This is a genomic window from Paenarthrobacter sp. TE4293 (assembly GCF_050435325.1).
GTDB lineage: Bacteria > Actinomycetota > Actinomycetes > Actinomycetales > Micrococcaceae > Arthrobacter > Arthrobacter nitroguajacolicus_C.
In genome coordinates this window covers 111,431-169,101 of record NZ_JBNJRY010000011.1, presented here as the reverse complement: position 1 = coordinate 169,101, position 57,671 = coordinate 111,431, and the positions used below count along the sequence as shown (strand labels likewise).

Genomic DNA, 57,671 nt, shown 5'->3' with positions numbered 1-57,671 from the left:
CGTCGACCAACATGCCCATACTGCGTCGATCAGAGCCCATACTCGCCGTAGCGCATGCTCGAGAGAGAGGTTGGGGCTGAAAGTGGACGGGTGGCCCCCTAGCTTTAGCATCTGTTCTTGAACCCGCCATCCTATGCATCCACGTCCATGGCCATGGGGGCGCCCTAACATATATAGGCCGGGCCCTTAGCCTTGGCTCACACCGCGGAACAGCTCATAGCGCGCTTCGACCCTAAGGCCCTATGAGCAACGAGCCAAAGGCACCGGCGAGGCCGCTGTGGCGGACAGCGGCCCGTTCCCAGTTGCTCACTGCCAGTTGCTCACTGCCCGTTGCCCGCTGACCGCTGCCCGTTGCCGAAAGGGATTCTATCTCGACCCGGACTGAAGTCATAGAGATCGGACCCTGGGGATGTATCCCTGAGTTACTAAGGGGCTGCTCCACCCACAGTATGCTGCGGAGAGCAACTACGGTCAGCCTCGCGGGTTGATTACAGAATAGAGAATCGTCGAAAGTCAGCTGTCCGGCACCCACCCCTACAGCGGCTTGAACCCACAAATACGGCCGCCTGGTCTGCACAGGCGCGTACTGATGGTGTTTCACGTGAAACCAGAACAGCGGGACAATTTGATGTTCGCATCGTAGCCTCCTCGCGGCTTTTGGACTTGCGGGCCAGACACAATTGGGCAGGCGCAAGGATGGGGGACCAACGCCCATTCCCCCGTGGCAAAGCCCATCCAGGCGATGACCAAGGTGTAATACACCTCGCTGCGCTCTAAGACGCCTTCGCTCCCCACATTGGAAGCGGAGCCTGCCGTGGCAGACATCGGATGACTCAGGCGGCTTCTTGTCTCGTCCCAAAAGTTTGAGACTGCGTCCTACTAGGTGCGTGGAGATATGATCCACTCGCGGCTTAGGAACCCATATCCAGGCCCAAGAGCTTCAGCAAAAACCAGTGTTGCCCTTGAGCGGGAAGCATGCGAACGTCACTTGCACGTACCTCAGGTCGCGCCGCGGATAGGCTGTGGAACAGGTGGGAGAGTGTGTTTTCCACCGAAGGACCATCAAATCACCAAGGCTTTATACACACAGTTATCCACAGGCTTTTCCACGACTGATCTTGGGCTCTGCCGCTTGTCATTCCACAACCCGTAGGTCTGCGAAGACCGCTCTGACGCTGGTGCCTGCCGTATCTCCCAGGATGTACCGACAACTGAGCCCGGTTCCGGACTATACGTGCGGAAATCAATGCTATAGGGCATTAAACACAGCACTTTCTGTGCAGTTCGTCCGACCACTTGCCAAATAGGCACCAGATTTTGGCACGGTTCCAAGCGACCTGTTCTGTATGCTTGGCCAGCCATTACCAAGCGGCAAAACTGGACGCACAACAGCCCGCCTCGCCGCAGAGTTATCCCCATAATTATCCACAGGGATATCCACCGCGTTATGCACACCCTTGGCGAAGACAGCTGGATCAACGACGTGCTTCAACCGAGCGCGCAGTTTCACGTGAAACGCTACGCTGCCGCCATTCGACCGTGCGCCCATGCCACTCACCACTTCAGCTCTCTGCGTCGAATGCCGAGCGCCACATTGAAGGGCCCAATTCAACAGCCAGTGCCTCGCGGAGAAATGCAAGCGACATCCGACCATTATGGTCGATCTACTCAGCAGCATTCCAACGTTCGGCGGCGCAGATGTGAAGTACATCGGCGCATCCAATGCGACGCCTACCCTCTAGCCGACACACTGATCCGTGCCGACATGCGACGCGGATCTTTGTGTTGGGGACTCTAGTAGCGCTAGCGCCCACCCAGGTAAAGGGGAGCAAGGTCGAACGCACAAACATACAGCACCTCACGAGTTGAGTCCCTGGCAGGATCCGGTGTGAGGAACGGATTCATGTCCGCTGTGTAGTTCTTGGCGACGCCTTTAGTGACAACGCTGGTGCCCGAAGTATCGTCAGTCTAGAGGCCGCCCACACGGCTAACGCCAGTAGGTGACAAGGCTTCCGCACGCATCGAAGGAAAGCATGACCTCACGGAATCGCAACACCGCCGTCCACTAGTGGATGACGACAACTGCGAATCGACTAGTGTCCGAAGGCTTTCAATTCTCACAAACCACTGGTCAACCCATGCTCATCGACGTCCAGATCGCTGGTTACTTTTCCGGTCCCTGGCCCGTTCAGGATCCCATGCTGATTGGATCGTTCCCTGTCAGCCGCAGACATGCCTGAGTACCCCCGTCGACACGCTTGCCCGTTGGCTAGGCCGCCTGTGGATACATTCCAGCGCCGACAACCGGGGGAGCCGGCGATCGACCCTCCTCACCACGCACGGTCGAGTGCTGCGCGTATGACGGCCCCTTCAGAGCTTGAGCTCCCTCGCAGGAGCCGGACCTACCAACCACCGCTTGCAGAGCTCCGCTCGCTCGGATGTTGACACCCTCGGGCGGTCACAGACTTTCGTAGCCGCTCTCCGGGGACCATCTACTAGGCGAGTCGCCGCCTAAGAGGCGAGTGCATTCTCGTAGCCTCATCCGTGAGGTCGAGAGAATCTGGACCAGTCCCATGAACGGGATGCAGCAGCTTCTACAAATGATGCGGTGATCAATTCTCGGCGCCCAACCGCAGAACACCAGAGTGCTTTCCTAGCCAAAAAAAGCCTCGCAGTAGCGAAACGTCTCGCGTGAGGATGGCAGGGCTGAAGTCTTTGCTCCGAGTCAGCTTGTGGTTGGCTCGTCCAAACTGGGGAGTAGGCAGATCTTCTACTGTCCTGAAGGCAAACCAAACCGCGATTTTTCTCCAAGATTGTGGGACAGAGCGGCTCATCGAACATTTACATGAAACCCGATTGGAGTTCTTAGCCGATTGCTCAGGCGTGTTCTTTCGTTTCACGTGAAACATCCGAACGGCGTCGGAGGTGGATTCATGCTACAGAGACCGGTAGTCGACCGCCTGAGCAGCGGAGGATTCGGGCAGTATCCCAGCTAGGGTTCGTGTAATGCCCGAGCCGCCTCCTCCGAAGGCTGTCTCCGCAAAAGCTTCTCAACGCCGGCGAATAGCTAGTGCCGGGGATGGAATGGTAACGATCATTGGCCAGGTCGGCGCTCTGTTTCACGTGAAACATGGCCATGGGACGTTGCAACCCAGCTTCGAGACGGGCAAGGTCGGGTGGACCAGTCCGAGCTTATGGATGCCTTATGCTGAAACCCCCAGGAAACAGCCGTTCGTATCCTGTGGGACTCACGCTTCCCAGAATGTGGCTGATGACCGGTCGAGGCGATATGGGACGTGGCAACCTTCCTGCGCCCACGGAAGGAAGTACCTCCTGCTCCTCCTTGTCCCTTATGGGTCTGCCAATCCACAACTCCGACGATCAAGGTGTAGTTTCACGTGAAACACTGCTCCGATTGGGCCCGTTAAGCCAAAGAGTACCAGTACATGACGCGACTACCTCATGCGGCAGTCCCATATGCGTCAATTCGCCGCCTTGGAACCCAGAAGTCTGTTCAAGGATTTTCCACTCACCCTGATGATCTCAGCCGACCCGCACCACCATGCGGTGCTTTTTCCTGCAGAGACTACGCCTGGGAGATGGAGGGTGAGTCGGTCCCACAAAACAAGCCATGGAATCCTGTGTGCCAAATCTTCATGTCGGACATGACCGTGGAATCTCCGTCTCAAGCGCTAAAACACGGCACGCGGCTGTACATTGCCCCGGCGGGATCAAAAAATCACGACCGCAAGTAGCAACTAACAAGTACGCCGCTACAGCGGACCGAGAACCCGCGGGGTGACGGAATGCAGGCAAACCCACGAACGATGCCCCTGGGCCTGCATAGATAAGTAAGCGCCAGCCAGAGCTCTGCATTGTTTCACGTGAAACAGAGAAACGTTAGGGCTAGAGGGGTGGTCTCGAGCAGCTTGTATCAGCAGTCAGGTCGAATAAGCCTCGAGTACACACGAAAATGGGGCCTACCCACAGAGTAAGCCCCATTCAATCGACAGTTAGGAATTAGTCTTCCGCACCCGGACCAAGGACATCCATGATGCGGTTGAGGTCCTCAACACTGGCAAACTCAATGCTGACGCGGCCTTTACGTGCACCCAAGGTGATCTTCACGTTGGTGTCCAAGCGATCCGAGAGCGACGATGCCAGGTAGTCCAAACGTTCATGCCGGGCGTTAGGCTTGGGAATGCTGCTCTTGGCGGGGGTAGCTGGATCTTGATAGAGAGCCACTGCCTCCTCTGTCGCCCGGACGGACATGCCCTCTGCGACAATCTTCTGTGCCAAGCGTTCCATCGCAGCTGCGTCCGGGAGGGCGAGCAGAGCGCGTGCATGCCCGGCGGACAGAACACTGGCGGCCACGCGACGCTGAACCAAGGGCGGAAGCTTCAACAGGCGGAGCGTATTGGACACCTGGGGCCGCGAACGTCCGATACGGTCAGCCAACTGTTCGTGAGTGGTTCCGAAGTCTTCCAGAAGCTGCTGGTACGCCGCCGCTTCTTCCAAGGGGTTCAGCTGGCTGCGGTGCAGGTTCTCCAGCAGGGCATCACGAAGAAGGTCGTCGTCGGTGGTGTCACGAACGATCGCAGGGATGGTTTCGAGTCCCGCAGCCTGTACTGCCCGCCAGCGACGCTCACCCATCACCAGCTCATACGGTTCTCCACCCTTTTCGGTTGAAGTACGTACAACAATTGGCTGGAGGACGCCGATTTCCCGGACGGAATGGACCAGCTCAGCCATGTCGTCCTCATCGAAGACGGAACGAGGCTGTTTACGGTTCGGGTGGATGTCACCTACAGGGATCTCGGCAAACCGGGCACCGGGGACCTCTACCAGCTCAACCTCCGGAGCGGAGCGGACGGACGACGTCGTCGTCGAGTTCGCTGGGGACTCCGAAACATCTGCCGACTCAACCTGAGTGGAAGCTCCTTTGGCCGCAGGCTTCGCTGGCGTCGACTTGGCAGGCTTTGCCGGCGCCGACTTGGTCTGGGGCTTGGCCGGCGTCTTGGCGGCTGCGGTCTTGGTCTTAGGCGCTGCAGTTCTACCAGTGTTTGGCGTTGCATCAGTCGGCTCTGCCTTTGACGCAGCTGCCGGCTCCTGAACCTGAGCATCTACTGCCGGTTCCTCGGTCTTCCTGGCTTCCGGGAAGAACAGATCCACCGGGCGGGATGGTGCTCCGCCGTTTCCTTGGGCCGCGGCCGAGCTAGGAATGAGAGCCCCAAGACCCCTGCCGAGGCCCCTTCGCTTTTCGCTCATTGATTCATCCCTTCGATGAAATGGCCGAGCACGGAACTGCTCAGGCTGTTGCAGTGTTTCAAGAATTCTAGCGTTCAGCGATTTCGGCGGCGGCTTCCATGTAGGACAGCGCGCCGCTGGATGAGGGATCGTACGTCATGACCGTCTGTTGGTAGCTGGGTGCCTCAGAGATGCGGACGGATCGCGGCACCACCGCGCCGAGCACCTGTTCGGGGAAGTGTTGGCGTACCTCGGAGGCGACCTGCGCGGCCAGGTTTGTACGGCCGTCATACATGGTCAAGAGAATCGTCGATACCACCAGGTCAGCGTTGAGGTGCTTCTGGATCATCTCGATGTTCTTGAGGAGCTGGCTCAGGCCTTCCAAGGCGTAGTACTCGCACTGGATGGGAATGAGTACTTCGCTTGCAGCACAGAACGCGTTGACCGTCAGCAGCCCAAGGCTCGGCGGGCAGTCAATGAAGATGAAGTCCAGGCGACCTTCACCATTCTTTTCCCGTTCCTTGGCGTACACGTCAATGGCGCGTCGGAGCCTCTGCTCACGGGCAACCAAGGAAACCAGCTCGATTTCTGCCCCAGCCAAGTGAATGGTTGCAGGTGCGCAGATCAAGTTGGGAATGTCGGGGCACGGGGCCACGACGTCCTTTAGGGGAAGATCGTTGATGAGAACGTCGTAAATGCTGTCCACGTCCGCATGGTGCTCAATACCAAGAGCGGTTGACGCGTTGCCCTGGGGATCGATGTCGATCACCAGCACGTTGAGGCCTGCGGAGGCCAGCGCAGCAGCGATGTTCACTGTGGTGGTGGTCTTTCCGACCCCACCCTTCTGATTGGAAACCGTGAAGATGCGGGTCTTGTCCGGCTTGGGCAGTTCCCTCCCAATCAGGCGCTCCCGGCGTCGGGTCTCATTGGCCAACTGCCGGGCGATGGGGCTTGAATCATCGATGGAATCCATCACGTTATGCACTCCATCTGAAACGGTTTCACGTGAAACGGCCGCATTATCAACTGAATTGGTGCGCACAATCGCAGACTGAAGGGATGCAGACGGTGTGGCCATTGCCCGCGCGGACCCCAAAGACATGAACGGGGGGATCCGCTGCGTGGAGGTTTCACTACTGCCCACTGGTCACACTCTCACTCTCATTCGGCGCATGCTGCCGTTCTCTAGCCTAACTGCTCAGCCGCCGACACGCGGGAAACCGAGCGGGTCTCAGGCAGTCTTTCCGGGCTTGTTGACGATAATCCTCACCACGGTGGTGGGTTCCTCCAAAAGCTCCTGTCCACAAACCACAACGGACGTTTCCACGCCGCCCAGTTTGCGAATGACCTTCTTGGCCTTCTCGATTTCTTCAGCGGCACTGCGACCCTTGATTGCTACTACCTCGCCGTGTCCATTTAAGAGCGGAATGGTCAGGCCCGCCAGGTTGCTGAGAGCTGAAACAGCCCGGGCGGTAACAACGTCCGCGTCAACCATTCCGACGGCGAGCTCAGCACGCGTCCTCATGATGGTGACGTTGTCCAAGCCGAGATCATCCACCACTTCCTGGAGCCAAATGACGCGTCGTTCCAGCGGCTCAATCAAGGTGAGTTCAAGATCCGGGCGGGCAATTGCCAGGCAAAGACCCGGCAGGCCTGCGCCGGAACCGACGTCGGCGACGTGGCTGTCCATGGCAATGGCAGATTCAATGACTGCACAGTTCAGGACGTGCCGGCTCCACAAACGCGGAATCTCGCGCGGACCAATAAGTCCACGTTCGGTTCCGGACGTTGCGAGGTGTTCAACGTAGCGCTTGGCGAGATCCAAGCGCTCCCCAAAGATCTTCTCTGCCGCTTCCAGTTCAGCTGCGGTAATTTCAACCATGAGCTGCTAGTCAGCCGAGACGACGATGTGGCGGCCAGCGCCTTCGCCTTCAGACTCGGAAACGAATCCGAGGTCAGCGACAGCATCGTGGACGATCTTGCGCTCGTAAGCACTCATCGGCTCAAGGGCGACAGTTCCGCCGTCGGCTTTAACCTTGGCCACGGCGTCTTCGGCGATCTTCTGGAGCACGCCAGCGCGCTCCTTACGGTAACCGTTGATGTCCAGCACCAGGCGTGAACGGTTCTCGGTGGCCGAAAGCACCGAGAGGCGGGCCAGCTCCTGCAGGGCTTCCAGAACCTCGCCGTCACGTCCTACGAGGCTGTCCAGTGCCGCAGACTCTTCATCGGCGCCGATGGAGATGTACGTGCGTCCATTGCGAACCTCGATGTCGATGTCGCCATCGATATCGGCAATATCAAGGAGTTCTTCGAGGTAGTCGGCGGCGATGTCGCCTTCCTCTTCCAAACGGCTGGCAGTCTTGGACTGCGTTTCTTCCTGGGTCTCGTCCTGGTCTTCAGTCACAGCGGCGATAACTTCTTCAGTGCTCTCGGCAGACATTACTTCTTCTTCCTGTTCTTACGTTGTGGCTGGACGCGCTGGGCCCGGATCTCCGCTGCTGCAGCTGCAGCAGCTTCGGCTTCAGCGGCTGCGTCCGCGGTCTTCTTGCCACTCAGCAGCGGCGGCAGGCCCTTGGCGGCGCGGCGCTCCTCCAGTGCCTTGGCGGCAGGGGAACCCGGGGTGGGCATACGGCGGATGACGAAGAACTGCTGACCCATGGTCCACAGGTTGGTGGTGGTCCAGTAGATGAGGACACCGATGGGGAAGTTGATGCCACCGATACCGAATACGAGCGGCAGGATGTAGAGCATCATCTTCTGCTGGCGCATGAACGGGCTGGCCATGGCCTCTTCGGACATGTTCTTGGCCATGATCTGCTTCTGCGTGATGAACTGCGAGGCCGTCATGGCGACGATCATCACGATGGAAAGAATCCAGACCGCGACCTCGTTGCCACCGGCTCCACCGTGAAGCAGGGAAGCGGACAGAGGAGCGCCAAAGATGCTGGACGAATCGAACTGAACGACCTGTTCGTGGCTCATGGCGCCTACGCCTTGGCCAGCCTTGGCGTTGTTGGAGATACCCGACAACACCTGGAACAGCGCGAAGAAGAACGGCATCTGGATCAGCATCGGCAAACATGCCGAGAACGGGTTGGTGCCGTGCTTCTTGTAGAGCGCCATCTGTTCCTGCGCCATTGCCTGGCGGGACAGCTGATCGGTCTTGCCCTTGTACTTGGTCTGAAGTTTCTTCAGGTCCGGCTGCAGCAGCTGCATACCGCGCTGGGCTTTGATCTGCTTGACGAAGACAGGAATCAGGGCGGCACGGATCACCAACACGAGGCCGATGATGGACAGAGTCCACGTCCAGCCGTTGGCGGCGGGCAGGCCAATGAAGCTCAGTCCCTCGTGGAAGCCAACCATGATGATTGACACCAGCCACTTGAACGGAAACATGATTGTTTCAAAGAAGTCCATACGATATCCCTATTCGTTAGGCCGCCGAGCGGCCTTCTTCATCAGCCTGAGCAGCCAGGAACTGGTCCGGATTGTTCAGTACAACAATTGTGGGCGTCCGGCCTTCGGGCCAGTGACGGTGGCCGGCGGGGACATGGTCCACTCCACCGGCGTTCCAAGGGTGGCATTTGGCGAGCCTTTTGGCTGCGAGCCAGCTGCCCTTCACGGCGCCATGCACCGTTACTGCTTCGAGCGCGTACGCCGAGCAGGAGGGAAAGAAACGGCAAACCTGGCCGTACAGGGGCGAGATGACCTTGCGGTACGTCTTCAGCAAGAGAATGAGGATGTTGCGGGGCAAATCCCAGAGGAAGGCGCCCACCGCAGCGGACAGATTCCTGGAGGGAACCTGTCCGGAGGGCGCGCTTGAGGAAGGAACGACGGCGGTGCTTATGTCATGCACGCGGTGTCCCTTCCGTTGTGGTGCCGTTGTGTTCAGTCGAAGCGTTGCGTGGAGCTGGCCCACCCAATCGCTTCGTCGTCACTGCCAGTGCGGCGTTGTAGTCAGAGAGCAGTTGCTCCCAGCTGGCAGATGCAGCTGCGGGCAATGCCCGGACCACGACCGCCAGCCCTGTTCCATGCGTGTGCAAGGACAGTGCGCCTGCTTCTCTCAGTCTCCTCTTAACGAGGTTCCTGGTCACGGCGTTCCCGACGGCTTTGGAGACAATGAAGCCGATTCGACTCGGCTCCCCGGCCCCGATAGAGGCCGTATATAACACTAAGTTCCGGCGTCCATTGCGGACGCCGGAACGTACAGTTGTTGAAAAGTCGGTAGACGTCCGCAGACGGTTAGGGGTGGCTAGCACCGTCGAACCCGCAAAAAGACCCTGACCGACAAGTCAGTTATTTACGCCGACAGTTCGACGCGGCCCTTGCCGCGACGGGCAGCCAGGATGGCGCGGCCGGCACGGGTGCGCATACGAAGGCGGAAGCCGTGCTTCTTGGCCCGACGGCGGTTATTCGGCTGAAAAGTCCGCTTGCTCACGTTAGTTACTCCAGTGGATCAAAGGTGCGCCCACCCGATCAAAAAAGGGGAAGAACTGGCCGACGCTAAGTTTTGTATGTGCCTGCCGCCGTTGCCTTCCGCACGGTGAACGTACGGGGTTACAACTGATCTCAAAAGCGGACACAAAGGACTTCACAACGTTAGGGCAAAAAGGCACCCACAGTCAAACCGGGAGCCTGCCGCGGAGCTATCCACAGCTGTGCCCAACTACCGTTCCCAGCCTGTGGATGAACTGGCTCACAGGCCGTATTGGAGAACCACAACGGTGTAATTATCCACAGGCAACTTCCCAGCTATCTTCTAGCGATTTCATCCCCTAGAGTGGCTCAGTAGCCCAATGTCCACCCGCTGTGTATAACTCTGTGGATTATCGCCCAGAACAACGCCGCCGGAGTGACTTCGGCTGCCAGCAACGCCGGCAAGCAAGTATTTAGGAACTGATTGATGACAGTAGACGAAGCCAACCACGCCAACACTGTCGGAAGTTCCTGGCGCAGGGTGCTGAGCCTCATGGAGCAGGACGACCGGGTTTCACCCCGTCAGCGTGGTTTCGTCATCCTCGCCCAGGCCCAGGGCCTCATCGGTTCCACACTGCTGGTAGCCGTTCCCAATGAGCTCACCCGCGAAGTCCTCCAGACGCAGGTCAAGGACGCTCTGGACGATGCCCTCCGCAGCGTGTTCTCGGACGACATCCGTTGCGCCATCGACGTGGACACTGATCTGGTGCCCGTGCACGCGGAGCCGGAACCCGTCGTCGAGCTTTCTGCGGTGTCCGACTTCGCCGAGCCGAAGCCGCAGCCCACCCCGCCCAGTACCTCGCATGAGTTCGGACGCCTGAACCCGAAGTACATCTTCGATACTTTCGTCATCGGTTCGTCCAACCGTTTTGCGCACGCGGCCGCCGTCGCTGTTGCCGAAGCGCCCGCCAAGGCCTACAACCCGCTGTTCATCTACGGGGACTCGGGCCTGGGCAAGACCCACCTGCTGCACGCCATCGGCCACTATGCCCGCCGGCTCTACAGCGGAATCCGTGTCCGCTACGTGAACTCCGAGGAGTTCACGAACGACTTCATCAACTCCATTCGAGACGACGAGGGCACCAGCTTCAAGACCACGTACCGCAATGTCGATGTGCTGCTGATCGATGACATCCAGTTCCTGGCGGGCAAGGACCGGACGCAGGAAGAGTTCTTCCACACGTTCAACGCCCTGCACAATGCCAACAAGCAGGTTGTCATCACCTCCGACCAGCCACCCAAGATGCTCGCCGGGTTCGAGGACCGCATGACGTCCCGCTTCGAATGGGGCCTGCTCACGGACATCCAGCCGCCGGAACTGGAAACCCGCATCGCGATCCTCCGCAAGAAGGGCCTCAGCGAAGGCCTGTCAGCACCTGACGACGCCCTCGAGTACATCGCGTCCAAGATCTCCAGTAACATCCGCGAACTTGAAGGCGCCCTGATCCGCGTCACCGCCTTCGCCAGCCTGAACCGCCAACCGGTGGATGTGGCTCTGGCTGAGATGGTGCTCAAGGACCTGATCACCGACGACGGCGCCCAAGAGATCACGGCGAAGCAGATCCTGGACCAGACCGCGGACTACTTCAAGCTCAGCATGGAAGAGCTTTGCAGCAAGTCCCGCACCCGCACGTTGGTAACCGCACGGCAGATCGCCATGTACCTGTGCCGCGAGCTGACGGATATGTCTCTGCCGAAGATCGGACAAGAGCTGGGCGGCCGCGATCACACCACCGTCATCCACGCTGATCGTAAGATCCGCGAACTGATGGCCGAGCGCCGTGTGATTTACAACCAGGTCACCGAGCTGACCAACCGCATCAAACAGCAGCAGCGCGACTCCTGAATTCCACATCGCACCCGCCACTACATACCTTATTAACAGGTGCATGTGGATAAGCCTGTGGATACTTAAGGGGACAAGCGCGGTTAATGGGCTTAAAACCCTTAAGGCATCTGTGGATCGTTAAAAATGGGCCTGGGAGTTGTCCCCATCCACACCCTGTTTAAAACCCAGTTAACGCACAGTCCGTGAACAGGGCTTAACCGCGGAACTCCGCGGTGAGATCAGGTTATCCACAGTTTCCACAGCAGTTATTAACACTACGAATCCCAAAAAATTGAAATCCCTCAAATAACAATCTCGTTCTGCGACCATCCCGCCCCGCCAGAGGCGGACCACATGCAGACCACCAGCCAGGCCAAAGCCCGGCCTGCGGCTGTCCACAGAGTTGGGGTCCGGTCCGACGGGGATGGGTTAATCCCGGATCTTCCGGCTAAGCTGTCAGCAGCGCTCCCATCCTTGGGTCTGTTTGTAGTTCGCTGAGTGCGGACCATGCAGGTTCCGGTGCCGGACTGCGAAGATTTAGCGGCTTCCAAGCAGGAAACCGCAGCTACTACATGGCAGCAGCAATGAAAGGCGGCACCCCTCCGTGAAGTTCAGAGTCGACCGCGACGTCCTGGCAGAAGCCGTTACGTGGACCGCGCGGTCGTTGTCTCCGCGGCCGCCCGTACCCGTGCTTTCCGGCCTCCTCCTCAAAGCTGAGGCAGGAACCGTCAGCCTCTCCAGCTTCGACTACGAGACCTCGGCACGCCTGGAAATCCCTGCGGATATCGCTGTTGAGGGCACCATTTTGGTGTCCGGACGCTTATTGGCAGACATCTGCCGAAGCCTCCCGTCAGCTCCTGTCGAAGTTGAGACCGATGGCAGCAAAGTCACCCTCACGTGCCGTCGAAGCAGCTTCCACCTGGCCACCATGCCCGAGTCGGAGTACCCGGCACTTCCGGCTTTGCCGGCCATCAGCGGTACGTTGCCCGGCGACGCCTTCGCCCAGGCTGTTTCCCAAGTGATCATCGCGGCCAGCAAAGACGACACCCTCCCGATCCTCACGGGTGTCCGCATGGAGATCGAGGACGACCTCATTACGCTCCTTGCCACAGACCGTTACCGCCTCGCCATGCGCGAAGTTCCGTGGAAGCCGGTTACTCCCGGCATTTCCACCAGTGCCCTGGTCAAGTCCAAAACGCTGAACGAAGTGGCCAAGACCCTTGGTGGCAGCGGTGACATCAACCTCGCCTTGGCGGACGACGACAGCCGGCTCATCGGCTTCGAAAGCGGCGGACGGACCACCACCTCCCTTCTGGTGGACGGCGATTACCCCAAGATCAGGTCCCTCTTCCCGGACTCAACCCCGATCCACGCAACAGTCCAGACCCAGGAACTGGTCGAAGCCGTTCGCCGTGTTTCACTCGTGGCCGAGCGAAACACCCCGGTACGGCTCGCCTTCACCCAGGGACTGCTGAACCTCGACGCCGGGACCGGTGAAGATGCACAGGCGTCGGAGGAACTCGAAGCCCAACTGTCCGGTGAGGACATCACCGTGGCCTTCAACCCGCATTACCTGGTTGAAGGCTTGAGTGTCATCGAAACCAAATACGTTCGTTTCTCCTTCACCACTGCTCCCAAGCCCGCCATGATCACGGCCCAGGCTGAAGCGGATGGCGAGGACCAGGACGACTACCGCTACCTCGTGATGCCGGTCCGCCTCCCCAACTAACTGGAACGTACCCACCAACTTCGCAGAAAAGAGTTCACACTGTGCACATCGGTCTGATCGGCCTCGGAAAAATGGGTTTCAACATGCGTCAGCGCATGCGAAACGGTGGCATCGAGGTCACTGGCTTCGACCGTAATCCGGACGTCACCGATGTTGCCTCCGTGGATGAACTCATTGCAGCTCTTCCCACCCCGCGGGTGGTGTGGGTTATGGTGCCGTCCGGTGCAATTACCGATTCCGTCGTGAGCGAACTTGGTGAGAAACTCAGCCCGGGTGACCTGGTCATTGACGGTGGCAACTCCCGCTTTACCGAGGACCAGAAGCACGCCGCTGCACTGGCCGAGAAGAACATCCGCTTCGCGGATTGCGGTGTCTCCGGCGGTGTTTGGGGACTCGAGAACGGCTACGGCCTGATGGCCGGCGGCGCCGATGAAGACATCGAACTCGCCATGCCGGTCTTCGATGCTCTTCGCCCCGAAGGCGAACGAGCTGACAGCTTCGTCCACGTTGGCGGTGTTGGCGCCGGCCACTACGCGAAGATGGTCCACAACGGCATCGAATATGGCTTGATGCAGGCCTATGCCGAGGGCTACGAATTGCTCGCAGCCAAGGACATCGTGAAGGACCTTCCGGGGACTTTCCGGGCTTGGCAGAAGGGCACGGTTGTCCGATCCTGGCTCCTGGACCTCATGGTCAAGGCTTTGGATGAAGATCCGGGGCTGGCCTCGATTGACGACTATGTGGAAGACTCTGGCGAAGGCCGCTGGACCGTGGAAGAAGCCATCGCCAATGCTGTGCCGGCGCCGGCCATCACGGCTGCGCTCTTTGCCCGGTTCGCTTCCCGCGAGGACAACTCACCGGCCATGAAGATGGTTTCCGCCCTGCGCCACCAGTTTGGCGGACACGCCACCCGTCCGGCCAACTAGGCCGCAGGAGTCCTGCAAACGGCGTGTACCTCGAACATCTCTCCCTGACGGATTTCCGCAGCTACGCACAGGTTGACCTGAAACTCGGCCCTGGCGTGACTGTCCTGGTTGGTTCCAACGGGATCGGCAAGACCAACCTCATGGAAGCCATCGGATACTTGGCGACTTTGAGCTCCCACCGGGTCAGTACGGATGCTCCGTTGCTGCGTTTCGGTGCTGAACGGGCCATGATCCGTGCCAAGCTCGTCCGCGGAGAACAATCGACGGTCATCGAACTGGAGATCAACGCCGGACGCGCCAACCGCGGCCGCATCAACCGCGGAAATCCGGTTCGGGCCAGGGACATCCTGGGCATCTGCCACACGGTGCTGTTCGCACCGGAAGACCTGGCGCTGGTCAAGGGTGATCCTTCGAACCGCCGGCGGTTCCTGGACGAGCTGCTGGTCAGCCTCATCCCACGGCATGCAGCCACGCGCAGCGACTACGATCGCGTGCTCAAACAGCGCAATGCGCTCCTGAAATCTGCCCGGGCGGGGAAATTCACGGCGGGCCATGAGGCGACTTTGGACGTGTGGGACCAGCACATGGCCCGGGCCGGCGCTGAACTCCTGCACGCCCGCCTCGAATTGGTGGAGCGCTTGCGGCCCCATCTGAACAGCGCTTATGCGCAGCTCACCGACGGATCCAAAGAGGCCGGTGCGGTCTACCGCTCAACCATCCAGGGCGTCCTGGACGACGACGGCGGCCCGGCCGAAGTCGGTACGGAACCTTCGGCGTCGGTTGATGACCTCCGGCTGCTGTCCGTGGATGAACTCACCGAACGCTACATCCAAGCCTTCGCAGCATCGCGGAAGAAGGAACTGGAACGTGGCATCTCCCTGGTTGGGCCCCATCGCGACGAGCTTGAACTGGTGTTGGGCCAGGCCCCCGCCAAGGGCTATGCATCCCACGGTGAAACGTGGTCGATGTGCTTGTCCCTGCGTCTGGCTTCCTATTACGTGATGCTGGACGACGCCCGCACCGGTGGTACCGCTCCGATCCTTATCCTGGACGATGTTTTCGCTGAACTCGATGTTCAGCGTCGGCGTAAACTGGCTGCAATAGTGGCTGGCGCCGAGCAGGTGCTGGTGACTGCCGCCGTCGACGCCGATATCCCCGAGGAGCTGGCCGGACGGCGCGTAACCGTTGTTCCGGGAGGCATCGATGGCGAAGGATAGCCGCGACGGACTTCAACCCGGTCGTGATCCGGATGAGATCGATGCTGCCCAGGCGGCGCTGAACCGCATGCGCGAGGCTGCTGCTGCCCGTGGCGAAGTGAGGCAGCGCGCCCCCCGCCCCGGATCGGCACCGAAACGCAAGGGCATCCGGGATACCCGTGGCTTCGCCCAGTTCCACGGCAGCGGACGGGACCCCTTGGGCCTCGGAAATGTGGTGGGCCGTTTGGTCGCCGAGCGTGGGTGGACGTCACCCGTGGCTGTTGGATCCGTCATGGCGGAGTGGGAAACCCTGGTTGGCCCGGACATCTCAGCCCATTGCACACCGGAGAGCTTCACGGACACCACCCTTCATGTCCGCTGTGATTCCACCGCCTGGGCGACGCAGCTGCGCTTGCTGAGTACGAGCCTCTTGGAAATGTTCCGGAATGAACTGGGTGAAGGCGTGGTGACCAGCATCCAGGTGCTGGGTCCTTCGGCTCCGAGCTGGCGAAAAGGCGGACGCAGCGTCAACGGCCGCGGGCCGCGCGACACTTACGGCTAAACGGCGTGCAGGGCGATTCAACGCCCCGGAGCCGTATAGGCACCCATCGGGACCACCGCAGGGCCATTGCAGATAGGGCCAGCGGCCTCCCATGGCCATATTCAGCTCTCGGCTGCCCCCGTATTTGCAAGGATTCGCGTGTTTCCACGATAGAATTGGCGTAGATCACTGAGCGCCGGTGAAACGTCGTTGGGGTCCTGGATCCACCTTGTGGCAACGGGGACCCCTTTCGTCGGAGTAATCGGCGCAATCAGTCACGTGCCCGTTGACGGCCCCGGTTCGCCGTGGACAGCACCGGGAACGGCCGACATCGAGTACAGAGGAGTCGAAAGCGCCTGTGGCTAACGACAATGCAGAGACCTTGGCAGTAGAGCCCGAAGAGGAGACTGTTCCCAAGCCTGACACGCCCGAAGAGGCGCCCAGGGAGTACGGTGCCAGCGATATTACCGTGCTTGAGGGCCTCGAAGCGGTACGCAAGCGCCCCGGCATGTACATCGGTTCCACCGGTCCCCGCGGCTTGCACCACTTGGTCTATGAGGTAGTGGATAACTCTGTTGACGAGGCATTGGCCGGCTACTGCAGCCACATTGAGGTCACGCTCCGCGCCGACGGCGGCGTCCGCGTCGTCGATGATGGCCGCGGCATTCCCGTGGACATCCACCCCACCGAAGGCAAGCCCACGGTTGAAGTGGTGATGACCATCCTGCACGCCGGCGGTAAGTTCGGCGGCGGTGGTTACGCAGTTTCCGGTGGCCTTCACGGCGTGGGTATTTCCGTGGTGAACGCCCTGTCCCGCCGGGTGGATACGGAAGTCCGCCGCCAGGGCCACGTGTGGCGGATGACCTTTGCCGACGGTGGCAAGCCCCAAGGCGAACTCGTCAAGGGCGAAGAAACGGTTGCCACGGGAACGTCGCAGACGTTCTACCCGGACGGCACCATTTTCGAGTCCACCGAGTTCGACTTCGAAACCCTCCGTGCCCGTTTCCAGCAGATGGCCTTCCTCAACAAGGGCCTGCGGATCACACTGACCGATGAGCGTCCTATCTCCCGCGACGGCGATGACGACCTGGATCTGGATGCGGTGGCCACCGAAGGCGAAGTAGCCGCCGAGCACCGCACCGTGGTGTACCAGTACCCGGACGGCCTGCTGGACTACGTCAAGCACCTCAACTCGAACAAGAAGGTCGAAATCGTCCACGAGGACGTCATCGCTTTCGAAACCGAAGACACCGAGCGGCACATCGCCGTCGAGGTTGCCATGCAGTGGACCACCGCATACTCCGAAAGCGTCCATACGTATGCGAACACCATCAACACCCACGAGGGTGGAACGCACGAAGAAGGCTTCCGCGCCGCAATGACCTCGCTCATCAACCGCTACGCGCGCGAGAAGAGCATCATCAAGGAAAAGGAAGACAACCTCACGGGCGATGACATCCGTGAAGGTCTGACGGCAGTAATTTCGGTCAAGCTGTCCGAACCGCAATTTGAAGGCCAGACCAAGACCAAGCTGGGCAACTCCGAGGTCAAGGGCTTCGTCCAGCGCGTTGTGACGGATCAGCTGGGAGACTGGCTGGAACGCAACCCGGGCCCTGCCCGCGACGTGATCCGCAAGGCTATTTCGGCCGCCCAGGCTCGCATGGCCGCGCGAAAGGCCCGCGATAACGCCCGCCGGAAGAGCCCGCTGGAATCCTTCGGCATGCCCGGTAAGCTCTCCGACTGCTCATCCAAGGATCCTTCGCGCTGCGAGGTCTACCTTGTGGAGGGTGACTCGGCAGGTGGCTCGGCCAAACGTGGTCGCAATCCGGAAACCCAGGCCATCCTGCCCCTCCGCGGCAAGATCCTGAACGTTGAACGCGCCCGCTTGGACAAGGCCCTCGGCAACGCCGAAGTCCAGTCCATGATCACGGCTTTCGGTACGGGCATTGGCGAAGACTTCGACATCGCCAAGCTCCGGTACCACAAGATCGTCCTGATGGCCGATGCCGACGTCGACGGCCAGCACATCACCACCCTGTTGATGACTCTGCTGTTCCGGTACATGCGCCCGCTCATCGAAAACGGCTACGTGTACCTCGCCCAGCCGCCGCTGTACCGGATCAAGTGGTCCAACGCAGCGCACGACTACGTCTACAGTGACCGCGAACGCGACGAGACCATCCGCAAGGGCGCTGCGATGAACAAGCGGCTCCCCAAAGACAACGGCATCCAGCGTTACAAGGGTCTCGGCGAAATGGACTACACCGAGCTGTGGGATACCACCATGGACCCGGACCGCCGGACGCTGCTGCAGGTCACCATGGATGACGCACTCGCCGCCGACCAGACCTTCTCCGTCCTGATGGGCGAGGACGTCGAATCGCGCCGCAACTTCATCCAGCAGAACGCCAAGGACGTCAGGTTCCTCGATATCTAGGGTCCCGCAAAGGGCATCTGAATATTCCAGAACTGACATATACCTGAAACGGAAACCTTAGATTATGAGTGACGAAACTCCCGAAGTCCCGGCCTCGAATGACGCCGAGGATGTTGTTCTTGAGGGTGATGTGCTGACTGACCGCGTGGAGCAGGTGGACCTGCAGACGGAGATGCAGCGGTCCTACCTGGACTACGCCATGGCTGTTATCGTCGGCCGCGCCCTTCCGGACGTCCGCGATGGCCTCAAGCCGGTACACCGCCGTGTTTTGTATGCAATGTTCGACGGCGGATACCGCCCGGACCGCTCTTTCAACAAGTGTGCCCGCGTGGTTGGCGACGTCATGGGTACGTACCACCCGCACGGTGACATGGCGATCTACGACGCCTTGGTGCGCCTGATCCAGGACTGGACCATGCGGTACCCGTTGGCACTTGGCCAGGGCAACTTTGGTTCGCCGGGCAACGACGGTGCCGCTGCACCGCGTTACACCGAAACCAAGATGGCGCAGTTGGCCATGGAAATGGTTCGGGACATCGACGAGGAAACCGTCGACTTCCAGGACAACTACGACGGCAAGAACCAGGAACCCACCATCCTGCCGGCGCGTTTTCCCAACCTGCTGGTCAACGGTTCTTCGGGCATCGCCGTCGGCATGGCCACCAACATCCCGCCGCACAATCTTCGCGAGGTTGCCGAGGGCGTGCAGTGGGCACTTGAGAACCCCACGGCCACGCGGGAAGAGCTCCTCGAGGCGCTGTTGGTGCGCATCAAGGGACCTGACTTCCCCACCGGTGCCACGATTCTGGGCCACAAGGGCATCGAAGACGCCTACCGCACCGGCCGCGGCTCCATCACCATGCGCGCCGTGGTCAATGTCGAAGAACTCCAGGGCCGTACCTGCCTGGTGGTTACTGAGCTTCCGTACCAGGCCAACCCGGACAACCTGGCCATCAAGATTGCCGAGCTGGTCAAGGACGGCAAAATTTCGGGCATTGCGGACCTCCGTGATGAAACTTCCGGCCGTACCGGCCAGCGCCTGGTGATTGTGCTCAAGCGCGATGCTGTGGCCAAGGTTGTCCTGAACAACCTCTACAAGCACACGCAGTTGCAGGACAACTTCTCGGCGAACATGCTGGCAATTGTCGACGGCGTTCCGCGCACCTTGAGCCTTGATGCCTTCATCCGCCACTGGGTCACGCACCAGATGGATGTCATTGCCCGCCGGACCCGCTACCGCCTGCGCAAGGCTGAGGAAGAGGCGCACATCCTGCGCGCACTCCTCAAGGCACTGGACATGCTGGACGAGGTCATTGCCCTCATCCGTGCGTCCAACACCACTGAAGCCGCTCGCGAAGGCCTCATGGAGCTCCTGGAGATTGATGAACTCCAGGCCCGCGCCATCCTGGACATGCAGCTGCGTCGTCTGGCCGCCCTGGAACGCCAAAAGATCCAGGACCGCCATGCCGAGCTTGAAGCGATGATCGAGGAATACAACGCGATCCTTGCTTCCGAGGAACGGCAGCGCCAGATCATCAGCGAAGAACTTGCCGAGATCGTCGCCAAGCACGGCGATGACCGCCGGACCCACATCCTGATGGGCTTCGATGGGGATATGTCCATGGAGGACCTGATCCCCGAAGAGGAAATGGTTGTCACCATTACCCGCGGCGGTTATGTGAAGCGCACCCGCAGCGACAACTACCGTTCGCAGCAGCGTGGCGGCAAGGGCATCAAGGGTGCCCAGCTGCGAGGCGACGACGTCGTGGAGCACTTCTTCGTCACCACCACGCACCACTGGTTGCTGTTCTTCACCAACCTTGGCCGGGTGTACCGGGCCAAGGCGTACGAGCTTGCTGAGGCCGGGCGTGACGCCAAGGGCCAGCACGTTGCCAACCTGCTGGCGTTCCAGCCGGATGAGCACATCGCCCAGGTTCTTGATCTGCGGGACTACCAGCAGGCGCCGTATCTGGTGCTGGCCACCAAGAACGGCCTGGTCAAGAAGACACGGTTGGAGGACTACGACACCAACCGCACAGCCGGCGTCATCGCGATCAACCTGCGCGACGAAGACGAATTGGTCTCCGCCCAGCTGGTGAGCGAGACCGATGACCTTCTCCTGGTGTCCCGCAAGGGTCAATCCATCCGGTTCACAGCCACCGATGACGCTCTGCGCCCCATGGGCCGTGCAACATCCGGTGTGACCGGTATGAAGTTCCGTGAAGATGACGAACTGCTTGCCGCAGACGTGGTCCAGGACGGCTCCTTCGTCTTCATCGTGACCGAAGGTGGCTACGCCAAGCGGACCGCCGTCGACGAATACCGGCTGCAGGGCCGTGGCGGCCTGGGCATCAAGGTAGCCAAGCTTGCAGAAGACCGCGGCGACCTTGTGGGCGCCTTGATCGTGCAGGAAGAGGACGAAGTCCTGGTGGTCATGGAAGGCGGCAAGGTGGTCCGATCGGCTGTGACCGGAGTCCCCGCCAAGGGCCGTGACACCATGGGCGTCATCTTCGCCAAGCCGGACAAGAATGACCGCATTATTGAGGTTGCACGCAACAGCGAACGCGGCTTGGAAGTCGAAGAGTCAGAGGACGGACTCGACGATGACGTAACGTTGGCTGCAAACGACGGCGCCTCCGAGGCGACCGTGACGGCCGAAACGGAAAACGACGCAGACCCGGAAACCGAATCGGGCGCGGAGCTGAACGAAGACAACACCGGAGGTAACGAGTGAGTAATTCCGACTCATATCCCAAGCCGAGCACAGGTGTCCCCGGCGGACTCCGGCAGCCCTCGGGCAGCGCACAGTCAGGAACGCCTGCACGGCCCCAACAGCGTCCCGGAACCGGGGCCACCGCAGCCGGCGCCGCTGGAGCACGCCCAGCCACCGGGGCCAACTCCTCGCAGAGGCCATCCGGCGCTCCGGGACAGCGTCCTGCCCAGGCAGGCCAGCGTCCCGCCGGCGCCCCCGGACAACGTCCCGCCCAGCCAGGACAGCGTCCGGCCTCAACAGGTCAGCGCCCCGCACAGGGCGCACCCGGCTTGGTGAAGCCTGCTCCCAAGGCAAAGGTCCGTCGCGCACGGCTCCTGATCAGCAAGGTGGACCCCTGGTCCGTCTTGAAGATGGCATTCCTGTTGTCTGTTGCGCTGGGCATTGTCACCGTGGTTGCGGCCATCGTGCTGTGGACCGTGCTGGATCTCACAGGAATTTTCAATCAGGTCGACAGCCTCCTGGGAACCCTTGCGGGCTCTGAAGGCAGCGGATTCGAACTGAAGAAGATCGCATCCCTTGGTCAGGTGGCATCCTTTGCCACCATCATTGCCGTGGTGAACGTGGTCTTGCTGACGGCACTTTCCATGCTCTCCGCCGTGCTGTATAACATTTCCGCAACGTTGGTTGGTGGCGTAGGCGTCACCTTGACCGACGACTAAGGGAAATCCGCGGAAATCCGCCGAAATTGGCGTGAAACCTTCGCGAAAATGCCTCGATTTGAGATCGGGCCGGGATGTGCTGTACAGTCATATCTCGGCCCGATGAGGCATCGGGGCGTATAGCTCAGGCGGTTAGAGCGCTTCGCTGATAACGAAGAGGTCCCAGGTTCAAGTCCTGGTACGCCCACGGAACCGAAAGAGGTTCAGGTAAAACTGAACCGGAATGAGGTACTTGTGAAGAAGTTGCTGGTAGTTGTAGCAGCGGCAGTCGCAGGTGTCCTGGTCTATAAAAAGGCTCAGGAATCCGAAGCCCGGAAGGATGTCTGGAGCAAGTCAACCGACAAGGTCGACTAGCCGAGGAGCCCGGTGCGGACTGGTAATTACCGGCTCGGACATGGGGTATGATTGACGGGTTGCTTCTTATGGGGGCATGGCGCAATTGGTAGCGCACCTGCTTTGCAAGCAGGGGGTTCGGGGTTCGAGTCCCCGTGCCTCCACCATAAGAAAAGTCCCGGTCAGAAATGACCGGGACTTTTGCTTTTAAGTCGAAGTATGCCAATTTCTACGCGGGATCAACTAGGGCCGCGTCATGGCCAACAAAACAGCGCAGTCAGCCGGCCGGGACTTGCTGGAGGGCCCGTTCGAGGAACGCGGCCAGTTCGCCATTCCCCAAAACGGGTGTCACCACACCGAGTTCAAGGGTGGGTTGCGTCTTGGCGCCGGCGGCCTTCAGAGCGCGCTGAACGTTGACACGGGCGGCTGCTGAGGCTTGGGTGTCGCCCCGTTTGGCAGCCTCAAGCATCGTGAGGGCCTCCTCCACGCCCCGTCCGTACTCAGCGGCCGCTGAAACCCATGTGGCACCGTCCTGGGCGAAACCAGGCACCGCCATCCGGGGCAGGAGCTGGGGAAGCCGCTGAAGCAGACCAGCGCGGTCCCTCAACGCCCCGGAAGGTGACCTGCCGGCGTCGTAATCGCTCCAGAACTGGTCGATATCGCGCTGCAGCTCCGGCGCCGAAGGAGTAAGTTCGTCGTCCTGCCAATCCTGGTTCAGGTCCGCGAAGGCCCGGACAGCGGCCTGGACTTCAGGATCAGGACCCGCGAGCAGCGACAAGGCGGCATTCATGGAAGAGGTGGGGTCGTAGGCAGGGCCATTCCATGAGAGGTCCGCATAATTGAAGACGGCGGGCAAGGAGAGATACGGCTGGATCATCGGGTTGGTCACGATGCCCTCGATTGATCGGTGGAGATCCGCATCCCTGCCGATCACGGGGGCCAGGAACAGATGGTCCTGGGAGAAGTCGTTCACCGGATAGTTGTCCCAGATGACGATGCTCCGCGGATCCCCGGGGCTTCCGTAGGTCTGGCCGGCGGTCTCCGCAGACTCCCGCGTCATCCGGTGCGAGACCACATCTTCGCCCGTCCACTGCACCACAATCCCCGGATTCAGTGCTCGCCCGAGTTCGCGCTTATAGGGGCTTCCGGCTGAGCCGTTATAGAACGTGGGGACCGTTTCCAGCGGCAGGACGCCGTCCTTGGCAGCGATGAACTTCTCATTCACGTCATTGAGGAAGGATGCCTGCGCCTTGGCCAGGTTTGCCTGGCCCGATCCGAACTCGCGGAGATCCTCGGCACATTGGACCTTGGTGGCGATGTCATCCAAGGGAATCACAAAGGAACGAACCCCCAGGGAATACAGGGATTCAAGCTTGGCGACGGCGTCGTCAAGGTCGGCGTCGCGCGAATAGCAGACGTCGATTCCAGGTGAGAGGGCATAGGTGAAACGGATGTGGTTGGCAGCAGCTGTATCGATCAGCTCCCGTAGCTCGTTGAGCTCCTCATTGGAGTAAAGCTCCCGCCACTTGTCCCGCAGCAAGGGATCGTCCTTGGGCGAATAGATGTAGGTGTTCATCTTCTGGCTCCCCGCGAAGCCAATGACATCCAAGCGGGCCTGATGTGACCACGGCGTGCCGTAGAACCCCTCGATGACTCCCCGCGTTTCCATCAGCGGCCAGTCACTCACCAGGACCGGTGCCATTGAACCGTCCTTGATCAGCTGGCGAAGGGTCTGCACGGCATGGAACACGCCATCGTTGTCCCGTCCGGCGAGCACCGCCGTCGGGATCCCGTCAGGCCGGCCGGTGGCAATCGCGTATCCTTCCGCGTGTCCCAGGGCGTCACGAACTGTGGAGTCTCCGTCCACCTGAAGTTCCTTAAGAACCGGGCTGACGGCTGTGTCTGTGCCCAGATGGATGGCGGATGAGCCTTCGCGCGGGTTGGCCAGCGCCGTCACCACCTCGGCAGTGCCCCCAGCACCGGTCACAAGGTCCTGCACGGCGGCGGTTGAGGCTTGATCGGTTCCCGCAGTGGCGACGACATACACGTGGCCGGAGAAGGAAACAGAATCACCGGTTCCCGCCCGGACATGCTGCGGTACCGGGAAGATCTTGGGAAGAGCTGTCCTGTTTCCTTCGGGCTCGTCAGGCCGGTCGGAAGAAACAGCGAACCACCCGGCGACGATCAGTGCAGTCGCCAGCACCCCGGCCGCCACCAGCAGCAGGACAGAGCGCCGGCGTTTGGCGCCGGAACCGACGGGTGCCGTATTCACTCAGATAACCCCTTGGGTACGCCGTCACCGGCTCGCTGGAATGCTGAGTCCAGACAATCACACTGTTGGAGCATCAGATAGGGGTCGGAGTACTCCCCCTCCCCACTAGGGTTGATCCGTGACCCTTCTCATTGCCGCCCTGGGAGTACTGGGTGTTGCCTCTTCCGGACCGCTCATCGCAGGCACCCTCGGTGCAACCTCAGTGACGGCATTGGCCATCGCTTTTTGGCGGAATGCAATTGGTGCAGTGGTAATGGCGGCTCCCGTTGCCATCCGGGAGCCGAAGGCCTTCGGCAGGATCAGCCGGCGGGAGTTTGGCTGGTCCGTCGTGGCTGCCGTAGCACTGGCATTTCACTTTGCCTGCTTCATCACGGCTCTGCAGCTGACGTCGGTGGCTGCCGCCACTGCCTTGGTATGCCTGCAGTCGGGGTGGATCGCCGTGTTCCAGTTGTTCCGGGGTACGCGGCACCGCTGGCCGGTGCTGCTGGGCTTGGGAATCGCGTTCGGTGGAGTTGTTGCCATCACCGGGTTCGACATGGGTTCCTCCCCGGAGGCCCTGCTCGGCGACATTCTGGCACTTGCCGGCGGTGCCCTGGCGGGCCTCTATACCCTCGCCGGTGGGAAAGCCCGCCAATCCATGGGAACGGGAACCTATACAACGCTCTGTTACGGAATGTGCGCGGCAATCGTGGCGGTGCTGGCTTTGTTCAGCGCGCAGCCACTGACAGGGTTCGACGCCGGAGGCTGGCTTGGCATTATTGCCATCACCGTTTGTGCGCAGTTGGTTGGGCATACGGCCTTCAACCATCTGCTGGCGACGATGAGCCCGCTGCTCGTTTCCATGATCATCCTGTTGGAGATACCGGGTGCTGCGATACTGGCCGCCATCTTCCTGAAGGAAACGTTGCCGGCCGGAACCTACGCGGGACTGGCACTGATTCTTATCGGTTTGGCCGTGGTAGTTGCCGGGCAGCGACGTGGCCGCTCCGAGGCGGACCGACGCGAAGCTGAATTGGGCACCGACTGACGTTCCGGCGTCGGGCGCTTGTTGGTGGGCGCAGGGCGCCTAGACGCCGCCCCGGCGGACGCCTTGGGCAGCGTTGGCAGTGTGGATGGCGCGCAGCAACTTGGCCGGGAAGTACACCGAGAAGAACACCACCATGGGCGCCTTCAGCGCCATTTTCTTGACGTTGTGTGCTTTGTACGTCCGATCGAAGCGCTGGACGTAGTAGCGGTAGTCGCGCGGTGAATCCTCAAGCCTGCGGGCCGACATCCCCGAAACCATCTGGGGCAGGTACTGCACTTTGAGGTCATGCTCGAAGAGGTGCAGTGAGAGATCGATGTCCTCATGCATCTCGTCCTTGGGGTCGAGGCAGGTCTCATCGCGGATAGTCTCCCACGCGGTGCGGCGAAGGGCCATGTTGGAACCGAAAAGAAAATGGTACTGGTGTTTGGCCAGGCGCAGCATGAGCTGGCGCATCTTGTCGTCGGCCTTGAGCCCGAAGCGGCGCATGGGCATGTCGTAATAGACCACGGGGCCGGTTGCCGCGGCGACCGACTGGTCCATGAATGCCTTTTGGACCTGTTCAACCCAATCGGGCTCCAGGACTGAGTCTGCGTCGATGCGGCCCACGACGTCTCCCGTGGCGCTGTTCAATCCGTGGTTGCGTGTGGGGATCAAGCCCTGGGCAGCGTCCTGCCGCAAAAGAATGATGGGGCTTTCGGGGTATTCCTGCTGCATCTGGCGCACGATCCGCGCCGTGCGGTCCGTGGACAGGTTGTCCACCACGATGATCTCGTCGGCAGGAACGGACTGATAGATGGCCGCGATGAGGCACTGGCGAATGACGCTTTCCTCGTTATACGCCGGGATGACGATGGACACGCCCGGAGGCTCCGGAGCATCCTGGAGGGTACCCGCGAAGGGTCTATCGGCTGACATCACTCCAAATCTAACACTCGTGCGAGTGCGGCCGATGGAGGGTTTGGTTACAAGCCGGCAAACACTGAAGGGACCCCGGCAGCGGCCGGGATCCCTTCAATTGGTTGACGTGCTCCCATTCCAGGGACAGCTCGTCAGGTGTTAGTTCTGTGCACCTTTGGCGTCGGAGTCCGTGCCTTCGGAGTCCTTGTTCAAGCTGGCCGCGATGTTCTTCACGGCAGTCTTGGCGTCGGTGGCCACCTTGGCTGCGGAATCTTCAACGTTCTTGAAAGCGTCCTTGGTGGCCTGCTCGGCCTCAGCTGCAGCTTCCTTAGGCGTGATGTCCGAGGTGCCGGACTCAGCGACCGGCGCAGCAGAAGCAGCTGCGTCGGCCGGAGCCGGAGCAGACGACGATGCCGGAACCGGAGCGGGCGTCGGGGTAACCGGGGAAGGAGTCTTCCACGGGTCCTCCACCGGCTTGGAAGCCTTCCAGGCGGCAACTCCGGCAGCAGCCGCAGCGGCGATGACCGTCACGATCAACCAGCCGCGCTTCTTCGGCTTCGGTTCCTTGCCCAGCTTGGTGGAAACAGCCTTGCCGGCTTCGTCGGCAACAGCCTTAAGGTGCTTGCCCGTGGCTTGCGCCTGCTCCTGGACGCTGTGCACAACACCGGAGTCAACCAGCCTCTGCGCAACGGCATCCACCTGGGCCGGGGCGTTCTCCAAAGCGTGGTGAACCGCTACCGAAGCCTGACCCAACTGTTCGGACAGCTTGGGCAGGTATTCGTCCACTACTTTGTCCCGGGCGAGGCCAAGAGCCGGAGTGGCTTTGTTGAGCGTCTCCTGGATCCGGGGTGTTGCGTCCTCGACGACGTCGTGGATCTTCGGCGCAAGGTGCGCCAGCCCATCCTGAATCCGCGGTGTGACAACTGCAACGCCATCGGCGAGGTTGTGCGCAGCGGACTTCAGCCCCTCTTGGATCTTGGGGGAAGCGGTGTCAATGCCGTGCTGGATACGCGGAACAGCCCAGTTGACTGCGGCTTCCACACGGGGTGCCGCCCAGTCGCGGGCGTTGTCCACACCGGTCACAACCGATTGTTCGAGGTCGCGGGCAATACGGTCTGATTTCTTCACAACTACCTCCCGATACACATGCTCGTTTGTTGCTAGCCTACGTCGCTTGGAGAACACCGGCTATTCATCTGCCGGATTCGACCCGGATTTCACCGAGCGCGGAACCGGCTTTACAACTCCACCGGCGTTGACCCTGCATGAAACAATGGGGCCATGACCATCGCAACCGCAAAAGCAACGATCCACACGACCCTCGGCGACATCAAGGTTGACCTCTTCGGCAACCACGCGCCCAAGACGGTCGCCAACTTCATTGGCTTGGCCACGGGCGAAAAGTCCTGGAACCACCCCGAAACGGGCGAAGACAAGACCGGAACGCCGCTGTACGACGGCACCATCTTCCACCGGATTATCAAGGACTTCATGATCCAGGGCGGCGATCCCCTGGGTCGCGGCGTTGGCGGACCGGGCTTCCAGTTCGATGACGAAATCCACCCGGAACTGACTTTCAACGCTCCGTACAAGCTGGCCATGGCCAACGCCGGTATCCAGATGGGCAAGGGCACCAACGGGTCACAGTTCTTCATCACCACGGTGAACACCGACTGGCTCTTCGGCAAGCACAGCATCTTCGGCGAGGTCACGGATGAGGAATCCCGCAAGGTTGTGGATTCCATCGAAGCCGTCCGTACCGGCATGGGCGACCGCCCTGTTGAGGACGTTGTCATCAACAGCATCGACATCGAACAGCTCTAGTCACTCCCTGAACCTGAGCTCATGAGTTACGGAATTCCGTCGGCCGAGCCGTCCGCTGATATTCCGGTGTGCCCCAGGCACCCGGACAGGCCCTCCTATGTGCGGTGCCAGCGCTGTGGGCGCCCTGCGTGCCCCGAGTGCCAGCGGGCGGCCGCCGTCGGGTTCCAATGCGTTGACTGCATCAACGAACAAAAACGTACGACGCCGGCCTACCGGTCGCCGTACGGCGGTGCCTTGGCTGTAGGCCGGCCGTTGGTGACGTACGTGATCATTGGCTTGTGCCTGCTGATCTTCGTCCTTCAGTGGGTTGTGCCAGGGGACGCGGTCTTCCAGAACTTCGCTTTCGCGAACATCTTCGCTGACAGCCAGCCGTGGCGCATGCTCACCGCGGCCTTCCTGCACTCGCAGGGATTCCTTCTTCATATCGTTTTGAACATGTATACGCTGTGGATTTTCGGACAAGCCCTTGAGCCACTGCTCGGGCGTATCCGGTTCCTTGCGGTGTACCTGATCTCTGCCATCGGTGGATCAGTGGGCTACCTTGCCCTGACCCCGATGCTCCCGCCCGTGGCTGTTGTGGGTGCGTCCGGGGCCATCTTCGGGCTTTTCGGAGCCATGTTGGTGGTGCAACGCCACCGTGGCGGCGAAACCAAGCAGCTCTGGGTTCTGATCGCCATCAATGGCGCGATCGGCTTCTTTGTACCCAGCATTGCCTGGCAGGCCCACTTGGGAGGCCTGATAACGGGCGGACTCGCGGCCGCTGTGATCGCTTATGCCCCCAGAGGCAAGAACCAGGCCCTCCTGCAAACCGGCGGCCTCATCCTGGTGGCCGGCCTGCTGGCCGTGGTCACGTGGATCCGCGTCACGGCGGGCTAGCGAAAACCAGCTTCACCCTGCCGTACCGGCTGCCGCAGGATGGTCTTGAGCTTCTCCGGCTCGGTACGGCGCGGGTCGCTGAGATAGATTTCATGGTGCCTTCCCGTCATCACCAGTGATTGTCCCGGAATGAAGCTGTTGTGCATCTCCTCGAGGACGGGCGCCTCGTCATCGTATGAGCCTCTGTGGAGCGTCTGCACGCTCATGCCCTCATCAAAGGTTTCCAAGCGCAGTGCCTCCAAGGCAGGGGCCTCCCCCTTCTTGGCTGTCACGTCGCGTGCTGTTTCAAAGTGTTCAAGCGTGATCCAGTCCGGAACCATGGTCATCAACGTCCAGTCCCACTGTGACTTATCCCTGGCGCTGGTGAACGACTCCATGTCGTCAGCCCACCATAGGGCTTCCAAAGGCATCACGCCGTAGTCTCTGCCCAGCTCGTTCTTGCTGAAGAACTTCAGCTTGTAGGCCACCGGGTACAGCGTGGTCAGTGCGTCCCTGTAGGCCTGTGATGTGTTCGGATCGCCGTGGCCGTCGATCATCAGGAACTGCAGGCTGGGGACCGTGACTATGGAGAACCGGCCGTGTTTGGCGCTGTAGCTCGGCACTTGCTTCTTGAAGTCGATCTTCATGGCACCACGGTACGCCCACCGGAACACGGTATCGGCGCTCCGTCCTTAAACACGAAGAAGCCAGGTTATCCACAGCTGTTATCCACACTGTGCGTAACTTACACCTGTGTAGTTAGACCCTCAGCCCGTCCTACGGGCGGTCAGATCGGCAGATATCCCCCGAAAGGCATGAATTTCTCCACACCTGTGGATAACTTTGTCCCCGTTGTGCCCAAGGATGTGGACAATAAGGGCCAAATGTCGGCCCGTGTGGATAACCCTGTTAATGAAGCCTGTCAGCCACATCTATCAACAGGCTTATCAACACTGTTAATAACTTACATCTCTGTAGTTCACCCCGCACCAGACGCGCTGGGGCCTGCGATCACGCGGATTTTGGCTGCGAAACCCACAAGTTTTCCCCATCTGTGGATAACTTGTGGGTAGGTGGTTGTTATTAAGTGGGTAACCTTCTGGACCCGTTGGTCTCTACCGGGGCATTCACGGGGTCAGTGCAGCTGTGGAAAGACGGCACTCAAGGAGACGTCGAAGCGACTTCCGGCAAACCCGGCAATGCTGCCAGGCTGAACTTTCGATGAAGCTTGGAGCACTATCCACAGCACAGTACACAGTGGGTATAACTGGCTCGGGTGAATCAGACGAGCAAAATCAGCGTCAGAGCACCGATGAGAGCACTTTTTACGTGGATGTCCACAGACTTTATCCACCCCTGTGGATAAAGTTTCACACTTCTATGGACAAGGTTCGGAGACGCAGAACTTGGATTCGCGTGACGTGCCGCTTGCTCAGGCCCAAACTCCCGATGACCCGCGGCGGTGGCTGTCCACCAGATGTGTGTCGATGATTCCGATCGCTTCCATCAGGGCATACATGGTGGTGGGTCCAACGAACGCGAAGCCCTTTTTCCGGAGTGCCTTGGACAAGGCGATCGACTCGGGTGATGTGGTGGGGATGTCCGCATGTGTACGAGGTGTCGGGGTAGCCTCCGGCTGGAAGGACCAGACGAAATCCACCAGGCCACCCTCTTCGCGCAGCGCGATGGTGGCCTTGGCGTTGGTAATGGCGGCGCGGATTTTGAGGCGGTTGCGGACGATACCGGAGTCCAGCATGAGCCGTTCCACGTCGTCTTCGGTGAATGCGGCGACGCTGTCCGGATGGAAGTCCAGGAACGCCTTCCGGAACGCATCCCGTTTTCGGAGGATGGTGGCCCAGGAAAGGCCCGCTTGGAAGGCCTCAAGGCTGATGCGTTCGTACATGCCCTGCTCATCGCGTACGGGCATGCCCCACTCGTGGTCGTAGTACGCCTGCATCAGCGGGTCCGAAGCAGCCCACAAGGGACGGGCAAGGCCGTCTTCACCGATGATGGTGCCGTTGTCCGGGGTCATGCACGCTCCTCCAAGGCCCGGGCTCCGGGAGCTCCGGCCAGTTCTTTGGCTTCTGGGGATATTGTGCCCGGTGCCTCCGACATTCTCTCTGCATTGAGACCGGGCGCCAGGAATACTCCTTACGACAGGCCGGTGACCCTCATGGTGATATTGATCCGTCCGTGTGGGAGCCCGCAATCCTCCGGAGCCGTTCCCGGGAGAACCTTCGGGATGCCGTGGTAGGCGAACCGGGAGGGCCCACCGAAGACGAACAAGTCTCCGGAGCGCAGCTCAACGTCCGTGTAGGGCTTGGTTCGGGTTTTGGTATTGCCGAAGCGGAAAACACATGCCTCGCCGATACTGAGGGAAACTACAGGGGCGTTGGAGCGCTCGTCCTTGTCCTGGTGCATGCCCATGGCCGCGCCGTCATTGTAGAAGTTCACCAGCGCGGCGTCGGGCGTGTAGCCAACGGCGAGTGCGGCCAACGAGTCCTCAACTCCTGCTTCGGAGGTATACGCCGCTGCGACAGCCTTCTGCCCCAAACGGACCATCCAGTCCGGAAAGTCCAGCACCGGGCGGCCATTGACGTCGGTGGCCTCCCGTGTGTACTTGTAAGGCTGCCAGTGCCAGCCCAGACATACGGTCCGCACCGACATTTGGTGCCCACCGGGCAGAGTCGCAGCACGCAAGGGAACCGGACCGTGCGTCCATTCCCCGAAACGTGCCACGATCCACCGCTGCTGTTTGGGGGTGAGCCAGCCAGGAACGTGGACGGCGCCCGGGGCAATCAGGCGGGGACCGGCGTCGCGGGCTTCCCGCTGAACCAGCTCCAACGGAAACAGGGCGTCATCGCTCACGCCGCTGCCTCCAGGGTGAGCAGCGCGCGCTTGGCGTCCGGTCCACCGAGATAGCCGCCAAAGTTGCCGTCCGATTTCACGACGCGGTGGCACGGGATGATCACAGGCAACGGGTTGGTGGCACAAGCCGTTCCGACCGCCCGCACGGCATTGGGGCTGCCGGCGGCCAAGGCGACTTCCGCGTAGCTTTCGGTCCGGCCGTAGGCGATCCTGGGCAAGTGCTGCAGCACGCTCAGGCGGAAACCGCGGGACAAACGGAAATCCAGAGTGAGGTCGAACTCCGTCCGCGTGCCCTCAAAGTACTCATCGAGTTGCTGCGCGGCATCATCCAAACGCGCCGGTGCCTGAAGGATGCGGGCACTGACGGTGTCCGACAGGTGCTGCAGGACATCGTCATGGCCTTCCACCTCGAAGGCGACCCGGACTATTCCCCGGTCAGTGGCAGCCAACAGGAGTTTTCCCACAGGTGAGTCCACCACCCGGTAGGCCACGTCCAGGGTGTGTGTCAGTTGTGCATCGCGGGCCAGGCGGGCACGAAGGCTTGCAAGTGCGGGTTCCAGCCCGGCATCAAGGGGCTCCAGAAGGGACGTCATCTCATAGTGGTCCGGGCTTGATTCAAGGGTCATCGGATTTCTCCCTTCGACAGTGAGTGTGCCAGCGCCGGAACATCAACCAGCGCGCTGCGGAGAGCCTTGACGCCGTCCGCTCCGGCGCGTCGCGCAGCCTCCGGAGTGCCTCCCAGGAGGTCGGCTATGTCCTTGTACGGAAGGCCGGCGAGGTAGTGGTACGCCACGGCTTGCCGTTGTTTGGGTGGAAGGTGCGCCACCGCCTCCAGCAGTTCCGCATGACCTTCACCGGGTATGCCGAGGTGCGATGGTTGTTCGGGCGGAGAATCCATGGGAAGGGCCCGGCGGTTGCCGGCACGCAGATGGTCGATACATTTTCGGTGCGCTATGGTGACGAGCCAAGCCTGCACGTTGGACTCTTGCGGGAGCTCTGGATAGGCCTGCAGGGCCGCGAGGAAGGTGTCGGACCAAGCATCATCGGCATCATGAACGCCCAGGATTGCACGGCACACACGCAGGATGGTGGCGCCCTGTTCCTGCACCACTGATTCGAACGGTTTCCTGCTGACCACCTGCCGACGACCCATCAGAAAAGCTTTCCCTCTTTAACGGCCGCCGGTTCCTCCAGCTCCAGAAGGAAACGTTTGTTCGGCAGCCCACCCGCGTACCCGGTCAGCTGACCCTTGCGTCCCACCACACGGTGGCACGGAATGATGATGCTGATGGGGTTGCGGCCAACAGCCGAACCGACGGCCTGGGCGAGGTTCGCATCGCCCAGCTCAGCCGCCAACGCACCATAGGTGACTGTCTCGCCAAAGGGGATCTCCCGGAGCCGCGTCCAGACCTTCTCCTGGAAGGCGTTCCCGTGTGTCTGACAGGGAATGTCGAAAACGGTGCGGCGGCCCTCAAGATACTCGTCCAGCTCGGTCCTTGCCCGCGCAAACACAGGATCGTCGAGACCCACGGGGACTCCGAAGTACTCGGGCGGAGGCATGTGCCAGTGGCCCTCGTAGAAGATGCCCGTCAGGAACTCCCCCTGGCCAGTCAGCGTCAGCTGCCCCAGCGGGGAATCCATGGTGGTGTGCCGGATGTTCATATCCTGTAGACGTCCACGGCCAAGGAGATGTGAGGTGCGGGTTTCCTAGGAGCGCCAGCGGGTGGTCATGAGGAAGCCGACAATCGCGATGCCGAACCCTGCCACGATGTTCCAGGATGCCCAGTCACGGACGGGAAACTGACCCTCGGTAATGTAAAAAGTGATGATCCAGATCAGGCCGAGAATCATCAGTCCGAACATCACGGCCTTGTACCAGACCGGGTTGGGCTTGTACTGCTGCGCTGCGGAAGTCTGCTGGTCCTGGCGGGCAGGCCGCTTGCGGGGCTTGGACTCGGGCACGGATCCTCCTTGGCTGTAGGTTAATACCCGTTTCGGCCGGCCTTGATATCCTGCAGGAAGGAAAATTCCAGCGGTTAACGGCCACGCGGCGTTCCGGGTTGGTTCTAGCTGTCAAGTCTAGCCGCAACTCGGGGTCCGCCCGCCGCGCCCGCGCCGATTCGAGGAGACGCTGTGGCGCATCAGCAGACGACGGCGGCTTCTGCCGTGCCGTCCGGGCGCCACGGTCCGGATCGGGCTCCCCGCAGGCGTCTGCGGGCATCGGATGTCATTCGCAAGATCAGCCGGATCCTCGGTGAACTCCTCATCACTGCCGGCGTTGTCCTGCTGCTGTTTGTGGGCTGGCAATTGTGGTGGACCAACGTTGAGTCGGACGCCAAGCAGACCGAGGCCGTGCAGAACTTCGCCCAACAACTCACCGGCCCGGTAACTCCGGCTGATCCGTCGAAGGCGGCGGACTACGGTGAGCCGGTGGTGGGAACAGCTCCGTCCAACGGTGAAACGATCGGGATCATGTATATCCCCCGCTTTGGCGCCGACTATACGCGTCCCATCATCGAAGGAACCGGCGCGGACGTCCTGGACACTCTGGGCCTGGGTCATTATGGAAGTACCAGCATGCCCGGCGCTCCCGGCAACTTCGCCGTGGCCGGCCACCGGCAAACCCACGGAGCCGTCCTGGACAGCATCCACACGCTGGTTCCCGGGGACAAGATCTATGTTCAGACGGCGGACGGCTATTACAACTACGTCTTCCGCAACAACCAGATCGTGCTTCCCAACCGCACTGATGTGTTGCTCCCCGTGCCCACCCAGCCGGGCGTCGCACCGGAGGAGAGCATCCTGACCATGACCAGCTGCAACCCGCGTTTCGGTTCGCAGGAACGAATCATCGCCTACTCCGTGATGGAGGGGTGGCAACCGGCCTCAGCAGGGCCGCCGTCGGACATCGCCGCCCAAGTAGCCAAGACACAAGGAAAGGGGTAGCGGATGTATGCGTGGATTTTCCGTCATCTACCGGGACCTGTATGGGTGCGGATCCTGACGTGTTTGGTACTGGTGGCAGCAGCCCTGATACTGATGGTCCAGTTCCTCTTCCCTTGGTTCTCCCAATTCACCACATTGACTGACTCAACGATTGGTTTAGTGCAGCAGCCATGAGCACAACAAAAATTCTTGTAGTAGATAACTACGACAGCTTCGTCTACACCCTGGTGGGATACCTGCAGGAGCTGGGTGCGGAGACAACCGTGGTCCGCAACGACGATGTAACTCTCGCCGAGGCCACTGAACTCGCCGCCACCCGCGACGGCGTCCTCGTCTCGCCGGGCCCCGGAACCCCCGCCGAGGCCGGCGTGTGCATCGAGCTCATCAAGTGGTGCGGCGACAACGCCAAGCCCATGTTCGGCGTTTGCCTGGGACACCAGGCCCTGGCCGAGGCGTACGGCGGAGTGGTAACCCACGCGCCGGAACTCATGCACGGCAAGACATCCCCCGTCCAGCATGAGGGCAAGAGCGTCTTCGCGGGCCTCCCCTCGCCCGTGACGGCAACGCGCTACCACTCACTCGCCGCGGTTCGCGACTCCATCCCGGAGGTCCTGGAGATCACTGCGGAGACCACCAACGGCGTGGTGATGGGTCTCCAGCACAAGACAGCACCCCTCTGTGGTGTCCAGTTCCACCCGGAATCCGTTCTCACCGAGGGCGGCTACCAGATGCTCGGTAACTGGTTGGAGTCAGTCGGGATGGCGGGAGCGGCCGAACGCGCCGCCAAACTGAGCCCGCTGATCAAGCAGTAAGCAGTCCCAAAGTCAGCTGACGCGGGCCGGCAACCGGAAGCGTGCGTCAAAGCGACGAAGGAGCAGCACGCGGAGGGTGGCGGACGCGGCAGCCGGCCGGCTACTTCTTGGTGTTCGTCGGCTTCGGCGTGGGTTTGTCCGTCTCCGTGGGCGTTGGAGTGGGAGTGGGCGTCGGGGTGACGGGGGCCTTGGCCACCGTGATGGTGACGGACTTACCCTGATCCACTTCGGTGTTGAACGTCTCGCTCTGGGCCGTCACGGTGCCTGGCGCTACCTCGGAGTTCTCCTGCTCCACCACCACCATCAGCAAGCCATTGGTCTTGAGCGAGGCTTCGGCCTCGGCAACGGGCAGGCCGATCAGCTGGGGCATGAGCACCTTGCCAGTGGACACCTGCAGTTCCACTTTCGATGACGCTGCAATGGCCCCACCCGGTGCCGGGGCGGTATTGATGACCACTCCGACCGGAACAGTAGCGCTGTGCGTACGGACGGTAGTGACGTCACCGGTGATGCCCAGCCTGCGCAGGGCGTCCCGCGCATCCGGCTCCGTACGGCCTACGATGTCCGCCGGAATGGTCACTGAGCTTGGTCCGCTGGAAATCTTGAGGATCACCTCGGCGTCCTGGTCCAGCATGGAGCCGGCTGTTGGTGCCGTCCCGATGGTCATGTCCTTGGCCACCGAATCGCTGGGCTCGCGCACGGTTTTAGGCACCAGTTTGGCTGAGTACAGCTCCTGGATGGCTTGGGATTCGGACATGTTGGCCACCACGGGCACGGCGATTTTGGCCGGAACCGGCGGCGGAGTGTTCATGAGGTTGTAAAGCCAGAACCCACCACCGGCCAGCACGATCAACGTGAAGATCACCAGAGTTGCAGCCCACGCACGACGGCGGCTCTTTTGGCCCGCTGTCCGCTCGGTTTCCGGTGGGAGGCCCAAAGGAAGGACCTCCTCCGGCTGTTGTTCAGCGGGTTCGTCCTTGTATTGATCGACGGCGAGGAAACCAACAGCGGTGGAACTCAGGAGCTGCGTGGCCGGGTCCTCTTGCTCCACCAAGTCGTTCGGATCCGTGGGCGCTTCGCTGGCCGGTATGGCCGGGACGGGAATGCCGTTGCTCGCAGCACGCAAGGCGCGACGGAACGAAGCAGCGTCCTGGAAACGGTCTGTCCGGCTCTTCTGCAACGCCTTCGCCAGAACCGAGTCCAAAGCCTCGGAAACGTCCGGATTGTGGGTGCTGGGCATGTCCGGCATTTCCCGCACATGCTGGTACGCAACCGACACCGGGCTGTCGCCGACAAACGGCGGCCGGCTGGTCAGCAGTTCATAGAGGAGGCAACCGGCCGAGTAGAGGTCGCTGCGTGCGTCCACGGTTTCGCCGCGGGCCTGCTCCGGGGAAAGGTACTGTGCCGTGCCAACGACGGCCTGCGTTTGGGTCATGGTGGCCGCAGAATCCGCCATGGCACGCGCGATGCCGAAGTCCATGACTTTGACGTCCCCCGTGTCTGCGCAGACCATGACGTTGGCAGGCTTGATGTCCCGGTGGACGATTCCCGCACGGTGGCTGTATTCCAGGGCGGCCAGGACACCGAGGGTGTAGCCGATGGAATTCTCGACGCCCAGTTCGTTCGCCTTGATCATGTCCCGCAGGGTGCGCCCTGCGACGTATTCCATGACGATGTACGGAACACGGACGTCCTCGCCGGGACCTCCGGGGACGGAATATTCGCCGGTATCGAAAATGGCCACGATGGAGGGATGGTTCAGCGCCGCGACGGCCTGGGCCTCGCGTTTGAACCGGGCTTGGAACTGGGGATCACGGGCAAGGTCTGCGCGCAGGACCTTGACCGCAATGGTCCGTCCCAGCAAAGTATCCGTTCCGCGGTATACGTCCGCCATGCCGCCACGACCGATCAAATCACCGAGTTCGTAGCGGGCATTGAGGATGCGCTGTGAAGACACAGGTGTGCTCTCCTCTCGATGCGCAGGGCCTTGGCGTGGCGTGGACATGGTGAATTACCGGCTGCTGGGATTGCCGGAGCTGCTGGGGTTGGCGCTGGCCGATCCCGGGCTGGTGGGGACAACTGCCTTGGACAGGAAGTAGGTCACGGTGGAGCCTTCCTGGACTTCGGCACCGGCGGCCGGCGACGACCGCACAAACGTCCCCGGTGCCTGGCCTACGGCCCCATTGACAGGATCGCCCGGGATCCACTTCAGCCCTGCGCCTTCGAGGGTGGACCTGACGGCGCTCTCGCTGGCCCCGGGGGCGATGCTGGGAACAGCAACCGTCTTGGGAGCTTCGGGGCCCTTGGAGTACTGCACCGTGATGACTTCACCGGGCTGAACCGCCCCCGTCGGGTCCAGGCCCGTCACGATGCCAACAGCAGCTTCATCGTCAAATACCTGTTCGCCCCTGACCTGAAGGCCAAGTGCAGCGAGTTGGGCGCTGACGGTGTCGAACGGTTTGCCGAGGTACTCAGCGGGGATCAGATTGATCGTCTGCGGTGTGGACTGCGTAGGGGACGGCGCCTCGGACGTGGGAGGAGGTGTCGTCGCCGTCGGCGTGGCCGACGTGGACGTCGGGCTCGCTGTCTTGCTGGCACTGGCCGAGGTTGACTGGCTCGGGCTGGGGCTCGGCGAGAAGAAGCCGGACTGCGAGATCAGGAAACCAACCAGGGCGAACAGCACCAGCAGGATCAAGGCAACCAACGGCCACGTCCACGGGCTGCGCTTCTTGCGTTCCGGCTCGCCGTCGTCGAAGTTCTCGTCGTCGATGTAGGCAACTTCTTCTTCGTCGTTCAGCTGGCGCTCTGCTTCCAGGGCGTTGGCGCGCGACAAGGGATTGTCGGACGCGGCCGCGGCGGCTCCCACAGCAGCCCCGGCTGCACCGGCACCCAGCACCGGAAGTGCGGAGGTCGCCGTCGACGACTGCTCCTTTCCGTAGGGTGAGGTGACGACGCCGGTGGGCGCGGTTGCGGTGTCGACGGGCGCCGTGATGGGTCCGGTAGTGGATTCGAAGAGCAGCATGCCGGGTACGGCGGCGTGGGCCGTGGCGATGTCTCCGTTGCGGATGGCATCTGCGGCTTCGGCAAGCTTGATGGCGTTGGCGGGACGGTTCTTCGGGTCCTTGGCCAGCATGGACATCAGCAGGGCGCGCACTGGCGTTGGCAGGGTCTCCGGAAGGGGCGGAGGCGCGTCGTTGACCTGTGCCAAGGCGATCGCAATCTGCGATTCGCCGGAGAAGGGACGGTGGCCCGTGAGGCACTCGTAGCCGATAACCCCGAGCGAGTAGATGTCCGAGGAACCCGTGGCGGTCTGTCCGGTTGCCTGCTCAGGAGCCAGGTACTGGGCAGTGCCCATCACCTGACCGGTCTGGGTCAGGGGAACCTGGTCCGCCAGGCGGGCGATGCCGAAGTCGGTGACCTTGACGCGATTGTCCGGTGTGATCAGCAGGTTGCCCGGCTTGATGTCGCGGTGAACCAGGCCCTGCGCGTGTGCCACGGCCAGGGCGCGGGCGGTCTGCGCAATGATGGAGAGCGTCATGTCCGGCGACAACACCTGCTCGCGTTCAAGGATCCCGCTCAGGGGGTGTCCCGGGACGAGCTCCATGACCAAGTAGGCCGAGCCGGCTTCCTCGCCGTAATCGAAGACGTTGGCGATGCCCACGTGGTTGAGCAGGGCGGTGTGCCGCGCCTCGGCACGGAACCTTTGGAGGAAGCCGGGGTCACCCGTATATTCCTCCTTGAGCACCTTGATGGCAACGATCCGGCCGAGGATCTGGTCCTTGGCCTTCCAGACCTCGCCCATGCCGCCAATCGCAATGCGACTGGTCAGCTGGAACCTGCCGCCGAGTGTGATTCCCGAAGTAGGCCTCACTTATTCAACACCGCCTCAAAAATCTTCTTTGCGTTCGGACTGGTTAGCTGGGCACCGCTGAGCACGTCCACACCTTCCATGACGATGGTGACGGCCACTTGCGGGTCGTTTGCCGGGGCGAACCCGGTAAACCATGAGTTGTTCAAACCTGAATCGCCGAGTTCCGCAGTACCGGTCTTGCCGGCTACCTTGACTCCGGAAACCGCTGCTCCCTTGGCAATGCCGTTGTCCACAGCGCTGGTCATCCACTCGGTGATCTGTGCCGCGATGGGCTGAGTAGTGCTGGTGCGGAGGGCCTCGGACTTGAACTCGCTGATGACACGGAGATCGGGGGCGCGCACAGTCTTGACCAGGTTGGGCTTCATCTGCACGCCGCCATTGGCAATCGCCGCGGTCATCATGTTGATCTGCAGCGGAGTGGCCTTGACGTCGCGCTGGCCCACCGATGACTGGGCGAGCTGGGCTTGGTCGAGGTCCTTCGGGAAAATGCTGGGGGCCTGCTGGAGCTTGAGCTGATCTCCGAACGTGTCGCCGAAGCCGAACTTCTCCGCCTGGTCGCGGATGGCGTCCTGGCCGAGGTCCAGCGCAATGCTGGCGAACGGTGTATTGCAGGACTGTTCCAGGGCGAAGGCGAACGACGCCGTTTCGCGGACGTTGCAGTTACCCCCGGCATAGTTGGGGAGGCTGGCGCTGGACCCGGGCAACGGCAGGCTGCTGGGGTTGGGCAGTTCGCTGTCCTTGTTGTACTTCCCCGACTTCAGCGCAGCTGCGGTATCGATGAGCTTGAACACCGAACCAGGTGAGAGCAGGTTGCCCGTGGGACCGCTGACGTTCTGGTTCAGGTTGATGCCGGGAATCTGGTTCAGCTCGTTGTAGTTGGCCTGTGCGGCGGCAGTGTCGTGGGTCGCGATCAGGTTGGGGTCGTAGGACGGCTTGGAGACCATCGCCAGAACGGCACCCGTCCGTGGATTCGTGACCACGATGGACCCACGCTGCCCATCCGGGATGAGGTCGAAGGCCAGCTTCTGGATTTCGGGATCCAGGGTCAGCTCAACTGAGGCTCCCTTGGGCTCGTTGCCGAGGAACATCTGGCTGATGCGGTCCAGGAAGAGCTGGTCGGAGTTGCCCGCGAGGGTATCGCCCATTGATTGTTCCAGGCCGGTGGAGCCGAAACCCTTGGAGAAGTATCCGGTGATGCCGGCGTACAGCTCAGGTTGGTTGTATTGACGCTGGAACGCGCAGGACTCGGTGCCGGCGACGGACTCGGCAACCGGCTTGCCGCCAACAATGATGGCCCCGCGATCGTTGCAGAACGAAGCGAGGATGGCGCGCTGGTTCCAAGGATTGGCGTTGAGGTCGTCAGCGCCAATGACCTGGACGTAGCTGATGGCGCCGAAGATCAACGCAAACATGGCGACGGCGGCCATCCAGGAGCTGCGAATAGCCTGGTTCATTGTTGCTTCACCGCCTCTGTTGGTGCGCTGGGTGTTTGTCCCGTGGTCGGTTTACGTGTGGTGGTGGTGCTCGCCGGGGGCTTGTTGACCATGGGTGTGGTGTCCACGGGTCCGCGGGCCGTGTTGGAGATCATCAGCAGGAGGCCAACGATGATCCAGTTGGCGAGCAGCGAAGAACCGCCGGCGGCCAGGAACGGGGTGGTCAGGCCTGTGAGCGGGATGAGCCGGGTGACGCCACCGATGACGACGAAGCACTGCAGGGCAATGGCAAAGGACAAACCGCATGCCAGCAGCTTGCCGAAGGCGTCGCGGGTGCCCAGGGCAGCGCGGAAGCCACGGGTGAAGAGCAGCAGGTAGAGCATGACGACGGCGAACAGGCCGATCAAGCCCAGTTCTTCACCGATGAGGGCCACGATCATGTCGCTGTTGGCGAACGGAACCAGGTCGGGCCGGCCTTGGCCGAGGCCCGTTCCTACAAGGCCTCCATCGGCCATGCCAAACAAGCCCTGCACGATCTGCCCACTGCCGCCGGGAGACCTGCCGAAGACCTCCGGGGTGAAGGCGTTGATCCAGCTGTCAATGCGGAATGCCACGTGGGAGAAGATCTGCGATGCAATGAATCCGCCGCCAAGGATCAGCAGCAGGCCAATGACCACCCAGGAGATACGGCTGGTGGCCACGTAAATCATCACGATGAACAGGCCGAAGAAGAGGATGGAGGATCCGAGGTCGCGCTGGAAAACCAAGACGCCAATGCTGACCAGCCAGGCGGTGATCATGGGTCCGAGGTCCTTGAACCGCGGGAACTGCATGGGACCGATCTTCCGGCCCGCCAGGAGGATGAGGTCCCGGTTGGAGGAGAGATACCCGGCGAAGAATATGGCCAGGGTGATCTTGGCGATTTCACCGGGCTGGAAGGTCATGGGACCCACTCGGATCCAGACGCGCGCGCCCAGGATTTCACCTGCGGAAATACCCGGAATCAAGGGAAGCAGGAGAAGGAATGCACTCGCGGCCAGCGAGATGTACGTGAAGCGGCGCAGGACCCGGTGATCTTTCAGGAACCAAATCACGGCGATGGATACCGCCATGGCGATCAGCGTCCACCGAAGCTGGTTGTTGCCGGTATCGTCGGCCGGGCCGTCCATCCGGTGGATGAGCGCCAGGCCAAGACCATTCAGAGCCACGACAATGGGAAGTATTACTGGATCGGCATACTTCGCGCGGAGCCTGAGGACCATATGGAAGGCAAAGGCAGCAACCGCGAGCAGGCTCGACTGGAACCAGAAGTCCCTGTCCAGGCCCACTTCCGAGTTAATGCTGACCAGTGCACTCGCACCGATACCGACAGCAAGGGCCAGCACGATAAGAACGAGTTCAACGTTCCTGCGCGGTTTGGGAGCAGTTTCAGTCTGTATCACTTGGCCGCCTCACAGGGAGTCGGGGTGGGCGAAGGCGTGGCGACGGCCGCGGTACTGGGTACCGGCACGCTGCTGGTCGGCGACGGCGACGGCGAGGCTGTCGCTGGAGTCGTGGGGCAGTTGGCGGAGGCGCTGCCCGTGTTCTTCAAGTTCTCCACAATGGTCTGCGCGTCGTCGAGGTCACCCGCCGGAACGGTTTGGCGTACGCTCTGTTGGCCGTATTCCGGCAATGAATCCACCCTGATATCGGTTACGGCTTCGAGCCGGGAAAGCTGAATGGGGCCCAGCCGCTGCGAAATTCCGTTGAAGATGGCAACGCGCTGATCGAATTCGCCCACGTAATAGCGGGTCTGGGTCCACGCGTAGCCGAGCCACAGGCCAACTACGACGCCGACGATGACAACGGCTGCAACGGCCGGCATCAGCCAACGGACGCGGCGCCTTGCCGGTTCCTCAGCATCCACCCGATCCTGTTCGGCCTTGTGGGTGAGGACGGTCGCTGCCCTGCGGGCAACGGTCCGACCCGCGACTGTGGGTATGGATCCAGTCTCTGCGGCGGTGGCTGCGGCACCAACCAGTTCATGGGGACGGCTGGCCAGTTCTTCGCGGAGAACCTCTGCGGACAGGTGCTCACCGAGGTGCGGGTCGGTAGTGGCGGGAGGTTCGGCGGACTCATCCGTGGACGCGGACGCCTCAACGGAGTCCTCGTCTTCCTTGTCCGGGTCACCCGCACTGAATGAGGATCCGGCATCGGCATCCCGCGCGGCCTTGTTCTTGGCTTCGGACTGCGTGTCCTCAGCAGCCTTGGTCGCGGAAGGTCCCTCGGAGGACTTGGACGCCGTCACGGTTTCAGGCTCGTCCACCGCGGCAAGCGCCGCAGCCGGAACGACGTCGACGGCGGCCGTGTTGACGTCGTCGTCCGTCTCTTCCACGATCTCCAGCATCACCACGGTGACGTTGTCCGGTGCGCCTGCTTCCAAGGTGAGATCCACCAGGATTTCAGCGCACTCACGCAGGTCCTTGGTCTCGCGGACCATGCGCTCCACGACGTGGCCTGCAACGTAGTTGAGTCCATCTGAGCAGAGCAGCCAGCGTTCGCCGGGCTCCACGTCAAGGACGTCCAGGTCGAGTTCGGGACTGGCATCGACGTCACCCAGGACGCGCATCAGGACGTTCTTGTGGGGATGGGTTTCGGCTTCCTCGGGGCGGAGACGGCCCTCATCGATGAGGCGCTGCACGAACGTGTGGTCGATGCTGATTTGCTCGAACTTCTTGTTGCGCAGCCGGTAGGCGCGGGAGTCCCCGATGTGAGCGAAATGGAGCTTGCGGTCTTCAAGGAGAAGCGCAGTCACGGTGGTGCCCATGCCGGAAAGCTTGGGATTCTGGTGGACAAGCTCGGAAAGCAGGGAATTGGCGGTCTGGATCTCGTCTGCGAGGACCGTTTCGGCACCGTCCGCGTAGTCGGCGTGGTCCAGATGGATCATGTCCAGGACCGTTGATGCTGAAGCGACGTCACCGCCGGCGTGACCGCCCATGCCGTCGGCAACCACCGCTAAATGACGGCCCACGTAGGCTGAGTCGTCATTCTTGGAGCGGATCCGTCCGACGTCGGAGCGGGCCGCGTAGCGCATGATGAGTGGGCGCTCCGCAGGCGTTTCCTTGCCTTCGGGGGTCTCGGGGGAGGCCATGGACTACGGCCTCAATTCAATGACCGTCTTGCCGATTCTCACGGGGACGCCAAGCTCCACCGGCAAAGCCCGGGTGAGTTGTTGATCGGCCAAGTAGGTGCCGTTGGTGGAACCGAGGTCCTCAATGAACCAGCGGCTGCCCTGCGGGAACAGACGCGCGTGCCGGCCCGAAGCGTAATCGTCTTCCAGGACCAGGGTGGCTTCCTGCGCGCGGCCCAGCAGGATGGGGCTGGCTGCCAGTGGAACAGTAGTGCCCTTGAGCGGGCCCTCGGTGACCACGAGTGTGCGGGCATGCTGGATTGCCGGCGGCGGGGAGGCTGCCAGTTCAGGATGCTTGCGGACTTCGCGTGCCGTGGGAACTCCAGTGACGGCCTTGCGGCCAATCTGGAAGTCGCGGCGCATGGTGGACACGATGCTGAAGATCAAGACCCACAGCAGCAGCAGGAACCCGAAGCGAAGCGCTGTGATGGTCAGTTCGCTGATGTCGTTCACGCGTTGCCACCCGGGGTTTGGGGGAGGAGGCGGAAAATGATCTTGGTACGTCCCATCGTGATGGTTGAGCCGTCGGTAAGTTCCACGCTGCCGTTCACCTTGTGCCCATTGACGTAGCTGCCGTTGGTGGACCCAAGGTCAACGGCCCAGGTGCTGCCGTTCTGGGTGCGGACCTCAAGGTGCTTCCGGGAGACGCCGGTGTCATCCACCAGGATGTCGGCCTCCGAGGAGCGGCCCAGCACCACTGACTGGGCGTTGAGCGAATACCGTTGTCCGCCAATGTCCAGAACGGGCTGGAGGCGGGTCGGTTGGCGCACCGGTGCAGCCGGGACGTGGGCCCGGGGGACTTGCGGGGCAGGAGAGGCGTCATCGGACGATTTCTCGGTCCGGGAATTGATCTCAAAGTGCCCGGCGCGTTCTTCGTCGTTGCGACGGAATGAGATCCGGACCGCGCCCTGAAGGGTGTAGCCCTGGCTGCGGACGTGCTGGATGACGACGTCGCACAGCTCTTCTGCCAACGGTGTGCCCCATTCCTGGGCCCTGGCGAAATCCTCGTCGCTGAGCATGACGTCAAAAACATTGGGGGCGAGGGTGCGGCCGGCGGCGATGGTGATGGACTTGTTGTCCAACTCGCGCCTCAACTTGCTCGCAATCTCCACCGGCTCAACACGTGCCCGCGACCCTGTGGAGAAGACGTTGCGAACGGCTTTTTCAATGCCGCGCTCGACTTTGTCCAGCAAACCCATGTCCTTCTCCTTTCCTTGCCGCGGCACCCGCTGTGCCTGGTCTGATAGTTCACCGTCTGTTCCGTCTGCGCACACAGCGAAGTACGCGCCTGACGGCCCTTCCACTTCCCGATACTACTGGGACTGACTGGGAATGGCCTTAATCCACAACGCCTTGCGACCCGGAAAAGTTCTCTCCCGGCCCTTGCTGGTGCGGGAGTCGGGGTGTGAAATTTCCGTGGAGTTCAGCCGGTGTTGAGGAACTTTTTGGTGGGTGCCGCGCCTTCTGGGAGGGGCCTCGTCCCTCCGATTGGTGTTTTGCCGCAAATGTCCGTTATGCTTGATCTCGCTGCTTTTGAAGGAAACGAAGCTGGGAAACCGGCGGAAGTCCAGAAAAAGAAGTTGCGCGCGAGTGGCGGAACGGCAGACGCGCTGGCTTCAGGTGCCAGTATCCGAAAGGGTGTGGGGGTTCAAATCCCCCCTCGCGCACGCAATCGAAAGAGCCCCGGTCTTAGGACCGGGGCTCTTTTGTTTTCCCTGGTTGGCGAGGCTTACGGAACCTGCCGCTTCAACGCCCGTCCCAGGCGTGCCGCGGCTTCCTCGAGCTTCGGAGCCGCAACGTCGCCGTATGCCAGGCGCAGGTGCCGGTCTGCGTCGGTGCCGGGGCCTGAGGGGAAGAACGAACCCCGCTGGTACTCCACGCCCTCAGCGCTGGCGTCGGCAGCAAGCCGGTCCGGGTCCACCGAAGAGTCCGCCAATTTGGGCCAGAGGAACAGCCCACCTTCGGGGAGCACGGTCTCGAAAGCTCCCGGCGCCTCCCGGTGCAACGCGGCAACAAGCGTTTCTGCACGGTTCCGGTACAGCTCCCGGGCCCGGTCCAGGGTCGCGTCGAAGATTCCGGGGTCGGAGGTCACCAGTTCTCCGATGATCGCCTGGACCAGCGTGGAGCTGTGCGAATCCTGCCTGCTGCGCAAAGCAACCAGGTCGCGGGACAGGCGCTCCGGTGCCACGGTCCAGCCGAGGCGCAATCCCGGCCCCAGCGTTTTGGTGAAGGTGTTGATGTGCAGGACATGGTCCGAGTTGTTGAATTCCTCCACGCTCTCCTGCTCACCGGCAAAACGAAGTTCGCGGTACGGGTTGTCTGCCAGGATCACGAAGCCGTAGTGCTCGGCCAGCCTCACCAGTTCCCTCCGGGCCTGCCCGCTCAGGGTTCCCTGGGAAGGATTGTGGAAGTCCGGGACTGTATATAGGGCAGACGGACGCGCGCCCGCCCGCAATTGCTCCGAGAGGTGGTCGACGTCGAGACCTTGCGGTCCCACGAAGACGGGGAGGGTCCGGGCGTCCGACAACTGAAGACCCCGCAGGAACAACGGGAAGATCGGGTTGTCCACCGCTACCAGGTCGCCGCGTTCCACGACGGACTGGATCGCCAAGGAGAGGCCGTGGAAGCCACCGTTGGTGATGAGGATCCGGTCCACGGACACGCCTTCACGCTCGGCGATCCACTCCCTTAGCGGAGAGATGCCTTCCGTTCGCGAGTACTGGAGCGCCGGAACGCCCGGTTTGGCCAGGACGCGTGCTGTGGCGGCGGCAAGTTCCTCCGTTGGAAGGACGCCGGGGTCGGGGATGCCACCCAGGAGTTCGATGGCATCTGCCCTGCGGTCCCGGAGCGTTTGGTCGCCGAAACCCTTCGGTGCGGTGAAGGCCTCGATGAGGGCGGGCCGACGGGTGGTTGTCAGGGTATCGGTGGTCATGCTGTCGCCTTTGCTAGTTGTTTGGCTTCCGTGGCGTCCTCGCCAGACGCAGCTGCGGCGGCAGCCGGCGCAGCCAGGGGTATCGCGTCGAGGAGCGCGCGGGTATAGGGGTGTTGCGGTCTCGAGAAGATGTCCTCCACAGGCCCGTCCTCCACCACTTGCCCCCTCCGCAGGACAGAAACTGTGTCCGCCACCTGCCTCACCAACGCCAGGTCATGCGAGACGAACAGGTAGGTCAGGCCAAGTTCGCGTTGCAGTTTGGAGAGCAGCTCCAGGATCCCTGCCTGGACACTCACGTCCAGTGCGGATGTCGGTTCGTCCAAAACCACGACGTCGGGCCTCACCACCAGCGCGCGGGCGATCGCCACCCGCTGGCGTTGACCGCCGGACAAATGTGCGGGCCGGCGGGAGGCGACATCGGCAGGCAGCCCCACGGATTCCAACGCCTCCCGCACACGCTGGGCACGTTCGGATTTGGAGCCCACTCCGAACTGGTCCAGGGGTTCACGGATGATTTTTCCAACCCGCCAGGTGGGGTCCAAGGAGGTGAAGGGGTTTTGGTAGACGAGTTGGAGGTGCCGGCGGATGTCGCGCACCTCTGCCCGTGACCTGCCCGACGTCGATTGACCGGCTACCGCGATCTCCCCACCGTCCGCCTGTTCAAGGCCCAGCAGCAGCCGCACCGCTGTGGTCTTGCCGGAGCCTGACTCGCCAACCAGCGCATGCGTTCGCCCACGTTCCACGGAGAAGGACACGCCGTCGCAGGCGAGGACATCCTTTCCGCCGGCTGAAAAGCGTTTGGTCACGCTCTGGACCTCTATCTGGAGTCCGGCGGCCGGTGCGGTAGACGCACCAGTGCGGGAGTCGCCGTCGTGCGCCGGCTCGGCGGGTCGAAGGGCAGTGCGCTGGTTCCGGTACCTGTCCGGATGAAGTGCAGGGACGTCCGCCTGAAGGCTGCGGGCGTAATCCGTTTGCGGGGAGGCGAAAACGTCCCGCGAAGGGCCACTTTCCTGCACGGTGCCGTCCTTCAGCACCACCAGCGAATCGGCGCGTTCGGCTGCGATTGCGAGATCGTGTGTAATCAGGAGCAGGCCGATGTCCAACTCCTGTCGCAGCTCTGTGAGCATGTCCAGGATGAGCTTCTGCACGGTCACGTCCAAGGCGGAGGTGGGTTCGTCGGCCACGATCAGCGAGGGGCGGGGCAGCACGGTGAGCGCGATCAGCACGCGTTGGAGCATGCCGCCCGAGAGCTGGTGGGGGTAGGAGTCGTAGACCCGGCTCGGATCGGGCAGGCCCACTTGTTCCAGGACGGACAGGATTTTGCTGCGGCGCACCTCCGGATCCGTCCCGCCAAGCAGCGCCGCTGCTTCCTGCGCTTGGGCGCCGATGGTTCGGACAGGGTTCAACGCGGAGGCCGGATCCTGCGGGATGAACCCGAGTTCCCGGCCGCGCAAGGGGCGGAACTGCTTTTCGGGCAAAGCAAGGACGTCACCGCCGTTCAGCGCGACGCGGCCCGTCGCTGTTGCTTCGCCGTGGGGAAGCAAGCGCAGGATGGCTTTGGCGATGGTTGACTTGCCCGAACCGGATTCGCCGATCAGCGCCAGGCTCCCGCCCTTGGCCACCGAAAAGGCGACGTCATGCACGACGGCGGTGGGACCGTAGGCGATCGACAAGCCTTCCACTGTTAATAGGTCAGCTGACACGTCGGTGTCCTTTCGAATTTTCACTTGGCGTTTCGCAGCCAGCGGCTGATGCGGTTCACGGAGAGGACGGTGACCACGATGACCAAAGCCGGGGCGTACACGAGCCAGGGGGCCGTGACATAGGTTTTTCCCGACGCGACCAGCAGTCCCCAGTCCGAGGCGGGGGGCGGATCGCCGTAGCCAAGGAAGGCCAGGGAGGCGATGATCAGGATCGATGTGCCGAACTGCAGGACGGCCAGGACCAGCACCGAGCGGTATGCGTTGGGAAGGACGTGGCCCAACAGCGCGTGCCACCTGTTTCCGCCCTCAAGGTAGGAGGCTTCCACGTAGGTGGCGCTGCGGACCCGCATTACTTCTGCACGCATCAGCCGGGCAAAGACCGCGACGGCGGACACTCCGGTGGCAATCGCGGCATTGATGGTCTGGAAACCCAGTGAGCTCACAATGACGACGGCCAGGAGGAAACCGGGAATGGCCAGCAGGACGTCAACGAATCGGCCCAGGACAGCATCCACCCAGCCGCCACGGAACCCGCTGGCGAGGCCGATGATGCTTCCGATCACCAGGCCGATGAGTACCGCGACCAGCGCACTGGTCACCGACGACGCGGTTCCATGGACCACCCGGGCGTATTGATCGCGCCCCAGGTAATCCGTGCCGAACCAGTGGGCCGCGCTCGGTGCAGCCAACTTGCTTGCCGTGTCCCCAGTGACGGGGCTGAACGAGGTAAAAAGGCCTGGAAGCAGTGACCACAGGATGACCACGAGGACGACGACGAAGGACAGGATGACCGTTGCCGGCGGGAGGCCTGCGGTGAGCTTCCTGGACGCCGCTCCAACGTTGCGGAGCTGTATGTTGCTGAGGATGGCAGTCATGCGCCCACCTTCTCCCTGAGTTTGGTCTCCCTGAGTTTGACGCGTGGATCCAGCAGCGGCGAGGCAAGATCCGCCACCAGGTTCACGGCAACAAAGACCACGGCTGACAGGGAAACGACCGCTTGAAGGACTGGTTGGTCCTCACCGGTGACAGCCTTCTGTACGACGGTCCCGATTCCATCGCGGCCGAAAATGGTCTCCGTAATCACCGAACCGCCCAGCAGTTCGCCCACGATGAGCGCCACCATGGCCACCGACGGCAGGGCCGAAGGCTTGACCAGATGCTTGGCGAACAGCTTGGCTTCGGTCAATCCGCGTGAACGGGCAACTACGGCGTATTCCTGCCGGGATTCATGGTCCAGGCTCGCAATCAGTACCTCGGCCAAAGGCGCCGAGACCGGAATGGCCAAGGTGATGGCGGCGAACAAGGTTGCTATCGGGCTGTTCGGATCAGTGGTGGTGAACGAATGCAGTCTGAACGCGAAGAACTCGATCAGTACCAACCCGATGACGAAGTTGGGCACCGAGAGGAAGAACGACGGGATGGAGCGGACGATGGCCGCCCACTTGCCAGGGAGATATTGGGCGCCGTAGGCAATAACCACTGCGAAGATGATCGCGATAAACAGTGCGGTGGTAGCCAGGGTGAGGGTGGACGGCAACGCGTCGCCGACGATCTGGGCCACAGGGAGGTTGGATTGCAAGGAGAATCCCAGCTCACCCGTCAGGAAGCGTCCCAAGGACAACAGCAACTGGACGATCACCGGTTGATCGAGGCCGTAGAAAGCAACGATCCGCTGGATGTCCTCCTCGCTCAGGCCGTGCTGGGGGTCCCTGAGCGTATTGGTGATCGCATCGCCCGGAAGGACGCTGATGATCAGGAACGTCAAGACATAGGCGAGAAGGACGACGACGATCGCCTGGCCCGCCCGCGTCAGGGCAAAGCGCCTGTAGTCGCCTGTCACTGCGAGATCCAGGCGGTGTAGAAGTTGGCGTAGGCCAGGCCGTTGTACTGAACGTCCCTGATCTTCGGACTGATCAGGTACAGGCGCTGGACGAGCTGGTTAAGAGGGATGAAGTAGCCCTGTTCCAGGACGTACTGCTGCAGTTCGTCGGCAACCTTTTCGCGGGATGCCCGGTCGGAGGCAGTGGCGATGGCCGTGGAGAGGTCGTTGAGCTTCTGGTCACTTGTCCCCAGACCGAACCAGTCCTCACCCTTGTTCTGGCTGGTCAGGACTCCCGCAACCGTTCCGACGTCGACGAAACTGCGTGAGGTCTGGAACAGCGGCGGCTTGCTGGCCTGCACCGCCGCGTAGCCGGCGACGTCCACCACCTTGAGGTTGACCTTGATGCCTACCTTCTTGAGCTGCTGGGCGATGAGTTCGTCCTCAGCCTTGGTGGAAGGCACATACGGGTTGGGTGTCAGGGTGAATTCGAGGGTCTTGCCGTCCTTGGCGCGGTAGCCGTCCGAACCGGACGCCCAGCCGGCGTCGTCAAGGATCTTGTTGGCCTTATCCGCATCGAACGCGAAGGAACTGCTGAATTCGCCTGCTTCCGGAACATTGCCCTGAATGAACGTGGTGGCCGCATTCCAGTCGCTGGTGTAGACCGTCTTGAGGATCTCATCGCGGTCGATGCCGTGCTGGATGGCTTTCCGCACGGCGGGATCGTTGGTGGGGAAAGCGCCGGTATTGACCTGGAAGCCGTCCACAAAGCCGAGGTACCGCGGCGTTCCCACAGTGAAGCCCTGCGCTTTGAGCGATTCGATTTCCTGGGGCTCCACGTTGAAGGCAACATCCGCTTGCCCGGAAACCACCGTCGACGTGCGGACCGAGGTGTCCTTGATGACCTTGTAAGTGATGGTGTCCAGGCGCGCCGGGCCGGTGTGACCGAGCGCCGCGGGACCCCAGTTGTAGTCCTTGCGCTTCTCCAGGACGTAGCTGTCACCCTGCTTCCAGGACTTGACCACGAACGGGCCGCTGCCGATCTCCTGGCTGAGGTCGGCCTGAGCCTCTACCGGGAGTGCGAGGGTCTTCGGTGAGAGCAGGATGCAGCCGTGGTACGCCAATGTGGCGATGAAGCCCAGCGCGGGCGAGGAGAAGGAGACCTTCACTGTGGCTGCGTCAGTGGCCTCGGCAGCGACGAAGTTGCTGGACGGGAAGAGGCCCACCTTGCTGATGCCGCGCGTGGAGTCTCCCTTGGCCCAGGCGTTGAGGTTGGCGACGACGGCTGCCGCGTCCAGCGGAGTGCCATCGGAAAACGTGACGCCCTGCTTGAGGTGGATGACGAAATCCTTGGCGCCGTTGAGTTCCTCCCAGCTCTCGGCAACCCACGGGCTGAGCTCACCCTTTTCGTTGACGTACACCAGCTTGTCCGTGATCTGGCCCCACAGGTTGCCCTCGTAGCTGGAGATGGCCGTCTTGCTGGATACCCAGCCAGTGTCGTATCCCTGGATGAGGAAGGTGATGTCGCCGCCGTCCACCGGTGTAGTGGAACCGGAGGTGTTCGTGGCGGTGACCCCGCCGCATGCCGTCAGCAGTGCGGTGGTGGAGATGGCGCCGAGTCCTGCGAGGAAGATTCGGCGGCGGATTTCAGGGGTGTAGAGGTTGTTCATTGGGGGCTCCTTGATGCGTTGGGGGATCGTGCTGTGGGCAGGGCGGCTAGATGGCCTTGCCGGGATTGAGTAGTTGCTGGGGATCGATGGCAGCCTTGATGGCGTGCTGGACCTCGCGGCTGCGCTCCGAGAGTTCGAGTGCTGCCCATTCGCGTTTGATGGTCCCTACTCCGTGTTCCCCGGTGACAGTGCCGCCCAGTGACAGCGCGACTTTCACGAGTTCAGTGGCAGCTTCGGCGAGGGACTCGGGCGGGTTCCCGCCGTCGTCGGGCGTTTTGTCCTTGGTGATCAGTGGGTGGAGGTTGCCGTCGCCTGCGTGCGACACGGCCGAGATGTCCACGCCGAAGCGCGCTTCCAGGGCGGGGAAGGCGGCGTAGACCTGGGGCAATTGGGACTTGGGCACGGCGATGTCCTCGCCGATGTACCACTTGTCCTGCGGGAGGCCCCGGCCGCTGCGGCGAAGCTCCCAGAGCCGCGCGCCGTCGTCGTCGGACTCCACGGTTACGCGCCCGCCGGCGGCGGTGAGTGCGGTGGCCAGGTCGGCGGCCTGGTCGCCGATGCCATAGCCGTCGATTTCGATGAGGATCAGTGCGGCACCCCGTTCCCGCAAGGCGGTTCCGGAATGTGCGTCGATGTTGGCCAAGCTCGGGGTGTCGAAGAATTCGATGGCGGCAGGGCGGACGGGTGACAGCGTGATGGCCGCGAGTCCTTGGGTGCCCTCTGCTGTGCTGTTGAAGAACGCGCTGACGGTCTTGCGGGCCACAGGGATGGGGCGGAGGCGGACTGTGGCCCGCGTGACGATGCCGAGGATGCCCTCAGAACCGACAAACAGTGAGGTCAGATCCAGTCCCGTGACACCCTTGATGGAGCGGTGTCCCACTGTAATCAGGCTGCCGTCGGAGAGAACGACGTCGAGCGACAGGATTGACTCGCGCGTTACGCCATATTTGGCGCACCTGAGCCCGCCGGCATTGGTGGCGATATTGCCGCCGATGGAGGAAATGTCGAAGCTTGCCGGGTCCGGGGCATAGAAAAGACCAAATGGCTGGAGATGCCTGTTCAGATCTGCGTTGATGAGACCAGGTTCCACTACCGCCACTTCATCCAAGGGGGATACCTCGATGATGCGCGTGAGTTTTTCGGTCGAAACAACCACTTGGTCGCCGCTTGCTGCGGCGCCGCCCGACAGACCCGTTCCGGCGCCGCGCGGCACTACGGTGACTCCCAGTTCCGCAGCCAGTTTCACCGCCGCCTGAACCTCGGCGGCGTCGGCGGGAAGCACGACGGCGGGGCCCGGGTTCCCGCTGGCAGCTGCAGTTTTAGCGGTGGCAGCGTCGTGGCTGTAGCGGGTGGTCCCGGTGCCGGGCTCCAGGATCTCGATGCCTTGGACCCTGTGCCTGAGTTCACGGACGTAGCCCTGGAGGGAGGTGTGTTCTTCGGTGAGTTGCTGTGTTGTCATGCCGGCGTCTCTCTGTCCGGGTGCATGACAAGGCATTCCTGCGCGAAGCACCCAAAGGCTTTTGATGGATATCCCGGTCACAAATTGACTGGGTCCTCAAAAGTTAGCGGCACTCGGAATTTACATGCGAGTTTCTTGAAATGTCGATCAACACTTCTCAACGCGGCGTCGTGGGGATTCCCATTTCGTTAAACGGAGTCGCTGAAAGACGAATTATTGCTCCGTAATAAGAGTGGCGACGTAGCGTGTCGAACCGGCTGCCCGCCCCACTTGGTTGGGCGCGGCGCCTCGCTCCACCGCCGCCTCGCTCAACCGTTAGCTGCGCTCAACCGTCAGCTGCGCGCGGAACCGGTGAACCGGCGTCGTGAGTTGCTCAGGTGCAGGCGCATCGCTGCCGCGGCAGCTACTTGGTCGCCCTCGGCGATTGCGACGTATATAGAGGAGTGTTCGTGGACGACCTGGGCGAAGCGTTCGGGGGAGTCCTGGTCTTCGCTGGCGACGAGGCGCGGGCGGGGCATGGTGATCATGGTTTGCCCCAGGGCGGAGATGCAGTCCGTATAAAAGGGGTTGCCCGTAGCTGCAGCCACGGCGCGGTGGAACTCGAAGTCCGCTTTCATGGAGTGCGCCGGGTGGCCTGAGCTCGCGGTGAACTGCTCCAAGGCGCCATGGACCGCCTTGAGTTGGTGCTCGGTGTGGTTTTTCGCGGCCAAAGCAGCGGCCTCGGTCTCGACGCCGATCCTGAAATCGAGCATCTGCAGTCGGTCTTCCATACTGGAGACGGGCCGTGTTCCCGGCGCTGCTGCGGGACCTTCCGCAGGTGGGGTCAGCGCGAAGCTGCCCCGCCCGCGTTCGGTTTCCACCAATCCCTCTGCTTGCAGCCGGGTCAGGGCCGAGCGGACCACGGTCCGACTTACCCCGAACTCGCTGATGAGGGTGTTTTCGCTGGGGAGCTTCTCACCTGGTTGGATGACGCCGTCGACGATGCGGGTGCGAAGGTCGGCGGCGAGATCCGCGGTCAGGTTTCGGCTCATGGGTTCAAGATTACGCGCCGAACTCCACTGATTCCGTGGTCCACGCGCGGGCCTGCTCGCTGAGCGTGACGCCCAAACCAAGGCGGTCCGGGACGACCATGCGGCCGTTTTTGGTTTCCAGGCGTTCCTCGAACAAGGGGTCGAGCCAGTCGAAGTGCTCCACCCACGGCTCGCGTGGGTACGCGGCGGCCAGGTGCAGGTGGATCTCCATGGCGAAGTGCGGGGCCAGGCCGAGTCCGCGTTCATCCGCGAGGGCCGCGAGGCGCAGGAACTGGGTGATGCCGCCGACGCGGGGTGCGTCCGGTTGGATGATGTCGCAGCTGTTGGCGTTGATAAGGCCCTTGTGTTCCGCGACGGACGCGAGCATTTCGCCCGTGGCGATGGGGGTGCCCAGGACCTGGGCCAAATGCGCGTGGCCTTCGAAGTCGTAGGCGTCCAGCGGCTCTTCGATCCAGATCAGGTTGAATTCCTCGAATTGACGGCCCATGCGCAGCGCCGTGGCCCGGTCCCACTGCTGGTTGGCGTCCACCATGAGCGGGACGTCCCAGCCGATGTGTTCGCGGACTCCGGCCACCCGGCGCAGATCCTCCTTGGAGTCCGGCAAACCGACCTTGATCTTGATGCCGCCGATGCCGTCGTTGATGGATTGCGTGGCGCGTTCCTTGACCTCGTCCAGCGTTGCGTTGAGGAATCCGCCGGAGGTGTTGTAGGTCTGGACGGAGTCACGGTACGAGCCCAGGAGCTTGGCCAGGGGGAGCCCGGCGCGCTTGGCTTTAAGGTCGTAGAGGGCGATGTCGATGGCCGCGAGGGCCTGTGTTGCCACGCCCGACCTTCCAACGGAGGCACCCGCCCAGAGGAGTTTGGTGTAGATCTTGCCGATGTCGTTGGGGTCCTCGCCAATCACGCCTTCTGCGACTTCCTTCGCGTGGGCGTACTGGGCGGGGCCGCCCGCGCGCTTGGAGTAACTGAAGCCGATGCCGCTGTGGCCCTGTTCCGTGGTGATCTCCGCAAACAGGAACACCACTTCAGTCATGGGCTTCTGCCGGCCCGTGAAGACTTTCGCGTCGCTGATGGGTACGGTGAGGGGCAAACGTGCCGTGGATAGCTTGACGTGGCGGATGAGATCGACGGTGCTCATGGTTCTCCTAGTGGGTGCGGCATCTTTGCCTGTCACTTAGGATACAAGTTTTAAACTTGTACTACAAGAGTTGGGGGTTTGTTGTGACCAGTGCCAAGGCGTCGCATACCCATCTGTTCCCGGGCGCTGTCCTTTTGGCTGCAGGGGCCGGCCCTTCGTTGGTGATCACGTTTTCGGACGGCGCTTCCGCCGCCGCTGAAATAGTCGACGACGGCGGCAAGCCCGCCTTGGTGGTGGAGGCGTACACCACGGGTGTCGGGACGGTGATCCCTCGGAAGATGTGGTTTGTGAGTTCTGTTCCAGATGACGGGGACGGGGTGCGGCTGAAGGTGGGGCGGTCGGTGGTGTTGGAGTGATGCGGCTGCGCCTGAGGGCTCCCGGGTAATCCCCCCGCGCCTGTGTTTCGAACGCGGGCAGGCGTCCAAAGAGTGATGGTGCGTTAGAGGTTGGTGCCGCCGGTGGCGTCGATCTTCTGCCCGGTGATCCAGCGCGTTTCGTCTGAGGCGAGGAAAGCTACGATGCTTGCGATATCGTCGGGCTGGCCCACGCGGCCAAGGGCGCTGCTGGCAGCGACGCCGGCCTGGGCTTCCTCGTTGCCGCCGAGCCAGCCTGCGTTGATGTCTGTGTCCACGACACGCGGGGCGACAGAGTTCACGGTGATTTCCCTGGGCCCGAGGTGTTTGGCCAGAGTCAGGGTGAAAGCTTCAATAGCTCCCTTGGTGAGGGCGTAACCGATGATTTCCGGGAATGCTATACGGGTGACGCCGGAGGAGATGTTGATGATGCGCCCCCCGTCAGCGATCCGGGTCAGTCCTTCCTTGACGATGAAATAGGGTGCGTTGACGTTGATGGCCTGCTGGGAAAGGAAGTCCTCCCGGCTAAAATCCTCAATCGTCGACAGGCGCCAACCATGCCGAGGTGCCATCGGAGACTCAACGCACCTTTTCCCGCGGCGGTGGCAAAGCCCTGGCCGCCTGTCGCAACGGCGGCACCTTGGTGGTGACCGAGCTCGATCGCCTTGCGGGGTCCTTACTCGATGCCAGGGACATCGCGTCGGCAGCTCAGCCGATCAGGGCGGTGGCCGCAGAGTAGCGGGCCAGTGCCGTGTAAGCAGTTTTGGTGCCTGTCACGCGTACTTTGATGGCGCTTCCCTTGTCGGCCGCAACCAGTTTGTACGTCGCGGAAGTGGCGCCCGAAATGGCGGCGCTTCCGCGGAACCACTGGTAGGTCAGCGCCACGGGAGCTGGCCCCCACGCGCCGGGGGTCGCGGTGAGCGTGCTGCCCACCGTTTTGGTGCCCGAGATGGTGGGAACCGGGGCAGTCAACGTACCTGCGGCGATGGCCGCGGTCGCAGCGGAGGTTTTCGCCGCCGTCGTAAATCCGGTCTTTGAACCGGTGACCTGTACTGTCATGGTCTTGCCGAGGTCAGCCGCAGCCAAGGTATAGGTGGCCGAAGTAGCTCCCGTCACTGCAACTCCGCTCCGGAACCACTGATACGCCAGCGTCACTGGAGCGGGCCCCCATGCCCCGGGAACAGCGGTCAGCGCCGAACCAACCTTTGCCGTCCCCGATACCGTAGGTACCGGTGCAGTCAACGTGCCTACTGCCACGGCTGCTGTCGCAGCGGAGGTTTTCGCCGCCGTCGTAAATCCGGTCTTTGAACCGGTCACCCGGACGGTCATGGTCTTGCCGAGGTCAGCCGCAGCGAGTGTGTAGGAGGCTGACGTTGCACCGGTCACTGCAACGCCACTCCGGAACCACTGATATGCCAAGCTCACCGGAGCAGGTCCCCACACACCT

The 57,671-nt window shown here is 61.9% G+C and carries 49 protein-coding genes, 3 tRNA genes and 2 pseudogenes (1 of these 54 cut by a window edge); 19 read left to right on the top strand and 35 right to left on the bottom strand.

Annotation, left to right across the window (positions count from 1 at the left end):
- Positions 1 to 4,020: 4,020 nt before the first annotated feature.
- The 8 genes from QF015_RS20035 to rpmH all read right to left on the bottom strand — a co-directional run bounded on the left by QF015_RS20035 (position 4,021) and on the right by rpmH (position 9,685).
- The gene (locus QF015_RS20035; RefSeq protein ID WP_429390529.1) at positions 4,021 to 5,268 is read right to left on the bottom strand and encodes a ParB/RepB/Spo0J family partition protein; all 1,248 of its coding nucleotides are present in this window, start codon (positions 5,266 to 5,268) and stop codon (positions 4,021 to 4,023) included.
- Between the two features lie 67 nt (positions 5,269 to 5,335).
- Positions 5,336 to 6,391, bottom strand: coding sequence for a ParA family protein (locus QF015_RS20030; RefSeq protein WP_310208166.1), 1,056 nt, complete (start codon positions 6,389 to 6,391; stop codon positions 5,336 to 5,338).
- Between the two features lie 87 nt (positions 6,392 to 6,478).
- Entirely contained in the window at positions 6,479 to 7,129 is a 651-nt protein-coding gene (rsmG, locus tag QF015_RS20025) for a 16S rRNA (guanine(527)-N(7))-methyltransferase RsmG (protein ID WP_011776793.1), read from the bottom strand.
- Between the two features lie 6 nt (positions 7,130 to 7,135).
- Entirely contained in the window at positions 7,136 to 7,687 is a 552-nt protein-coding gene (locus QF015_RS20020) for a protein jag (protein ID WP_310208169.1), read from the bottom strand.
- The gene (yidC, locus tag QF015_RS20015) at positions 7,687 to 8,664 is read right to left on the bottom strand and encodes a membrane protein insertase YidC (RefSeq protein ID WP_429390528.1); all 978 of its coding nucleotides are present in this window, start codon (positions 8,662 to 8,664) and stop codon (positions 7,687 to 7,689) included. Before yidC ends, QF015_RS20020 begins: the two co-directional genes overlap by 1 nt.
- Before the next feature lie 16 nt (positions 8,665 to 8,680).
- Positions 8,681 to 9,166, bottom strand: coding sequence for a membrane protein insertion efficiency factor YidD (yidD, locus tag QF015_RS20010; RefSeq protein ID WP_397337201.1), 486 nt, complete (start codon positions 9,164 to 9,166; stop codon positions 8,681 to 8,683).
- The gene (gene rnpA / locus QF015_RS20005; RefSeq protein ID WP_310208173.1) at positions 9,096 to 9,506 is read right to left on the bottom strand and encodes a ribonuclease P protein component; all 411 of its coding nucleotides are present in this window, start codon (positions 9,504 to 9,506) and stop codon (positions 9,096 to 9,098) included. The genes yidD and rnpA overlap by 71 nt, the downstream gene beginning before the upstream one ends.
- Before the next feature lie 41 nt (positions 9,507 to 9,547).
- Positions 9,548 to 9,685, bottom strand: a complete 138-nt coding sequence (gene rpmH, locus QF015_RS20000; RefSeq protein ID WP_011776797.1) for a 50S ribosomal protein L34 — start codon at positions 9,683 to 9,685, stop codon at positions 9,548 to 9,550.
- A 465-nt stretch (positions 9,686 to 10,150) separates the two neighbouring features.
- On the opposite strand from rpmH, the gene dnaA reads away from it, so the two are divergent.
- The 11 genes and pseudogenes from dnaA (at position 10,151) to QF015_RS19945 (ending at position 22,312) form a co-directional block, all read left to right on the top strand.
- Complete coding sequence (gene dnaA, locus QF015_RS19995; protein ID WP_026541014.1) at positions 10,151 to 11,569, top strand: chromosomal replication initiator protein DnaA; 1,419 nt, start codon at positions 10,151 to 10,153, stop codon at positions 11,567 to 11,569.
- Between the two features lie 586 nt (positions 11,570 to 12,155).
- Positions 12,156 to 13,280 (top strand): DNA polymerase III subunit beta, encoded by a 1,125-nt coding sequence (dnaN, locus tag QF015_RS19990; protein WP_011772783.1) that lies wholly within the window; start codon positions 12,156 to 12,158, stop codon positions 13,278 to 13,280.
- An 11-nt stretch (positions 13,281 to 13,291) separates the two neighbouring features.
- Positions 13,292 to 14,206 (top strand): annotated as a pseudogene (gene gnd, locus QF015_RS19985) (phosphogluconate dehydrogenase (NAD(+)-dependent, decarboxylating)); the annotation flags it as partial.
- 23 nt (positions 14,207 to 14,229) lie between these two features.
- Positions 14,230 to 15,423 (top strand): DNA replication/repair protein RecF, encoded by a 1,194-nt coding sequence (gene recF, locus QF015_RS19980; RefSeq protein WP_429390527.1) that lies wholly within the window; start codon positions 14,230 to 14,232, stop codon positions 15,421 to 15,423.
- Positions 15,410 to 15,964 (top strand): DUF721 domain-containing protein, encoded by a 555-nt coding sequence (locus QF015_RS19975; protein WP_172321969.1) that lies wholly within the window; start codon positions 15,410 to 15,412, stop codon positions 15,962 to 15,964. Before recF ends, QF015_RS19975 begins: the two co-directional genes overlap by 14 nt.
- Positions 15,965 to 16,301: 337 nt before the next feature.
- Positions 16,302 to 18,380, top strand: a complete 2,079-nt coding sequence (gene gyrB / locus QF015_RS19970; RefSeq protein WP_310208188.1) for a DNA topoisomerase (ATP-hydrolyzing) subunit B — start codon at positions 16,302 to 16,304, stop codon at positions 18,378 to 18,380.
- 64 nt (positions 18,381 to 18,444) lie between these two features.
- Positions 18,445 to 21,114 carry a DNA gyrase subunit A gene (gene gyrA, locus QF015_RS19965; RefSeq protein WP_429390526.1) on the top strand — a complete coding sequence of 890 codons (2,670 nt, stop codon included), beginning with the start codon at positions 18,445 to 18,447 and terminating at the stop codon, positions 21,112 to 21,114.
- Positions 21,111 to 21,812 carry a DUF3566 domain-containing protein gene (locus QF015_RS19960; RefSeq protein WP_429390525.1) on the top strand — a complete coding sequence of 234 codons (702 nt, stop codon included), beginning with the start codon at positions 21,111 to 21,113 and terminating at the stop codon, positions 21,810 to 21,812. Before gyrA ends, QF015_RS19960 begins: the two co-directional genes overlap by 4 nt.
- 113 nt (positions 21,813 to 21,925) lie before the next feature.
- Positions 21,926 to 21,999: transfer RNA gene (locus tag QF015_RS19955), tRNA-Ile, on the top strand.
- 47 nt (positions 22,000 to 22,046) lie between these two features.
- The gene (locus tag QF015_RS19950) at positions 22,047 to 22,166 is read left to right on the top strand and encodes a DLW-39 family protein (protein ID WP_310208192.1); all 120 of its coding nucleotides are present in this window, start codon (positions 22,047 to 22,049) and stop codon (positions 22,164 to 22,166) included.
- Positions 22,167 to 22,236: 70 nt separating this feature from the next.
- Positions 22,237 to 22,312, top strand: a tRNA-Ala gene (locus QF015_RS19945).
- A gap of 110 nt (positions 22,313 to 22,422) precedes the next feature.
- Here QF015_RS19945 and QF015_RS19940 read toward each other — a convergent pair.
- Entirely contained in the window at positions 22,423 to 24,417 is a 1,995-nt protein-coding gene (locus QF015_RS19940; protein ID WP_429390524.1) for a beta-N-acetylhexosaminidase family protein, read from the bottom strand.
- Between the two features lie 118 nt (positions 24,418 to 24,535).
- Here QF015_RS19940 and QF015_RS19935 point away from each other — a divergent pair, with 118 nt between their 5' ends.
- Positions 24,536 to 25,444: a DMT family transporter gene (locus QF015_RS19935; RefSeq protein ID WP_310208197.1), complete on the top strand. Its 909-nt coding sequence runs from the start codon at positions 24,536 to 24,538 to the stop codon at positions 25,442 to 25,444.
- A 39-nt stretch (positions 25,445 to 25,483) separates the two neighbouring features.
- Here the strand turns inward: QF015_RS19935 and QF015_RS19930 are convergent, their stop codons facing one another.
- The gene (locus QF015_RS19930; protein WP_310208198.1) at positions 25,484 to 26,359 is read right to left on the bottom strand and encodes a glycosyltransferase; all 876 of its coding nucleotides are present in this window, start codon (positions 26,357 to 26,359) and stop codon (positions 25,484 to 25,486) included.
- 141 nt (positions 26,360 to 26,500) lie between these two features.
- The gene (locus QF015_RS19925; protein ID WP_429390523.1) at positions 26,501 to 27,469 is read right to left on the bottom strand and encodes a hypothetical protein; all 969 of its coding nucleotides are present in this window, start codon (positions 27,467 to 27,469) and stop codon (positions 26,501 to 26,503) included.
- A gap of 153 nt (positions 27,470 to 27,622) precedes the next feature.
- Here QF015_RS19925 and QF015_RS19920 point away from each other — a divergent pair, with 153 nt between their 5' ends.
- Both QF015_RS19920 and QF015_RS19915 read left to right on the top strand, forming a co-directional pair.
- On the top strand, positions 27,623 to 28,165 hold the full coding sequence (locus QF015_RS19920; RefSeq protein WP_159700318.1) for a peptidylprolyl isomerase: 543 nt from the start codon (positions 27,623 to 27,625) through the stop codon (positions 28,163 to 28,165).
- Positions 28,166 to 28,186: 21 nt separating this feature from the next.
- Positions 28,187 to 29,041: a rhomboid family intramembrane serine protease gene (locus QF015_RS19915; RefSeq protein WP_310208202.1), complete on the top strand. Its 855-nt coding sequence runs from the start codon at positions 28,187 to 28,189 to the stop codon at positions 29,039 to 29,041.
- Here the strand turns inward: QF015_RS19915 and QF015_RS19910 are convergent.
- From QF015_RS19910 to QF015_RS19880, 7 genes are all read right to left on the bottom strand, one after another.
- The gene (locus QF015_RS19910) at positions 29,038 to 29,667 is read right to left on the bottom strand and encodes a GyrI-like domain-containing protein (protein WP_429390522.1); all 630 of its coding nucleotides are present in this window, start codon (positions 29,665 to 29,667) and stop codon (positions 29,038 to 29,040) included. The genes QF015_RS19915 and QF015_RS19910 overlap by 4 nt on opposite strands.
- Before the next feature lie 785 nt (positions 29,668 to 30,452).
- On the bottom strand, positions 30,453 to 31,052 hold the full coding sequence (locus tag QF015_RS19905) for a DNA-3-methyladenine glycosylase I (protein WP_310208208.1): 600 nt from the start codon (positions 31,050 to 31,052) through the stop codon (positions 30,453 to 30,455).
- A 119-nt stretch (positions 31,053 to 31,171) separates the two neighbouring features.
- A complete protein-coding gene (locus tag QF015_RS19900; protein ID WP_429390521.1) occupies positions 31,172 to 31,888 on the bottom strand; it encodes an alpha-ketoglutarate-dependent dioxygenase AlkB family protein in 717 nt (238 codons plus the stop codon).
- Positions 31,885 to 32,514: a methylated-DNA--[protein]-cysteine S-methyltransferase gene (locus tag QF015_RS19895; RefSeq protein ID WP_310208214.1), complete on the bottom strand. Its 630-nt coding sequence runs from the start codon at positions 32,512 to 32,514 to the stop codon at positions 31,885 to 31,887. Before QF015_RS19895 ends, QF015_RS19900 begins: the two co-directional genes overlap by 4 nt.
- Positions 32,511 to 33,041 (bottom strand): RNA polymerase sigma factor, encoded by a 531-nt coding sequence (locus QF015_RS19890; protein WP_429390520.1) that lies wholly within the window; start codon positions 33,039 to 33,041, stop codon positions 32,511 to 32,513. The genes QF015_RS19895 and QF015_RS19890 overlap by 4 nt, the downstream gene beginning before the upstream one ends.
- Positions 33,041 to 33,550 carry a methylated-DNA--[protein]-cysteine S-methyltransferase gene (locus tag QF015_RS19885; RefSeq protein WP_310208218.1) on the bottom strand — a complete coding sequence of 170 codons (510 nt, stop codon included), beginning with the start codon at positions 33,548 to 33,550 and terminating at the stop codon, positions 33,041 to 33,043. Before QF015_RS19885 ends, QF015_RS19890 begins: the two co-directional genes overlap by 1 nt.
- A gap of 45 nt (positions 33,551 to 33,595) precedes the next feature.
- The gene (locus QF015_RS19880; RefSeq protein WP_310208222.1) at positions 33,596 to 33,850 is read right to left on the bottom strand and encodes a cell division protein CrgA; all 255 of its coding nucleotides are present in this window, start codon (positions 33,848 to 33,850) and stop codon (positions 33,596 to 33,598) included.
- Positions 33,851 to 34,006: 156 nt separating this feature from the next.
- Here QF015_RS19880 and QF015_RS19875 point away from each other — a divergent pair, with 156 nt between their 5' ends.
- Together QF015_RS19875 and QF015_RS19870 are read left to right on the top strand one after the other, a co-directional pair.
- Complete coding sequence (locus tag QF015_RS19875; protein WP_429390534.1) at positions 34,007 to 34,834, top strand: class E sortase; 828 nt, start codon at positions 34,007 to 34,009, stop codon at positions 34,832 to 34,834.
- Positions 34,835 to 35,004: 170 nt separating this feature from the next.
- Complete coding sequence (locus QF015_RS19870; protein ID WP_429390519.1) at positions 35,005 to 35,646, top strand: aminodeoxychorismate/anthranilate synthase component II; 642 nt, start codon at positions 35,005 to 35,007, stop codon at positions 35,644 to 35,646.
- Positions 35,647 to 35,746: 100 nt separating this feature from the next.
- On the opposite strand, the gene pknB is transcribed toward QF015_RS19870, so the two are convergent.
- From pknB to QF015_RS19835, 7 genes are read right to left on the bottom strand one after another with little or no spacing between them, the layout of a single operon-like run.
- Positions 35,747 to 37,651: a Stk1 family PASTA domain-containing Ser/Thr kinase gene (gene pknB / locus QF015_RS19865; protein WP_429390518.1), complete on the bottom strand. Its 1,905-nt coding sequence runs from the start codon at positions 37,649 to 37,651 to the stop codon at positions 35,747 to 35,749.
- A 6-nt stretch (positions 37,652 to 37,657) separates the two neighbouring features.
- Positions 37,658 to 39,517 (bottom strand): protein kinase domain-containing protein, encoded by a 1,860-nt coding sequence (locus QF015_RS19860; protein ID WP_310208233.1) that lies wholly within the window; start codon positions 39,515 to 39,517, stop codon positions 37,658 to 37,660.
- Positions 39,514 to 40,971, bottom strand: coding sequence for a penicillin-binding transpeptidase domain-containing protein (locus QF015_RS19855; RefSeq protein WP_310208236.1), 1,458 nt, complete (start codon positions 40,969 to 40,971; stop codon positions 39,514 to 39,516). Before QF015_RS19855 ends, QF015_RS19860 begins: the two co-directional genes overlap by 4 nt.
- On the bottom strand, positions 40,968 to 42,392 hold the full coding sequence (locus QF015_RS19850) for an FtsW/RodA/SpoVE family cell cycle protein (RefSeq protein WP_310208239.1): 1,425 nt from the start codon (positions 42,390 to 42,392) through the stop codon (positions 40,968 to 40,970). Before QF015_RS19850 ends, QF015_RS19855 begins: the two co-directional genes overlap by 4 nt.
- Positions 42,389 to 44,080, bottom strand: coding sequence for a PP2C family protein-serine/threonine phosphatase (locus QF015_RS19845; protein WP_429390517.1), 1,692 nt, complete (start codon positions 44,078 to 44,080; stop codon positions 42,389 to 42,391). Before QF015_RS19845 ends, QF015_RS19850 begins: the two co-directional genes overlap by 4 nt.
- Positions 44,081 to 44,083: 3 nt before the next feature.
- On the bottom strand, positions 44,084 to 44,563 hold the full coding sequence (locus tag QF015_RS19840) for an FHA domain-containing protein FhaB/FipA (protein WP_089597073.1): 480 nt from the start codon (positions 44,561 to 44,563) through the stop codon (positions 44,084 to 44,086).
- Between the two features lie 5 nt (positions 44,564 to 44,568).
- On the bottom strand, positions 44,569 to 45,318 hold the full coding sequence (locus QF015_RS19835) for an FhaA domain-containing protein (protein WP_429390516.1): 750 nt from the start codon (positions 45,316 to 45,318) through the stop codon (positions 44,569 to 44,571).
- Positions 45,319 to 45,703: 385 nt separating this feature from the next.
- Here QF015_RS19835 and QF015_RS19830 point away from each other — a divergent pair.
- A tRNA-Leu gene (locus tag QF015_RS19830) sits at positions 45,704 to 45,786 on the top strand.
- Positions 45,787 to 45,848: 62 nt separating this feature from the next.
- Here the strand turns inward: QF015_RS19830 and QF015_RS19825 are convergent.
- The 8 genes from QF015_RS19825 to QF015_RS19790 all read right to left on the bottom strand — a co-directional run bounded on the left by QF015_RS19825 (position 45,849) and on the right by QF015_RS19790 (position 55,871).
- Complete coding sequence (locus QF015_RS19825) at positions 45,849 to 47,051, bottom strand: PLP-dependent aminotransferase family protein (RefSeq protein WP_429390515.1); 1,203 nt, start codon at positions 47,049 to 47,051, stop codon at positions 45,849 to 45,851.
- Positions 47,048 to 48,754, bottom strand: a complete 1,707-nt coding sequence (locus QF015_RS19820; RefSeq protein ID WP_429390514.1) for a dipeptide ABC transporter ATP-binding protein — start codon at positions 48,752 to 48,754, stop codon at positions 47,048 to 47,050. The genes QF015_RS19825 and QF015_RS19820 overlap by 4 nt, the downstream gene beginning before the upstream one ends.
- Positions 48,755 to 48,774: 20 nt before the next feature.
- Entirely contained in the window at positions 48,775 to 49,629 is an 855-nt protein-coding gene (locus tag QF015_RS19815) for an ABC transporter permease (RefSeq protein ID WP_310208257.1), read from the bottom strand.
- A complete protein-coding gene (locus tag QF015_RS19810) occupies positions 49,626 to 50,594 on the bottom strand; it encodes an ABC transporter permease (RefSeq protein ID WP_310208260.1) in 969 nt (322 codons plus the stop codon). The genes QF015_RS19815 and QF015_RS19810 overlap by 4 nt, the downstream gene beginning before the upstream one ends.
- Positions 50,591 to 52,243: an ABC transporter substrate-binding protein gene (locus QF015_RS19805; protein WP_310208264.1), complete on the bottom strand. Its 1,653-nt coding sequence runs from the start codon at positions 52,241 to 52,243 to the stop codon at positions 50,591 to 50,593. The genes QF015_RS19810 and QF015_RS19805 overlap by 4 nt, the downstream gene beginning before the upstream one ends.
- A gap of 46 nt (positions 52,244 to 52,289) precedes the next feature.
- Complete coding sequence (locus tag QF015_RS19800; protein WP_429390513.1) at positions 52,290 to 53,702, bottom strand: FAD-binding oxidoreductase; 1,413 nt, start codon at positions 53,700 to 53,702, stop codon at positions 52,290 to 52,292.
- Between the two features lie 332 nt (positions 53,703 to 54,034).
- Positions 54,035 to 54,733, bottom strand: a complete 699-nt coding sequence (locus QF015_RS19795; RefSeq protein ID WP_429390512.1) for a FadR/GntR family transcriptional regulator — start codon at positions 54,731 to 54,733, stop codon at positions 54,035 to 54,037.
- A 10-nt stretch (positions 54,734 to 54,743) separates the two neighbouring features.
- Complete coding sequence (locus tag QF015_RS19790) at positions 54,744 to 55,871, bottom strand: L-talarate/galactarate dehydratase (protein ID WP_429390511.1); 1,128 nt, start codon at positions 55,869 to 55,871, stop codon at positions 54,744 to 54,746.
- An 83-nt stretch (positions 55,872 to 55,954) separates the two neighbouring features.
- Here QF015_RS19790 and QF015_RS19785 point away from each other — a divergent pair, with 83 nt between their 5' ends.
- Positions 55,955 to 56,227: a hypothetical protein gene (locus QF015_RS19785; RefSeq protein ID WP_310208276.1), complete on the top strand. Its 273-nt coding sequence runs from the start codon at positions 55,955 to 55,957 to the stop codon at positions 56,225 to 56,227.
- 83 nt (positions 56,228 to 56,310) lie between these two features.
- Here the strand turns inward: QF015_RS19785 and QF015_RS19780 are convergent, their stop codons facing one another.
- Positions 56,311 to 56,796, bottom strand: coding sequence for an SDR family oxidoreductase (locus QF015_RS19780; protein ID WP_429390510.1), 486 nt, complete (start codon positions 56,794 to 56,796; stop codon positions 56,311 to 56,313).
- A gap of 35 nt (positions 56,797 to 56,831) precedes the next feature.
- Between QF015_RS19780 and QF015_RS19775 the strand changes: the two are divergent.
- Positions 56,832 to 56,924, top strand: a pseudogene (locus tag QF015_RS19775) (recombinase family protein); the annotation flags it as partial.
- Between the two features lie 8 nt (positions 56,925 to 56,932).
- On the opposite strand, the gene QF015_RS19770 reads toward QF015_RS19775, so the two are convergent.
- On the bottom strand, positions 56,933 to 57,671 hold the 3' portion of the coding sequence (locus tag QF015_RS19770) for a carboxypeptidase regulatory-like domain-containing protein (protein ID WP_429390509.1). Its footprint extends 1,982 nt past the window's final position; 739 of the gene's 2,721 nt are visible here — the last part of the coding sequence; its start codon lies beyond the right edge, outside the window; the stop codon is at positions 56,933 to 56,935.

Coding starts and splice junctions, on each gene's coding strand:
- QF015_RS20035 (WP_429390529.1), bottom strand. CDS start 5,268: ATGAGCGAAAAGCGAAGGGGCCTCGGCAGGGGTCTTGGGGCTCTCATT.
- rsmG (WP_011776793.1), bottom strand. CDS start 7,129: ATGGTTGAAATTACCGCAGCTGAACTGGAAGCGGCAGAGAAGATCTTT.
- QF015_RS20020 (WP_310208169.1), bottom strand. CDS start 7,687: ATGTCTGCCGAGAGCACTGAAGAAGTTATCGCCGCTGTGACTGAAGAC.
- yidC (WP_429390528.1), bottom strand. CDS start 8,664: ATGGACTTCTTTGAAACAATCATGTTTCCGTTCAAGTGGCTGGTGTCA.
- dnaA (WP_026541014.1), top strand. CDS start 10,151: ATGACAGTAGACGAAGCCAACCACGCCAACACTGTCGGAAGTTCCTGG.
- QF015_RS19975 (WP_172321969.1), top strand. CDS start 15,410: ATGGCGAAGGATAGCCGCGACGGACTTCAACCCGGTCGTGATCCGGAT.
- gyrA (WP_429390526.1), top strand. CDS start 18,445: ATGAGTGACGAAACTCCCGAAGTCCCGGCCTCGAATGACGCCGAGGAT.
- QF015_RS19930 (WP_310208198.1), bottom strand. CDS start 26,359: ATGTCAGCCGATAGACCCTTCGCGGGTACCCTCCAGGATGCTCCGGAG.
- QF015_RS19920 (WP_159700318.1), top strand. CDS start 27,623: ATGACCATCGCAACCGCAAAAGCAACGATCCACACGACCCTCGGCGAC.
- QF015_RS19915 (WP_310208202.1), top strand. CDS start 28,187: ATGAGTTACGGAATTCCGTCGGCCGAGCCGTCCGCTGATATTCCGGTG.
- QF015_RS19910 (WP_429390522.1), bottom strand. CDS start 29,667: ATGAAGATCGACTTCAAGAAGCAAGTGCCGAGCTACAGCGCCAAACAC.
- QF015_RS19905 (WP_310208208.1), bottom strand. CDS start 31,052: ATGACCCCGGACAACGGCACCATCATCGGTGAAGACGGCCTTGCCCGT.
- QF015_RS19895 (WP_310208214.1), bottom strand. CDS start 32,514: ATGACCCTTGAATCAAGCCCGGACCACTATGAGATGACGTCCCTTCTG.
- QF015_RS19890 (WP_429390520.1), bottom strand. CDS start 33,041: ATGGGTCGTCGGCAGGTGGTCAGCAGGAAACCGTTCGAATCAGTGGTG.
- QF015_RS19885 (WP_310208218.1), bottom strand. CDS start 33,550: ATGAACATCCGGCACACCACCATGGATTCCCCGCTGGGGCAGCTGACG.
- QF015_RS19870 (WP_429390519.1), top strand. CDS start 35,005: ATGAGCACAACAAAAATTCTTGTAGTAGATAACTACGACAGCTTCGTC.
- pknB (WP_429390518.1), bottom strand. CDS start 37,651: ATGTCCACGCCACGCCAAGGCCCTGCGCATCGAGAGGAGAGCACACCT.
- QF015_RS19855 (WP_310208236.1), bottom strand. CDS start 40,971: ATGAACCAGGCTATTCGCAGCTCCTGGATGGCCGCCGTCGCCATGTTT.
- QF015_RS19845 (WP_429390517.1), bottom strand. CDS start 44,080: ATGGCCTCCCCCGAGACCCCCGAAGGCAAGGAAACGCCTGCGGAGCGC.
- QF015_RS19835 (WP_429390516.1), bottom strand. CDS start 45,318: ATGGGTTTGCTGGACAAAGTCGAGCGCGGCATTGAAAAAGCCGTTCGC.
- QF015_RS19825 (WP_429390515.1), bottom strand. CDS start 47,051: ATGACCACCGATACCCTGACAACCACCCGTCGGCCCGCCCTCATCGAG.
- QF015_RS19815 (WP_310208257.1), bottom strand. CDS start 49,629: ATGACTGCCATCCTCAGCAACATACAGCTCCGCAACGTTGGAGCGGCG.
- QF015_RS19805 (WP_310208264.1), bottom strand. CDS start 52,243: ATGAACAACCTCTACACCCCTGAAATCCGCCGCCGAATCTTCCTCGCA.
- QF015_RS19800 (WP_429390513.1), bottom strand. CDS start 53,702: ATGACAACACAGCAACTCACCGAAGAACACACCTCCCTCCAGGGCTAC.
- QF015_RS19795 (WP_429390512.1), bottom strand. CDS start 54,733: ATGAGCCGAAACCTGACCGCGGATCTCGCCGCCGACCTTCGCACCCGC.
- QF015_RS19790 (WP_429390511.1), bottom strand. CDS start 55,871: ATGAGCACCGTCGATCTCATCCGCCACGTCAAGCTATCCACGGCACGT.
- QF015_RS19780 (WP_429390510.1), bottom strand. CDS start 56,796: ATGGCACCTCGGCATGGTTGGCGCCTGTCGACGATTGAGGATTTTAGC.